This is a genomic window from Mesorhizobium sp. WSM4817 (assembly GCF_055811135.1).
Genome location: NZ_JBVVQQ010000008.1, coordinates 57672 through 114499, shown reverse-complemented (window position 1 = coordinate 114499; position 56828 = coordinate 57672). Strand labels below are relative to the sequence as shown.

Genomic DNA, 56828 nt, shown 5'->3' with positions numbered 1-56828 from the left:
CTCGGGGCCGGCTTAGAAAAACGCCTGCAATCCGGTCTGCGCCCGTCCGAGGATCAGCGCATGCACGTCATGCGTGCCCTCATAGGTGTTGACCGTTTCCAGGTTCTGCGCATGGCGCATGACGTGGTAGCCGATCTGGATGCCGTTGCCGCCATGCATGTCGCGGGCCTGGCGGGCGATGTCGAGCGCCTTGCCGCAATTGTTGCGCTTGACGATCGAGATCATCTCCGGCGCCATCTTGCCCTCATCCATCAGCCGCCCGACCCGCAAGCTGCCCTGCAGCCCCAGCGCGATCTCGGTTTGCATGTCGGCGAGCTTCTTCTGGAACAGCTGCGTGCCGGCCAGCGGCTTGCCGAACTGCTTGCGGTCAAGGCCATATTGGCGGGCCCGGTGCCAGCAATCTTCCGCCGCGCCCATCGCCCCCCAGGAAATGCCGTAGCGCGCCCGGTTGAGGCAGCCGAACGGCCCCTTCAGGCCCGACACGTCAGGCAGCAGCGCGTCCTCACCGACCTCGACGCCTTCCATCACCACTTCGCCGGTGATCGACGCGCGGAGACTGAGTTTGCCGTCGATCTTTGGCGCCGACAGCCCCTTCATGCCTTTTTCCAGCACGAAGCCGCGAATCTCATTGTCCTGCGCGCCCCCACTCTTGTCGGACAACTTTGCCCAGACGACAAACACGTCGGCGATCGGGGCGTTGGAGATCCACATTTTCGAGCCCGAGATCCTGTAGCCGTTCGCCGTCTTCTCAGCGCGCGTCTTCATGCCGCCAGGGTCGGAACCAGCATCCGGCTCGGTCAGCCCGAAGCAGCCGATCCATTCGCCTGACGCCAGCTTCGGCAGGTATTTTTTGCGTTGCGCCTCCGAGCCATAGGCATGGATCGGATACATCACCAGCGACGACTGCACACTCATCATCGAGCGATAGCCCGAATCGATGCGCTCGACTTCGCGCGCCACCAAGCCATAGGTGACGTAGTTGGCGCCGAGCCCGCCATATTCTTCCGGAATGGTGATGCCGAGCAGACCCGCCTCGCCCATCTCGCGAAAGATCCCGGCATCGGTCTTTTCCTCGAGATAGGCTTCCTCGATCCTCGGAGCGAGCTTGTCGGCGGCGAATGCCGCTGCGCCATCGCGCACCATCCGCTCGTCTTCCGACAGCTGGTCCTCGATCAGGAAAGGATCATCCCAGACGAATGCGTTCTTGTCGGCGGCCATGGCTCTCGCTCTCCAGATCACGGAAGTGCGCGGCTTATCGGCTTCCGGCTCGAAAAAATCAAACGAAATTGCTTTGGCAACCGATGAGCATTGGCGCTGCCCCTCATTGCCCTGCCGGCACCTTCTCCCCGTATAGTGACGGGGAGAAAGACGCCTTCGCATAGCATTTCGCCAATCTGCAGCGCTGCAGAAAGGCGCCGACGTTGCGGCCAGCCCCCTTCTCCCCGTCACTATACGGGGAGAAGGTGCCGGCAGGCGGATGAGGGGCAGCGCCGACAGCGCAGTATCAGCTACTTACGCTTCAACGCATCGGCCAACGCGGCGCCGAACGCGCCTTGTTGCACCGGCCGCTCCGGCTGGCGCTGCGGCGCCGGCGCTCGCGGCACCGGTCTGTTGCCATTGTCGCGGGGCTTCGGTGTACCGCCGTCACCATCCCTGCGCATCGACAGGCCGATGCGCTTGCGCTTGATGTCAATGTCGACGACGCGCACCTTGACCACGTCGCCGGCTTTTACCACCTCATGCGCATCCTTGACGAAACGGTCGGCCAGTTGCGAGACATGCACCAGGCCGTCCTGATGCACGCCGATATCGACGAAGGCGCCGAAAGCGGCGACATTGGTGACAGTGCCTTCCAGCAGCATGCCTGGCTTCAAATCCTTGATGTCGTCGACGCCGTCGGCGAAGGTGGCGGTCTTGAAGCCGGGGCGCGGATCGCGGCCGGGCTTTTCCAGTTCCGCCAGGATGTCTCGCACCGTCGGCAGGCCGAACCGCTCATCGACGAAGACATGCGGATCGAGCGCCTTGAGAGCGGCACTGTCGCCCATCAGCGAGCGGAGGTCACGTCCGCAGGCCGCAACGATCTTTTTCGCCACGCCATAGGCTTCCGGATGCACGGCCGAGGCATCGAGCGGTTCGGTGCCGTTGGCAATGCGCAGGAAGCCGGCGCATTGCTCGAAGGCGCGGGGTCCAAGGCGCGAGACCTTCAACAGGTCACGTCGGCTGGCGAAGGGACCCGCCGCGTCACGGTGCGCAATGATCGCCTCGGCCAGCGATGCGCCAAGACCCGAAACCCGCGCCAAAAGCGGCGCCGAGGCGGTGTTGAGGTCGACGCCGACGGCATTGACCGCGTCCTCGACCACCGCTTCCAGCGAGCGGCCGAGCCGGTACTGGTCGACGTCGTGCTGGTATTGGCCGACGCCGATCGACTTCGGCTCGATCTTGACCAGTTCGGCCAGCGGATCCTGCAGCCGCCGCGCGATCGACACCGCGCCGCGCAGCGACACGTCGAGGCCGGGGAATTCCGCCGCTGCTGTTGCCGAGGCGGAATAGACCGAGGCGCCCGCCTCGCTGACGATCACCTTGAGCGGCTTCGGCCCGGACTCGGCAGGCATGTCGGCCAGCATGTCTGCGACCAGCCTTTCCGTCTCGCGGCTGCCGGTGCCGTTGCCGATGGAAATCAACTCGACCTTGTGCAGGCGGATGAGTTCTGCCAGTTCGGCCTGCGTGCCGCGCACGTCATTCCTTGGCGGAAACGGATAGACCGTCGTCGTCGCCAGCAGCTTGCCGGTGCCGTCCACCACCGCCACCTTGACGCCGGTGCGGATGCCGGGGTCGAGCCCCATCGTGGCGCGCGAGCCGGCCGGGGCAGCGAGCAGCAAGTCCTTCAGATTGCGGGCGAAGACATGGATCGCCTCCTCCTCGGCCCGCTCGCGCAGATCCCGCATCAAATCGAGCGTCAGATGCAGCGACAGCTTTACGCGCCAGGTCCAGCCCGCCACCTCCATCAGCCAGCGGTCGCCCGGCAACTGGCGGCCGATGGCGTAGGCATCGGCGATCATCCGCTCGACCGGCTTCACCGGCGACGCGTCGTCGGCATCGACTTCGATATCAAGCGACAGCACCTCTTCGTTGCGGCCGCGCAGCATCGCCAGGGCGCGATGGCTCGGCACATTGGCCCAGCGCTCGACATGGTCGAAATAGTCGGAGAATTTCGCGCCGGCTTCCTGCTTGCCGTCGACGACGCGCGACCGCATGAAGGCGCGTTCCTTCATGTAGCTCCGCAGCCTGCCGACCAGATCGGCATTCTCGGCGAACTGCTCGGACAGGATGTCGCGCGCGCCCTCGAGCGCCGCCTTGGCGTCGGCCACCTCTTCAGTGATGTAGGCCAGCGCCAGTTCGCTGGGCGCCGCCGCGCGGTCGGCAAGGATGACCTCGGCCAGCGGTCCCAGCCCACGCTCGCGCGCGATCTCGGCCTTGGTCCGGCGCTTCGGCTTGTAGGGCAGATAGATGTCTTCGAGTTCCGCCTTGGTGACGGCCGCAGCGATCTTGGTTTCAAGCTCTTCGGTCAGCTTGCCCTGGTCGCGAATCGAACCGAGAATGGTGTCGCGGCGCGCATCGAGCTCGCGCAGATAGGCTAGGCGCTCGGCCAGCAGGCGCAGCTGCGTGTCGTCCAGACCGCCGGTGACCTCCTTGCGGTAGCGCGCCACGAACGGCACCGTCGCGCCTTCGTCCAGCAGTCCGATCGCCGCCGCGGCCTGTTCGGGCCGGGCCGTGATCTCGGCTGCGATGATTGCTGCGATGCGCTCGGATGCCATGTCGTTCCTGCTGCCCTGTCGAAAAGAGCGGCGACCATAGGCGCAGAGCGTCGCCCCGCCAACCTCGCTCTTTTCGACCGATCAAGAGTTCCACAGGAAAGCACGTTGGAAATTCGCATGGCAGAATGCGCCCACGCCTGGATTTGCCCGTGCCCTTCAGACGTGCGCGCTGCCCCTCATTGCCAGTCGGATACGATTGCCCTGCTAGACCATCCGGCTCAGCGCATCGAAGAAGGTGACCATATCGACATCGAGCGGCTCGTCGACCGGCTCAGGCTGCGACGACATCTTGGCGATAACCACCTCCGCCTTGGGATCGACGTAGAGCCACTGGCCGTGGATGCCGATACCGCAAAAAGCGCCGCTGGCCGCGCCGGTCTGGTACCATTTGTTGCGGTAGCGGCCTTGCGGGAAGAGGAACGCCATCGCGCCACGCTGCCAGGCGTCCGTGTCTCCGCCTGTGCTTACAGTGTCGCGCACCCAGGCTTCCGGCACGATGCGGCGGCCATGGGCGATGCCGCCCTGCCGCATCATCTCGCCGACCCGGGCCAGATCGCGCGGCGTCACCGAAATGCCGCCGGCCGTGCGCGCAGTGCCGGCCATATCGACTGTCACCGAGGCTTCGCTCATTGCACCAAGCGGCAGCCACAATTTCTCGTGCATCAACTCGGCGAAGCGCTGGCCGGACGCGCGCTCGAGCAGGATGCCGAGCAGGTCGGAATTGGGCGAGCGGTAGCGGAACGTCCGGCCATGCGGCTCGGCAAGGCGCTGCAGCGTCAGGATGAAGTCGGCCAGGCTTTCCATGCCGCCGCCCGGATTCCACAGCGTCGCGCGGCGATAGCGGGCAAAGGCGCTTTCCGGATCGAGATAGGCTTCTTCGAAGTCGAGGCTGACGCTCATGTCGAGCACATGCCGCACGCTGGCATCGCCATAGGCCGAGCCGGCAGCTTCCGGCAGATAGCGGGTCACCGGCGCCTGGGGATCGAAAACCCCCTCGCCCTCCAATATGCCGGCCAGAATGCCGGTCAGCGACTTGCTGATCGAGAAGATGATGTGGCGCGCGCCGAACTCCATATGCGGTGCGAACCAGTCGCCGACGAATTTGCCGGCTTTCGTGATCGTCAGCGCGTCGGTGTCGGAGCGCGCGAGAAAGGCCGCAACAGTCTCGGCGCCGCCGGTCAGCGCGATTTTTTCGTCAAGCAGCCCATCAAGATCCTGTGCCGGCGCCTCACTGCCGCTTGACGCTGCAGCGACACGTGCGCTCGGCACCAACTCGCCGACATTCTGGAACGACCACCGGCTGAACGGGCTTTCGCGCCAGTTGCCGAGCAGCACCTTGTTGCGGGCAAAGCCATGTCTGGTCCCGAACGCGGTCTTGCCGGTCATGGCGTGTTCCTCAACGCGGCGGCGATCGCGTGGACGGCTTTCATCGTCGCCACCGAAAAGGCGATGCTGGTGAAATCCGCGTAGCTCGAAAGCTTCACCACGACCATTCTCGTGTTCCAGTCGATATGGATCAGCTGCCCGAACACGCCCCGGCACATCAGCGCGCGCGAACGCGGGTCCTCGATCCAGAACTGGTTGCGGTAGCTGCCTTGCGGCAGGCTGGGATTGAAGTCCGGTCCATGCCTGCCGGTGCGCGTCGCCTCGATCCAGTCGGCCGGCACGACGCCGCCGCCATTGTCGAGGATCAGCTGGCCGAAACGGCCATAGTCGCGCAGCGTGGCGTTGAAGCCGCCATCGGCGATGGCGTAGCCGGCACTGTCGACGGTGAAGCAGGCGCTTTCATCCGCGCCGAGCTTTTGCCAGAGTTCTTCCGAAACCAGTTGCGCCAGCCGCTTGCCGGTCACCCGTTCCATGATGAAGGCGAGCACGTCGGTCTCTATCGAACGATATTCGAACGCAGCGCCATGCGGCCGGCTTGTCTTCTTGAGCCGCAGGATCAATTCGAACATATGCGATGGCCACTCGAAGGCCGGGTCGCTGTCCGGCGGCACCGGTTTCCAGCCGCTGGCGACATCGACCTGACCGATATCGGAATAGCGGTCGGTGTATTCCTCGGAAAAACGCACGCCGGACGTCATGTCGAGCACATGCTGCACGCTGGCGCCGGCCCAGCCGGTAGCTTCCAGCTCCGGCAGATAGGTCGTCACCGGCATGGCGGGATCGATCAGGCCGCGCCCGGCGAGTATGCCGAACACCGAGCCCGTGACCGACTTGGCCATCGACTGCGACAAATGCAGCGTGCGCTCGGTCATGCCGTTGCAATAGCGCTCATAGGCGATCTTGCCATCCTTGAGCACGAGGAACCCATCCGTATAGGTTTCGTCCAGCAGCCCGGCCAGCGTCGAAGGCTGCCCCGTGCTGCCGCCCACCGGCAGCGCGTCGAGATCGACGTCGGCGCGCTCGAGCCGGCGGCGATGGCCATTGCCGCGCCAGACTTCGACGGTCGGCAGGATTTCGCGGATGTGCTGGAACGCCCACCGGTTCCAGGGTCCCCTATCCCAGTCGAGCTTCGGCGGCACCATCTTGGGCGGCGACCCCTGCATGATCGGCGGCCGCGGATCGGAGTTGCGGTAAGAAGTCATGAGATGCGTCCCGGCAATATGAAAACGGACCCGGCGGCGCCTGCCGCCGGGTCCGTCAACGATGCGATCACTTCTGCAGTTCGGTCCAGATCCTGGTGTAGAGTGCCTGCACGTCGGGCGCGCAGGTCAGCATGAACGTGCCCTTGTCGGCGAACTCGGCGGGGATGTTGACCTCCGGCGCCGTTTTCATGTCCTCGGGCATGAAGGCTTCCGATCCCTTGATGCCGTTGGCGTAGCGCGCGAAAGTCGAGATCAGCGCGGCGTTCTTTGGATCCATGACGAAGTTCTGGAACAGCTTGGCGTTCTCGACGTTCTTGGCGTCCTTTAGCACCGCAAGATTGTCCATGAAGATTGGATAGCCCTCCTTCGGATAGCCATAGACGAAGTCCTTGTTCTGCAGGCGGGTGCGAAACGACGCGCCGTTCCAGTCGACGCTAGCGGCGAAGTCGCCCTTGGCGAACTTCTCGACCGTGCCGTAGTCCATGGAGATCCATTTCGGCTTGGCCGCCACCAGCACATCGCGCACCTTCTTCAGCACCTCCTTGTCGCCAGTGCACGGCTCGCCGCCGACATATCTGATGGCGAGATGCATGACGTCGGCCATTTCGGGAACGACGTTGATCTTGCCGACCAGTTCCGGCGGCGGATCCAAGAAGATGGCCGAGGTGTTGGGATCGCCCTTGTAGACTGCGGTGTTGACCGTGACGCCGGTCGTGCCCCACTGCCACGGCACGGTGTATTTGCGGCCCGGATCGAAGGGAACATCGACCCATTTCGGATCCATGTTCTTGAAGTTTTCCATCTTGTTCGGCTCTGTCTCCAGCAGCAGCCCTTCCTGGATCCAGATCGGCACGAAGCTCGCCGAGGGTACCACGACATCGAAGCCGCTGCCGCCCTGCCTGATCTTGGCCAGCGCCGTGTCGTTGGAATCGTAGTCGGTGACTGTCACCTTGACCTTGTATGTCTCCTCGAATTTCTTGACGAGTTCGGGGCTGGTGTAGTTGCCCCAATTGTAGATGTTGAGTTCGCCGTCGGCGCGGGCGAGACCCGCCGAGGCGAACAGCGCGGCGCTGAGTGCCGTCGCAGTCAGTTTCCACTTCATCGTATCTCTCCTGTCACTCGTGATCCTTTTTCCTGCTGATGAAAAAGAAGACGGTGACGATCAAGATAGAGATCAGCAGGAACACCGTCGAAATTGCGTTGATTTCCGGCGTGATAAAGCGCCGGAACTGGCCGAGCATGTAGGTCGGCAACGTGTCCTGGCCGCCGGACTTGACGAACTCGGTGATGACGACGTCGTCCAGCGAGATGACGAAGGCCAGCATCAACCCGGCAAGGATGCCTGGCCACAGCAGCGGAAAGGTGACGCGCCTAAATGCCTTCCAGGGTGTCGCGTAGAGGTCGGCCGCCGCGATCTCCAGCGACAGGTCCATGCTCTCAAGCCGCGCCCGGATCGGCAGATAGGCAAAGGGAATGCAAAAGGCGGTATGCGCCGCCATCAGGTAGCCCAGCCCCGAATAGCCGGTCCAGATCTTGATGCGCGAGAAGAAGATCAGCAGCGCCACCGCAGTGACGACCTCCGGCACCATCAGCGGCTGGTTGATGAAGGCGTATTTGAAGCCGAGGCCGGGATAGGGTTTGGTTCGGGTCGTGGCGAGTGCCGCCATCGTGGCAACGATGGTGGCAATGGTCGCGGCGACCAAAGCGATTTGCAGCGACCGGATGGCGGCATCGACGACCTGATCGTTGTTCCAAGCCTGGTAGAACCAGCGCAGCGACACGCCTTCCCAGACCGCGATCGAATTGCCTGAATTGAAGGCATAGACGACAAGCGTGACGATCGGCAGGTACAGCGCGAAGAAGCAGATCATTGCGATGGTGGTGAAGCCGGTCTGCCGGCGGATATCGAAGCGGCTAGCCATGCGCGCCTCCCCGGCGCCCGACGGAGCGGACATACAAAAGCAGCGCCACCATCACGATCGCCATCAGCGACAGCGACAGCGCCGAGCCGAGCGGCCAGTTGCGGCCTTGCCCGAACTGCAGCTCGATCAGATTGCCGAGCATCATGTTCTTCGACCCGCCGAGCACGCGCGGGGTGACATAGGCGCCCAGCGCCGGGATGAAGACCAGGATCGAGCCGGCGATGATGCCGGGCTTGACCAGCGGGATGATGACCCGCCTCAGCACCTGCAAGCGGTTGGCATAGAGGTCGTAACCAGCCTCGACCAGCCGGAAGTCGATCTTTTCCATGCTGGCATAGAGCGGCAGCACCATCAGCGGCAGATAGACATAGGTCATGCCGACCATCAGCGCGAAATCGGTGAACATCATCTGGATCGGCTGGTTGATGATGCCGAGCTTGATCAGCACCGTGTTGACGAGGCCCTCATTGCGGATCACCTCCTGGATGGCGAAGGTGCGGATCAAGAGATTGGTCCAGAACGGGATGGTGATCAGGAACAGCCAGATGTCGCGCTGGCGCGCCGGCCGGGTAGCGATGAAATAGGCGGTCGGGAAGCCAAACAGCAGCGTCAGGATCGTTGTCATGAACGACAGCTTGGCCGAGCGCCAGAAGATCGACAGATGCGCATCGGCGAAGGCCAGAGTGTCGTCGAAGATGTCGCGCTGCATCAGCACCGACAACCAGCCGTCGGTCGAGAATTTCCACACCACGCCGCCATACGGTCCCGGCGTCAGGAAGGAATAGACCACGACGATCAGCAGCGGGCCGGTCGCGGCGAGAAAGATGATGATCAGTGCCGGCGCCGACAGCAGCCAGCGATCGCGGATCTCTCGGCGCTCGGCCTCCTCAGCGACTTGTTCCGCGCTCGCCATCAATCCCTCAGCACTTGCGCGGCGTCGTTGCCGATCGAAATGCCGACCTTGTCGCCCCGCTCGAAACCGCAGCCGGCGCTGCGCGTGTTCTGCTGGCGCACGGTGAAGCTCTCGCTGCTGTCCAGGCGGACATGGATGTGCGTGTCGGTGCCGAAATAGACGATGTTTTCCACCGTGCCCGACAGGTCGCCCTTGCCGCTGGTCAGCTTGGCATGTTCGGGCCTGACCACCACGGTGGCATTGTCCTTCGGCAGGAAGCCCTCAGCCACGGTCGCGTCGATCGTCGCGCCGGATTTGAGCGTTGCGCGTGCCTTGCCGTTGCCCATGCCAGATATGGCCGCCGTCAGGAAATTGGTTTCGCCGATGAAGTCGGCGACGAAGCGCTCCGCCGGCTTGTCGTAGATGTCCCAGGGCGTGCCGACCTGCAGGATCTTGCCCGACGACATCACCGCGATGCGGTCCGACATGGTCAGCGCTTCTTCCTGGTCGTGGGTGACGAAGATGAAGGTGATGCCGGTCTCGTGCTGCAGCCGCTTCAGCTCGATCTGCATCCCCTTGCGCAGCTTGAAGTCGAGCGCCGACAGCGGCTCGTCGAGCAGCAGCACTTTTGGCTGCGGCGCGAGAGCGCGCGCCAGCGCCACGCGCTGTTGCTGGCCGCCGGAAATCTGGCTGGTGCGGCGGCTGCTCAGCGCCTCCATCTTGACCAGCTTCAGCATCTCGGCAACCCGCGCCTTGACTTCGGCCTTGGGCTTGCCAAGCATTTCGAGGCCGAAGCCGATATTCTCGGCCACCGTCATATGCGGGAACAGCGCATAGTTCTGGAACACCGTATTGACCGGCCGCTTGAACGGCGGCAGCGGCGCGATGTCCTGGCCATGCAGCAGGATCTCGCCGGCACTGGGGAAATCGAAGCCGGCGATCAGCCGCAGCAGCGTCGTCTTCCCGCAGCCGGAAGGACCAAGCAGCGTGAAGAATTCATTTTCGCGGATCGACACCGAAACCGTGTCGAGGGCGGCGACCTGTGACTCCCCGCTACCGAAGACCTTGCGGACGCCACGAACTTCAATTGCACTTTTACCCGGTTGTTCCGGCACGATTACCCCATTCTTGTGTCCGCTCTTCTGGCGGATCCAGTTCCCACTCGATTGTCAGCACACGGCGCATGGCTTGGCAAGCACACATCTGAATGTCGATCCAGAACGCAATTCCCGTGCCACCGTCAGGCCTGGTAGGTGATCTTGCCGCCGCAGATCGTCGTCACCGGCCGCACCATATGCAGCGCTTCCGGCGCGGTCGCCTCGATGTCGGCTGAGAGCACCACGAGATCGGCCATAAAGCCTGCCTTCAGGCGGCCCTTGCGGTGCTCCATGAACTCGGCATAGGCGCCTTCCACCGTGTAGCCCGCTAGTGATTCATGCAGCGAAAAGCTCTGGTCGGGATCGCCCTCTGCCCAAGGTTTGCGCAGCACCGCCGCCTGAATGCCCAGGATCGGATCGATCGGCGACACCGGCCAGTCGGAAGCGAAGACGACATGCGCGCCCGCCTGCTTCAGCGTCCGCCAGGCATAGCTCAGCGGCCATCTTTCGCGGCCGATGCGCGAAAGCGTCGGCTCCAGCGGGAAGTCCATGGCGCCGGGCGGGTGCGGCGGCTGCATCGAGGCGATGACGGCAAGCTCTGCGAAGCGCGGTATGTCGGCGGCAGTGACCACCTCGATATGCTCGACCCGGTGCCGGCTGTCGCGCCTGCCGTTCTTCCGCCGCGCCGCCTCATAACCATCGAGGACCGCGCGCACCGCGCCGTCGCCGATCGAATGCACGGCGACCTGCAGCCCGCGCCGGTCGGCCTCCACCGCCACCTCGGCGAGATGCTCCGGCGTAAACAGCGGCTCACCGCGCCAGCCCGGCCGGTCGGCATAGTCGTCGACCATGACCGCGGTCCAGCCTTCCAGCACGCCGTCGTAAAACATCTTGACCATGCCGGACGACAGCCATTCCGATTGGTAAGAGTTGGCCATGCTCGATGCCTTTTCCAGCCTGTCGAGCGTCATGAAGTTCTTGAAATGAAAAGGTATCTTGGTGCGGCAGAGCAGTCGCCCTTCCTGTTCCAGCCCGGCTAGCAGCTCGAGCTGGTAAAGATTGCCGTCCATGTTCTGGATCGAGGTGATGCCGTGGCGGGCGCACCATTCCAACCCGCGATGCATCAGGTCACGATCGGCCGCGACTTCGGCGGCGGAAGGGTACGGCTCGGGCTCTCCACCTGTCGCAATGCCGAGCCGCACTCGGTTCTGTCCCGAAAGCTCGAGGATTGGCCCGAACGCCTCCCCCTCGCGCAATTCGCCCGCCGCCAGGCCATCCGCTCCCATGACGATCTCGTTGCCGGGACCGAGTTGCTTGCCGTGCAGGGCGCCAGCCAGCTCCAGCGCCTTGGTGTTGGCCCACATCGTGTGATGATCGGAAGCCGACATGGCGAACGGCCGGTCGGCGATGATGCGGTCGAGATGATGGCGGGTGACCGGCTCTTCCTTGGAAAGGATGGTGTAGTCGACGCCGGCCCCAAGCAGCAATTTGGCGTTCGGCCGTGCCGCCGCATAGGCGCGGATCGCGTCGCTCAGTGCATCGAAGCCATGCACGCCCTGAAGGTGCAGATTGTCGAGTTCGGCCGCGCCGCCGAAAAGATGCATATGCGCTTCGATAAAGCCCGGCACCATCGACCCGCCTTGCGCATCGATAATCTTCGTGGCCGGCCCTTTCAGCGCCTCAATCGTCCGGCGATCCCCAACCGCGAGGATGTTGCCGTCCTTTATCGCCACCGCCTCGGCCGTCGGATTGCCTTCGTCCATGGTCAGCACACGGGCATTGATGACGATCAGGTCGGCATTTGAACTCATGATTACCCGCGGTTCGGTTGCGCTACCGACAGGCTAGACGAGTAGCTGCCGTGCCAGCAAGCCATGGCTGGTTGGCCCAGCGCCTTGTGAAAGGCAGTGCAAGACGGCTAGGGTCGCCGCATCTCACCACGGAACAATTTCATGAAGACTGTTTTTTCGCCCCTCCATGCCTGCCATTCCGGCAATGTCGAATTGATCGCCGGCGCCATCGTGCCGGCCTTCGAGAAGCCCTCGCGCGCCGAGTTCATCAAGGCGAGGGTGGAGAGCGAAAAGCTCGGCCCGGTGCTGCCGCCCCACACGCACGACCTCGCTGCCGCCAAGCAGGTGCATAGCAGCGACTACATCGATTTCCTGCCGACCGTATGGCCGCTCTGGGAAGCGTCGGGCCGGACGGGCTCGGCCATCCCCTTCACCTGGCCGACGCGCGGCTTGCGCGGCGATGTGCGCCCGCAAACCATCGATGCGCTGCTTGGCTTTTACTCCTTCGACGGCGGCGCCAGCTTCGTCAAAGGCACCTGGGAGGCGATCAAGTCGTCCTACGATGTGGCGCTGACCGCAGCCGCTCTGGTCAAGGGCGGCGAGATATCAGCCTTCGCGCTCTGCCGCCCGCCCGGCCATCATGCCGGTGCTGCGTTCATGGGCGGCTATTGCTACATCAACAACGCCGCGGTTGCCGCGCAATGGTTCCGCGACCAGGGCGCCAGGCGCGTCTCGATCCTCGATGTCGATTACCATCACGGCAACGGCACGCAGGAGATCTTCTACAGCCGCGACGACGTGCAGGTGCTGAACCTGCATGGCGACCCGATGACCGAATATCCGTTCTTCCTGGGCCACGCCGACGAGCGCGGCGCCGGCGCCGGCGAAGGCTTCAATGTCAACTACCCCATGCCGTTCGGCACCACATGGGATGCCTGGAATGCTTCGCTGGAGGACGCCTGCGCAAAACTTGCAGCTTACGCTCCCGAGGTCGTAGTCGTCTCGCTCGGCGTCGACACGTTCGAGAAGGACCCGATCAGCAAGTTCAAGCTGAAAAGCGCCGACTATCCCAGGATTGGCCGTCGCATCGCCAAGCTCGGCCTGCCGACGCTGTTCGTCATGGAAGGCGGCTACGCCGTCGAGGAAATCGGCATCAATGCGGTGGGCGTGCTGACCGGATTCGAAGATCGGTAATGCATGTCGCCCAAAGGGCTGCCCCGGGCGTTCGACCCGAGAGCGCAGCGGTGATGGCAGCTACGCCACTTGGCCGCCGATCGTCTGGAGCGCGCCACTTCCCCGGGCCCTCCCAATTCGACAAGCCTGGTTGACGGGAAACAGCGGATCGATCGTCATTGTCTGCTCTCCGGCGCGTAATGGAGGATGACAACACCTGACTTGAGCGTCCTCGTCTCGAGATGCTTCAGGCGTATCAGATTCGGGCCGCCCTTGAAGAGCGGCGTGCCTCTCCCGAGAATGACGGGGTTGATCCCGAGGTGATACTCGTCGATCAGGCCGTGCTCCATCAGGGTCGCCGTGAAGTCGGCGCTGCCGAACACGAAGATGTCTCCGCCGTCCCTGCTCTTCAGCTTGGAGACTTCTTCCGCGACATTGCCGTTGAAGAGCTTCGTGTTGTTCCAGTCGGCGCTTTTCAGCGTGCGCGAGAAGACCAACTTCTCGATCTTGTTCATGAAATCCGCGATCCAGCCTTGCTCGGACGGCCAATAGGCTGCCATGAGCTCGTAGGTCACCCGGCCGAAGATCAGCGTGTCGGCCTTTTCCTGGGTCTCACGAATGTAGTTCTCGAGTTCTTCTTCGAAGACGAACCAGCTGATGTCCCTGTCCGGACCTTCGAAGAAGCCGTCGACACTCACCATGTCCCATATGATCAGCTTTCTCATAGAAACCTCCTCTTCGTGTATCCCTTTGTGAATTCTCGGCCTATCCCGTGAAGCGGAAGCGCATGTTGGTGATCTGCCCCGCTTCCGAGAGCTCGGTCTTCTCCAGCCTGATCGGCACCATGCCGTTCTGACTGAAGCGGCGGATGCCGTCGCCGATGAGGACAGGCGCGACATGGAGAACTCGTCCGCAACCCCTGATTCGGGCCGACGGGAAGTCGCAGCATTTCAGCGGGATGCGACGAAGCGTTCCAGTTTGCCCAATGTTTGCAGTCCCAGTTCCACGGCACCGAAGCCCTTCGCCTCCTGGAACTCGGCAGCCGTGCTGAATACCATGCCCAGCGTTACCTTCGTTGCCCCGTCCTGATCCTCGAACGAGGCCCAGGCGTCGGCATGCTTCGGCCCGTTCTCGCCCCAATGCAGCGTATAGCTGATCCTCTCTTCGGGCCGGACCTCGTTATAGAGATGGTGGTTCGGGAAAACCGTGCCGTCAGACGCGATCATGTCGAATACCCACTCGCCGCCCGCTCGCAAGTCGATCCTCTTCGTTCGACAGGAGAAGCCTTCCGGCCCCCACCATTGCGGCAGCGTTTCAGGGTTCATCCACGCGCCCCAGACGATGGACCGCGGCGCCTGAATCACCCGCTGCAGCACCATGGTTCGTTCGGCCGCGCCCGCGAGGTTGTCCAGGCCGGCACCGAAGCCCGCCCGGTAGCCTGCTTCCATGTCCTGCGCCAGCGAGGAAAGTTGCACCGTCACGACTAGCCGGCTGCGCTCGTGCGTGCCTGAGAGATCTGCCGTCACCAGCGCTGCTGATTGCGTCACGCCTTCGCACGAGATCACCTCGTAGTTCACACTGCACAGCGCTGGCTGCAACACCAGCCAGCCGCACTCGCAGCGGATGTCCGGCTGGCCCTCTGCCTTGCAGAGCGAGATCTCGCGTCCACCCACCCTGGTGTCGGCCTCCAAAAACTCCACGGTGACCGAGGGCGACGGCGCAGCCCAGATCGCCCGCGCGGCCGGCGCCGTCCAAGCCTCCCACAGCACGGCCAATGGCGCGGCCACGTCCCGTTCGAAGGTCAGCGTCGCAAAACGGCCCTTCCTATCATCGGGCACCGCACGGGTCGCACTGTTTGTAGCGAGGTTCTGTGTCATTCTGCGCGCTCCTTCTTCATCACATTCATCACAAATGCGTCCAACCGGTCGAGCCGAGCTTCCCAGATGGCCCGCTGTTCATCGAGCCATGTTCGCGCTGGATCCAGAGCCTCGGGTACGATGGCGCAGGTGCGTATCCGCCCGTCCTTGGACGTGGTGATCAACCCTGCCTCCTCCAGCACGGAAAGGTGCCGCATCACCGTGGGCAGCCGCAGCCCCGTGGGCCCAGCCAGATCCGTTACCCGCGCAGGTGTTTCGGCGAGCCGGGTCAGGATCGACCGGCGGGTCGGATCAGCGAGCGCGTGGAAGAGCAGCGAGAGATCAAGATCATGCTTAGCCATATTGCTAACTATCGCCCAATTTGCCGGTGGCGCAAGCAAAAACTTCGTCAAGTCGCTAAGTATTTTTTGCGCAACGCGCCGAGTTCTTGGAGCAGGCGGATTCTGTTGCCAAGTCCGCAGAGAAGTTGCTCGTAGCGATGCTCGCACGGGCTGATGCTTGCAATCGAAGACAAAATCCTGAAGCCGCCAGTCCGCTTCCCACCAATCTCAGCCGTTCGCGTTTATCGGTTCACGGCAGCAGGAAGCGGGCGCGGCGGACAGAAAGTCGGACACCTCACCGAAGCGCTTCACGCGGCCTGCAAGAATGGCCGCCGACCTGTTCCCGCCACCGCTATCTCTTTGTTGGACCATGATCTTCTTTGAAAAGGCGTTCGCCCTTTGCGAGGTCATGCTCTACTTCTAGGACGGCATGAGGGCACCGATTCTGGAAGAACGCAGCATTTGAAGTCGGGGAAGCATCGATGATCGACGACGAGCCGGACAGCGAACGCGTCTCGGCGCTGGCGCCGTTCCGACACGGCATTTTCCGCGCCGTATGGTCCGCCAGTCTGGTTTCGAATTTCGGTGGCTTGATCCAGGGCGTCGGCGCCGCCTGGATGATGACCACGATCGCCACCTCGTCCTATCAGGTTGCGCTGGTCCAGGCCTCGACTACCTTGCCGATCATGCTGTTTGCGCTCGTTGCCGGCGCCATCGCCGACAGCTTCAACCGGCGCAAGGTCATGCTGATTGCCCAGATCTTCATGCTGATCGTCTCGGTTCTGCTGACCGTGTTCACCTATCTTGGCTTGATAACGCCGTGGACGCTGCTGGCCTTCGCCTTCCTGATCAACTGCGGCACGGCGCTTTACAACCCGTCATGGCAGGCTTCTGTCGGCGACATGGTGCCGCGCGCCAAGCTGCCGGCGGCCGTCGCGCTCAACTCCTTGGGCTTCAACCTGACGCGCAGCGTCGGCCCGGCGATCGGCGGCATCATCGTTGCCGCCGCAGGTGCTGCAGCGGCCTTTGCCGCCAACGCATTGAGCTATGTCGGGCTGATCATCGTGCTGGCCCGCTGGAAGCCGGAATTGCCGGCCTCGACACTGCCGCGCGAGACGCTGGGCGCGGCGATGGGTGCTGGCCTGCGCTACGTCGCGATGTCGCCCAATATCGGCAAGGTGCTGGTAAGGGGTGCGGCTTTCGGCTTCAGCGCCGGTGCGGTCCTGGCACTGCTGCCGCTGGTGGCGCGCAATGTCGTCAAGGGCGATGCCTTGACCTACGGCATCATGCTCGGTGCTTTCGGCATCGGCGCCGTCGGCGGCGCGCTGATCAGCGTCAGGCTGCGGCAGATCCTGTCGAGCGAGACGATGGTGCGCATGGCATTCGCCGGCTTTGCGCTCTGCGCCTTCAATGCCGCCGTCAGCGATCAGGCCTGGCAAACGTCGCTCGGGCTGCTCATCGGCGGCGCCTGCTGGGTGGTCGCGCTGGCGCATTTCAACGTCACGGTGCAGATGTCGACGCCGCGCTGGGTGGTCGGCCGGGTGCTCTCGGTCTATCAGACGGCGACCTTCGGCGGCATCGCCCTCGGCAGCTGGATCTGGGGTGTTGTCGCTGATGCGCAAGGCGCCGAATTCGCTCTGACCGCGGCCGCCGTCGCGATGCTGGCGGGCGGCGCGATCGGCCTCTTGCTGCCTTTGCCGCAGCAGGCGGTGCTCAACCTCGATCCGCTGAACCGTTTCAAGGAGCCGCATCTTGCACTCGACCTGAAACTGCGCAGCGGGCCGATCGCCATCATGATCGAGTACATCATCCGCGAGGAGGACGTGCCGGAATTCCTGGCCACCATGGCCGAACGCGGCCGCATCCGCCGCCGTGACGGCGCCCGCAACTGGACGCTGGCGCGCGATCTCGAAAATCCCGCAATATGGATCGAGCACTATCACACGCCGACATGGCTCGAATACATCCGTCACAACAAGCGGGCCACCCATGCCGACGCCGTTGTCGGCGAGCGCCTGCGGGCGCTGCACAGCGGCGACGAGCCGCCGCGCGTCCGCCGCATGATCGAGCGTCCGACAACCGCCGGCACCGCGATCGTCATGCCGAAAGGACCAATCGAGCATTAGGTTGGCGGAAGCCCTGTCGGAGGAAGCACGCGCAAGCTCATTCGCTTGTGCCGCGTTGCGCCGAGAAGCTATTTGACCTTGATGATGACCTTGCCCTTGGCCCGGCCCTGTTCAATGTATGCCAATGCCTCGTTGGTCTGCTCAAGCGGAAAGACGCGATCTATAACCGGGCGGACGACGCCCGTTTCGATGAGCGACGTGATTTTTGTCAACTGCCCGCCATTGGCCGCCATGAACAGGAACGAATATCGGACATCTGCGCGTTTTGCCCGTCTCCTGATGCCTGCGCTCAGAACGCGCATGACCAGGTTCAGCACCCAGCTCAGCCCCTTCTCCCTGGCAAACCCAGGATCGGGCGGACCGGAGATCGAAACGGCTACGCCACCTGGCTTCAACACACGCAGGGACTTTTCGAGGGTCTTGTTGTCCTGGCTGTTCAGGACGACATCGTAGCCCGAAAGCACTTTCTCGAAGTCATCCTTCTTGTAGTCGACAATGACATCGGCGCCCAGCTTCCTGACCATATCCGTGTTCGACGCGCTTGTTGTCGTGGCGACCGTTGCGCCGAGGTGCTTTGCCAATTGGATGGCGAATGTCCCCACTCCGCCGGAGCCGGCCTGAATAAAGACCTTCTGTCCTTTCTTCAGCTTCGCCCTTTCAACCAGCGCCTGCCAGGCGGTCAGCCCCACCAGGGGAATGGACGCAGCCTCTTCCATGCTGAGGTTTTTTGGCTTCAGGGCCACGTCCGCATCATTAATGGCGATGTACTCGGCGAACGCTCCGATCCGACCGTCGCGCGCTCGCGCATAGACCTCGTCGCCCGGTTTGAACTGTCGGACTTTCGCGCCGACGCGAATGACCGTTCCGGCCACGTCATGGCCTGCAACGAAAGGCCGGCCGTAGGGCAGGATCAGCTTGAACTCTCCGTCCCTGATCTTGGAGTCCAGCAGATTGACGCTGGCGGCATGGATCTGCACCAGCACGTCATTCTCCCCTGCTTCCGGCTCTGGAACCTCTCCAAGCCGTAGGGGAGCTTTCTTTGCATATCGATCGACGATGAAGGCCTTCATTGCAGCTTTCCTAAATTGAGGAGACCTGGAGCCAGGTCGCCATCTCCGATGCGTTGCTATTGCATTATGGTCACTTAATGATAATATGACCGTAATGCAATAGCTGATCGAAGGAGAAAGACATGCGCTACGAGAAAGGCCGGAGGGAAGCATCGCGGCAGCGGATCATGGATGTGGCGACCGAACGGTTTCGCTCCGACGGCATCGCTGCATCAGGTCTCGCCGGCATCATGGGTGAGGCGGGACTGACCAATGGAGCTTTCTATCCCCATTTTCCGTCCAAGGCGGCGCTTGTGCGTGAGAGTGTGGCAGCCGCGCTGGAGGCCCAGACGGCCCAGATACAGGAGCTATTGGCCGCCGGCGGCACGTCATTGGCCATCGACACGTATCTGTCGGCGGAACACCGAGACAATCCAGGCAAAGGTTGCGCTTCAGCCGCGCTGCTGCCCGAAATTGCGCGTGAGCCGATCGAGACGCGCCAAGTTTACGCCGAGCACCTGCTCAAGCTCGTACGCCAGGTGGCGGCCGAGCTGACGCCCGACGCCCGCGATCCCGAGGCTGTCGCGTTCGGCGTCTTCGCGACCCTGATCGGCACACTTGAGCTGTCCCGCGCGGTGAACGGAACCGAACTGTCCGATCGCATTCTTGAGGCTGGCGCGGTGGCGGCGAAGGCGCTGCTCCAGCCCAGCGGCAGCGGCAGCGACAGCGACAAGCCAGAAGGAAGAAAACCATCATGAACGTGCATCATCTGTCGCGACCTGCCGCGATCGTCAAACACAGGGACGTGCCGACGAAAACGGTCGACGTCGGCGGTACGAAATTCGCCTACCGGGAACTCGGGCCCACAACCGGGGTACCGGTGATTTTTCTTACCCATCTGAGTGCGGTTCTCGACAATTGGGATCCCCGGGTCGTCGATGGTATTGCCGCAAAACGACGCGTTGTCACCTTCGATAACCGTGGTGTTGGCGCATCAGGCGGCTCCACTCCCAGCACGGTGGAGGCGATGGCCCGCGACGCGATCGCCTTCATCCGGGCCCTCGGTTTCGAGAAGGTTGACCTGCTCGGCCTATCTCTTGGCGGCTTCATCGCCCAGGCGATTGTTCAGCTGGAGCCCAATCTGGTTCGCAAGATTATCCTCGCGGGAACCGGCCCAGCCGGGGTACCGGCATCGACAGGGTGACGTTCGTCACCTTCTTCGACATGATCCGCGCCGCGCTGACCATCAAGGACCCAAAGAACTACCTCTTCTTCACCCAAAGCCCCAACGGCAAGAAGGCGGCGCGCGAGTTTCTGCAGCGCTTGAACGAACGGACCAATGACCGCGACAAGCCCATCGCCCTCGGCGCTTTCAGCCAGCAGCTCAAGGCAGTGCGTGCCTTTGGCCTCGAGCGCCCTGCCGACCTATCGCGTGTCCGGCACCCGGTCCTCGTGGTGAATGGCGATCACGACAGAATGGTGCCCACCAGCAATTCCGTCGACCTGGCACGGCGCTTGCCCAATGCCGAGCTGGTCCTGTACGAGGACGGCGGGCATACGGCCATTTTCCAGTATCACGGCGCCTTCGTGGAGAAGGCCCTGGACTTCCTCGATGCCTAATCAGGCGGTGCCGGTGTGGCCAGTTGGTGAGCAAATGACGCTTCGATCCATGCGCTAACCTGACGGGCAACACCGTACACTAGATCGGGGAAGGCCTGAGGAAGGAAGCGCACGCAAGCTAATTCGCCGAATCTGCGTTGCTTCGACAACGGACCTTCAGTCTGTTCCCGTAAAGCCAAGTGACACCCGTGCGTCAGGATGCGGCGCGCAGGCTCGTACGGACGCGCCGCCTGCTTGTGGCGCGGGACTTCTCCGCCACGACACCGGTGATCTCGACCACGCCGTTCTCATGCGGTTTGGCGTTTGTGACCTTGTGGAGACGCTCATAGGGCAACAGTTCCTTGACCCGGGCGTCGAGCACAGCGACTTCGGCTCGCAGGTCCTCGCATTCCTGCCTCTGGACATCGAGCTGTATCTGTTCGGATGCCTGCTGCAGGGAAAGCTGCGAAAAATTCGCGCTCACGGTCGAGAGGTGCATCTTGTCGTTTTCGTTCTCCTTTCTGAGAACCGACAACCTTTCCTCCGCAATTTGCTTTTCGGCGACAGCGTCGCTCCATTGAGCCTTGAGATTGGCGATCTCGCTCGCGGCTTGATTGTTCTCGTTCGAGGCGACTTCAAATCGTGATTGGAGGTTGCGAATTTCGGAACGCAGGCCGCCGATCTCAGCGAAACTACGCGCACGTTCGGCTTCCCTGTCACCTTCCATGATACGGGCCGCTTCCGTCATTTCCGACAGCTTCGCTTGCGCGATATCGAGCGATTTCTGCAGCCGCGTCTCCTCTTGTTCGCTCTTGCCGAGCGCAGACAGCAGTTCCGAAAGTCGCGCCGCGTCACTGGCATGAATCGTCGAGAGCTCGTCCAGCCGGTGCCGCGCCTCAGCTTCCCGCTTCAGCGCCTTGTCGAAGTCGATCGACAGGCTGACATGCTTTTCCCGCAATATCTCGTTCTCGCGCGCGCATCGGTTGGCCTCGGCCGTTCTGGCCGAAAGCGTTTTGACGAGGTCGCCGAACTCCGCTTCGCGTTCTGCGCTCGCATTGCCTGCCACGACGAGTTCCAGCTTTGCTGCAGCCAGCGCACTGCGAAGTGCCTCCTTGTCCTCGGCCAGGCTTATCTCGCGCTGCTGCAGGGCCTCGACGACGCTTTCACGCTCGCGCTGCTTTCTGGTCGCATCGTGGAACTGCTCCGATAGCACTCTTTGCTGCGTGGTCAGGCTGACATTTGCCAGTTCCAGTTCGTTGGCGCGAAGAATGTCCCCGTGAAGCAGCTTCAGGAATTCGCCTGTCAGGTGATGCGAGGTCGCGATCTCCGACAGTTTCGTGTTGATCTCCTCCAGATACTCGCGCGCATCGTCAAACAGCCCCTCAACGGCATCTAGCGCAGCCAGGCGGGTTTGTGTGTGGGAGGTCAGCCGCCGTGCGATCTCGGGAGCGTCGGCATCGTCCTCGGGCTGAGAGTTGTCATTCCTTGCCGCGAGGTTCTCATCCGGAACGTTGTCCAACGGCGATTGGTCGTCTAGGTTGAGACACTCATCGAACGCATCCGCCAAATCGGCTTCGAGTTCCTTGAATGCCCTGTCCACCGTCTCGGCACGCTTGATCAGACTTCTGATTTTCATGACTGAACATCCCCTACTGTAACGCCATCTGGGGTCTTGATCCTCGCCTCCCGGATACGGGTTCATCCCCTTCCCCCTGATCGCGCGGTGGCGCATGAGGCGAGCCCACGCTAGGGACAGGCCTGGCCACTGTCCTCGTCTGTTTGAATGATGCAGACCTTGTAACTGCCAGTGTGGACAGCGCAGCTTCACTGCGGCGATAAAACCCATCATCATATCGGGAACCGCGTTGACGTAAACGTCAACCCGAAGCTATATGCGCCGGCGACCTTGATCGCGAAATGCGCAAGACGGCGACTTCGGGCCGGATCAAAGTGCCCCAGACCGAAGTGCAATGGGGTGCGACAAACGCAACGAGACGAGGAGAACGGCCATGGGCGTTCAGGAAATTGCCGACAAGATCAGCGCGCGCGTGGCGAGTGCCGGGTTCGATCGTTCCGTCAAATTCGATACCGGAGGCGACGGCGTCATCGTCATCGACGGCGCTGCTGTATCGACCACCGACGCGCCGGCCGACTGCACGATAAAGCTTTCGCTCGACGATCTGGAATCGCTGATATCAGGCGATCTCAACCCGACCATGGCGTTCATGTCCGGCAAGATAAAGGTCGAAGGCGACATGAGCGTCGCCATGGCGCTGAGCCAGTTGATCGGCTGACCCATTCCAATCCTGGATGGAAACAAGCCGCCGCCCGATGGCAGCGGCTTGTTTCCGATCCGTCAGGCAGCGAGCGACAGCCGCTGTGCCTTCAGCTTGCGCCCGGCCGCCTCCAGCGTGCCCTGCGCGCCGGCGAGCACGCCTTCCACCAGCTCCAGCGCCAGCAGGCGGTGCCGCTCATAAGGTCCCGGCATGGCCAGCGAGCCGGTTTTATCGGCCGAGAACCCGAAGCGCTGGTAATAGGGCGCATCGCCGACCAGCAGGATCGCCGCATGGCCGAGGCGCGCGGCTTCAGCGATTGCATGGCGCATCAGCGCCGAGCCGATGCCGGCATTCTTGATTGTGGGATCGACGGCGAGCGGGCCAAGCAGAAGGGCGGACCTACCGCCCTCGCCCAGCACGACATCCCAGAGCCGCACGGTGCCGGTGACAGCGCCCGACGCATCGCGTGCGACAAAGGCAAGGCCTTCCGAAGGCCGGCGGCCGCGCCGCAGCTTTTCCGACGATTTTCTCCGGCGCTTCGACCCCATGGCGCGATCGAGCAAGGCCTCGCGCGCCGGGACGTCGGCAGCGGTTTCGGCGGTGATGACGAAAGCGCCAGCAATCTCCCCCCTAGAGGGCGAGATGTCGCCGAAGCCGACAGAGGAGGGCGCCGCGCGTGAAGCGCCGGCGCCACGCAGTCCAAGAGAGGTCGCGACAGCTGAGGCGACCCCCTCTGGCCGCTTTGCGGCCATCTCCCCCTCAAGGGGGGAGATTTGCCGGCTCACAGCGCCATCAACGATGAAATCCACAATTTCCATTTCCGCGATCCTTCACGAGCGGATTGTTCCACAGGCGAACCGAAGCGGGCGATCTCGTCGCCCGCGCCGGATGATCTGACCGGCTCTTGCGAGCCGTCAGATCACGTAGGATCGGAGAGGCTCGAAGCCGTTGAAGGCGACCGAGGCGTAGGTCGTCGTGTAGGCGCCGGTGCCCTCGATCAGCACCTCGTCGCCGATGGTCAGCGACAGGGGCAGCGGATACGGCGTTTTCTCGTACATCACGTCGGCCGAATCGCAGGTCGGGCCGGCGAGCACGCACGGCGCGGTCTCGGTGCCGTCATACGCGGTGACGATCAGGTAGCGGATCGCCTCGTCCATCGTCTCGGCGAGCCCGCCGAACTTGCCGATGTCGAGGAAGACCCAACGCACATTGTCGTTGTCGGCCTTCTTCGAGATCAGCACGACTTCCGACTTGATGACGCCGGCATTGCCGACCATGCCGCGGCCCGGTTCGATGATGGTCTCGGGAATCGCGTTGCCGAAATGCTTGCGCAGCGCCGAGAAGATCGCCTGGCCATAGGCCTGTGCCGCCGGCACGTCCCTGAGGTAACGGGTCGGGAAACCGCCGCCCATATTGACCATCTTGAGCACAATGCCTTCGTCAGCGAGCGTAGCGAACACCTTTTTGGCGTCGCCGAGCGCGCGGTCCCAGGCGGTCAGGTTGGTCTGCTGCGAGCCGACATGGAACGACACGCCATAGGCGTCCAGCCCGAGCGCCCTCGCATGGCGCAGCACGTCGACCGCCATCGCCGGCACGCAGCCGAACTTGCGCGACAGCGGCCATTCGGCGCCTTCGCCGTCGGTCAGCACGCGGCAGAACACACGGGCGCCGGGTGCAACGCGGGCGATCTTCTCGACCTCCTCGACGCAGTCCACCGCGAACAACCGGATGCCGAGTTGATAGGCGCGCTGGATGTCGCGCTCCTTCTTGATGGTGTTGCCGAAGGAGATGCGGTCCGCCGGCGCGCCGGCGTCCATCGCCATCTCGACTTCGGCAACGGAAGCGGTGTCGAAGGACGAGCCCATCGCAGCAAGCAGGCGCAGGATTTCCGGCGCCGGATTTGCTTTCACCGCATAGTAGATTTTCGAATCGGGAAGCGCCTTCTCGAAGGCGCGGAAATTGTCGCGCACGACATCGAGATCGACGACGAGGCAAGGGCCGTTCGGACGTCGGGTGGCGAGGAAGTCAAGGATGCGCTGGGTAGCCATCGGGGTCTCTCCATAGCGCCTTTCGGCGCGCACAAAGGCTGCGGGACACGGGTCATTGACCTCGCGAACACGCGGTGGACAAAGGCGGGACGTCAATCCATGGAACCAGCCGGTGGAGACCCCGGAACCATGAAGCGCCGTCTCGCGGCGGTGAACCTTGGCCTTGCCCGGCCTCGGTTCGCTTTGTCTGCCTTGGCTTGGATTGGGAGAACCCGTTCCGCACTGCCGGCAATGAAGGTGTGCCTCTTCAGTAACCCCGGTCTTTGGACGACCGGCAGAACACCAGAAAGGCCCGCACCGTCGTTGCTTCAAGGTGTCCTCGGTCTGGCGGTTGGCCGCTAAACCGACTGGAGGGGTTAGCTCCAGTTACCTTACCGAGATCCCTCACCATTTTGAGGATCGGCGGACACCCACAGGCACGTGCGACTTTGGGCAAGCGCGATATAAGGTCGATGGATTTCACAATCAATAAAAATCGTACGCCAGGTTGTAAAAATCCTGGCGTCGAACAATGTTGCAACAACTGTATCCGGATATCGAACGCATGGCAGGCACTCGCGGCCCTCTGAACGCTTTTCTCGACCTCGATGGTATACCTATATCCAATGCGCAGTCCGGCCCGCTTGCCGGCCTGCGGCTGGCCGTCAAGGATATTTACGACGTCGCCGGCTACCGCACCGGCTGCGGCAATCCGCAAAAATACCAGCAGGCTTCACCCGCCTCGGCGACGGCGCCGGCCGTCCAGGCGCTGCTTGATTCGGGCGCGTGCTTCGTCGGCAAGACGCAGACCGACGAACTGGCCTTCTCGCTGATGGGGCTGAACGCGCATTTCCCGTCGCCGGTCAATCCGGCAGCACCTGATCGCGTCACCGGCGGCTCGTCTTCCGGTTCCGCCGCCGCGGTCGCCGGCGGGCTGGCCGACATCGCCGCCGGATCCGATACCGGCGGCTCGATTCGCGCTCCGGCAAGCTTTTGTGGGCTGATCGGCCTGAGGACCACGCATGGCCGCATCTCGCTCGAAGGCGCCATGCCGCTGGCCCCTTCACTTGATACGTTCGGCTGGTTCGCCAGGAACATGGTCACCTACGAAAAGGTCGGCGCGGTGCTGCTCGGCGACGATCTGCACAACCAAGAATTGCAGCGCCCCCTCGCGCTGGATGCGCTGGACGGGCTCGTGCTCGGCCCGCAGGAAGCCGACGAGTATCGCGCCATGGTCCGCGCTGTCGCATCGGTGTTGGGCGCACCGCGCACCGTTGCCCCGCTGTCGCATTCCACCGACGATCTCTATTGGTGCTTCCGCAAACTGCAGGGGTACGAGGCCTGGCAAAATCATGGTGCCTGGATCGCCGGCAGCGATCGGATGCTCGGCCCCGGCGTCAAGGAGCGCTTCGAGCATGGCGCAACCATCGACGCGGCAACCGCACAATTTGAAACGGAACGTCGCGTTTCGTTTCGTCGCGAACTTGCCGACCTGCTTGGCGAAGACGGCGTTCTTGTGCTGCCGACCGCTCCAGGTGCCGCCCCGCTCAAGGCCGCCTCATTCGCCGATTTGCAGACCTATCGCGAACGCGCGCTGAGACTGTTGTGTCTTTCCGGCCTGTCCGGCCTCCCGCAGATCGCCCTGCCGCTGGGCCTGGTTGACGGCGCCCCGTTCGGCCTCTCGCTGCTCGGACCGAAAAACAGCGACCGGCAGCTGATGGCGCTTGCCGCGCGCATCCTTTCAGCCCACCAGAGGAGCGCATGACATGGATACGCTGACCCGCATGCGCGCCTTCATCGACGTTGTCGAGGCCGAAGGATTTTCGGCAGCGGCGCGCAAGATCGGCCGCTCCAAGGCGCTGCTGTCGAAATATGTGCGCGAGTTGGAGGACGAGCTCGGCGCGCTGCTGCTCAACCGCACCACCCGGCAGTTCTCGCTGACCGAGGCCGGCCACACCTATTACCGCCGCGCCTCGGAAATCGTCCGCGAGGTCGACAGCCTGGCCGATGCGGTGCGCGAATCCTCTGGCGACGTGCGCGGCAGGATCAAGCTGTCGGCGCCGCGCACCTTTGCCGACGCGCCGATCGGCCTATCGCTGATCGACTTCGCCAAGCAGCATCCCGACATCGTGCTCGACATTCATCTCGATGACCGCTTCGTCGATCTGGTCGAGGAAGGCTTCGATCTCGCCGTGCGCATTTCGCGGCTGGAAAGCTCCTCGCTGATCGCCAGGCGCCTGGCGCCGTTCTCGGTGCGGCTGTGCGCATCTCCCGAGCTGATCGCCAGGCACGGCATGCCGACGCGGCCGCAGGACCTTGGCCGCATGCCCTGCATCATCGACACCAATGGCCGCTGGCTGACCAACTGGCCGTTCAAGGGCGACAGCGGCGACACGGTGACTGTTTCGGTCTCCGGTCCGATCGAGGTCAACAGTCCGATGGCGGCAAGAGCCGCCGCCGTGGCGGGATTGGGATTTTCAGTCCTGCCGGATTTCATCGCAGCGCCCGACATCGAAAGTGGCCGGCTGGTGACCGCGCTGGATGACCGCATCCTGCCGGGTGGCGGCATTTTCGCCGTCTATCCGCACCGGCGCTATTTGCCTGCGAAAGTTCGCGTCTTTGTCGATTTCCTGGTGCAGTGGTTCAAGACGATTGACAATGCATGAGCTTTTGGCCGCCCGGGGTCCCATTTTCGCCCGCTTTCTGGTAACTCTCGACAGTCACCGAAGTCGATGGAATCACCACCCAGAATGAACCTGAAGCGGCAAGCAATCATGATGGCTTCGGCCATGGCGGCGACTTTTGCCACGGTCGGGCCAGCCGACGTGCATCCCCACGTCTTCGCCGAGGCTCGCCTCGAAGTGATCCTCAGCCCGGATCACCAAAGCGTGAAGGCCTTGCGTCATGTCTGGCGCTTCGACGATTTGTTTTCGAGCACGGTGATGATGGAGTTCGACAAGAATTCCGACCTGAAGCTTGACGACAAGGAGCTGAAGGAAGTCGCCGACACCGTTCACGCTTCGCTGGCGGAGTTCAATTACTTCCAGCTCGTCACCGTCGACGGCAAGGATGAGGCGATGAGCCCGCCGCCGCAGCTGATGGCGAATTTCGACAACGACCAGCTCATTATCCTGTTCGAATCCGAACCCAAGGCGCCAACCAGGCTGGCCGGCAAGATCGATATCGGCGTCTATGACCCAACCTTCTACACGGCGATCGATTTCACCGAGGATGCCAATATGCAGGTCGCCGACTTGCCGTCGACATGCACGAGCAAGGTCGTTCGTCCGAACCCCGACGAGGCGATCGCCGCGAACCAGAAGAACCTGACGGACGCCTTCTTCAATGATCCGACAGGCACCGATATGAGCAAGATATTTGCGACCAAGCTTGAACTGAACTGTCAGCCAAAAGGATAATCCGGTGACGAAACCGTCCCTGCGTTTGGCTTTCGGCCTTTTGGCCGCCGCCCTTGTCATGACGCACGTCCTCGGCTCAGCCCACGCCCAGAGCTCGCTCGGCATCGGCACCAATGACGGGATGGCTCCCACCACCGGCCCGTTCGCCCAAATCCTGATGTGGATCAATCTGCGTCAGCAGGAATTCTACCGCGCGCTTGCCGGTGCGATGAAGGCGATGCGTGAGGACGGCAGCAAGCTGTGGCTGCTTATCGGCCTGTCCTTCGCCTACGGTATTTTCCATGCCGCCGGCCCCGGTCACGGTAAGGCGGTGATCTCGTCCTACATGGTCGCGAACGAAGTCGCGCTCAGGCGCGGCATCATGCTGTCCTTCGTCTCGGCCCTGTTGCAGGCGGTGACGGCGATCCTGGTGATGATGCTCGCCTACTTCGTCCTGCGCGGCACCACCATATCGATGACCGACGCGGCATGGTTCCTCGAAGTCACGAGTTTTGTCTTTGTCACCCTGTTCGGCGCCTGGCTTTTGTGGCGCAAGGCCGGCCCTGCCATCCTTCGTCTGTTCGGTGCGAACCCTGCCTATAGCCTTTCGGCGGCCCATGCCGGCCATTCGCAAACAGGCCATCCTGCACATGCGCATTCGGTGCATGCGCTTCACGCACATGGCCATGACGGCCACGATAACCATGATCATGGCGCACACGACCGTCGCCATGACCATGGCGGGCACCATCACCATGCGGCGGGCGATGTCTGCGAGACGTGCGGACATTCACACGCGCCCGACCCGGCGCTGCTTTCCGGCGACCGCTTCGACTGGCGCACTGCCTGGTCTGCGGTGGCCGTGGTCGGTATCCGGCCGTGCTCGGGCGCGCTGATCGTGCTGAGCTTTGCCATGCTCAACGGGCTGTGGTTCGGCGGCATCCTGTCGGTGCTGGCGATGGCACTCGGCACCGCGATCACCGTCTCGATCCTGGCGACGCTGGCGGTGACGGCCAAGAACTGGGCGGTGTATTTCGCTGGCGACGGCCGCATGGGCAACCGCATCCATTCAATCGTCGAGATCGGCGGCGCCGCCTTCGTCTTTTTGTTCGGGTTGCTGTTGTTGTCGGCGAGCCTGACTGGCGGATGAAGCAGTCCCTTCACCCTTACCGGGCGTCGGCGCTGCCCCTCACCCTTACCCTCTCCCCGTAAAAAACGGGGAGAGGGGGATTGCCAAGGTTGAGGCAGCCCCCTCGCCCCGTTTACGGGGAGAAGATGCCGGCAGGCAGATGAGGGGCGGCGCCGAGGTCGATGTGCGTTGCCGCTGGCCTGAATATCGACACCCTAACCCGCGATCTTCCCGTCCAACTCGTCCTCGATATGCGCGCGGATGATGTCGTCGAAGCTGGTTTCGGCGGCAAAGCCAAGCTCCCTCGACCGCCGCGCCTCGAACCGTGTCGGCCAGCCCTTGACGATCGCCCAGATCGTATCGTCGGGCTCCTCGCGGATTAGGTTCACCGCCTTGGCGCCGGCCATCCGTTCCAGGGCCTCGATCTGCTCGCCGACCGTGACGGCGACGCCGGGCATCGTCAGATTGCGGCGCGGCCCGACGGCGTCGCCGCCGATCGCTGCTGCGTGGATCAGAAAATTCACCGCCGAGCGCGGGCTGGCGTGGGTGTGTACGACAGAGCGCGGCACCGGCAATATTGCTTCCTGGCCGTTCAACGGCTCGCGGATGATGCCGGAGAAAAAGCCTGAAGCCGCCTTGTTGGGCTTGCCCGGCCTGACGCAGATGGTCGGCAGCCTGATGCCGATGCCATCGAAGAAGCCGCGCCGCGTATAATCGGCGAGCAATGCTTCGCCCATCAGCTTCTGCGTGCCGTAGGAGGTCAACGGCGTCGGGTGGAATTCGTCTGATATAATGTCCGGAAACGGTGCGCCGAACACGGCGATCGACGACGTGAAGACGACGCGCGGCGCAAACCCCGCCAGTCTTATGGCATCGAACAGCGCCCTTGTGCCGTCGAGATTGACGCGATAGCCGAGATCGAAATTGGCCTCCGCCTCGCCCGACACGACGCCGGCGAGATGAAAGATCACGTCTGGGCGCGACGCGACCAGCCGTTCCATCGCGCTCGCCGCGGCGAGATCGCCTGTATGGATGGCGACGTCGACGCCATCCAGTGTCGGCGCCTGCGGCGGCACGATGTCGTGAAGGTCGAGCGCGGCGAGCTTCCGGCCGCTGAGCGTTCCATCCTTCGCCAGCCGGGCGATGAGCTTGCGGCCGACCATGCCTGCCGCGCCGGTAATCAAAACACGCATATCAATGATCCTTTTTGCGCTGGCTGCGGCCACGCAACCAAAACACGACGAAAATGGCCACCATGAAGACAGCGGCAATAATAGCGGCAAGAATGGTCGACACGCGGCCGACCGCCAGCATCACGGTTGGCAAATAGTAGGCGGCGATGCCGAACAGCAGCAGCACCCACAGTGCGCCGATCGCCGCATTGCGCGTGTCACGATCCATCACGCGGCCCGGACACGGCGGGGATTCGTCAACTTCGTTACCATGCCATGGAACTCCTGGGATCAGTGATGGTGGCGATGATGCGGAGCCGCATCATGCGCATGGTCGTGCTCGCCATCATGCTTATCATCGGCGCAATGGCCGAATTCCGGTTCTACGGTGGCGTGGGCAATGCCATGCGCGGCAAGCCGCTTCTTGATGGCGCTGACCGCTTTGTGGGCATCGACGCCATCGTTGAGGCAAGCATGCAAGGTCGCCATGTTGCTTGACCCGTCAAGCGACCAGACATGCATGTGATGCACCTCGCGCACGCCGTTCACCGTCCCTTCTATGTCCCTGGCGATCAGGTCGCGATCGAGGCTCGCCGGCACGCCTTCGAGCAGGACATGGGCCGCTTCACGCATCAGCGACCAGGCGGTGGACAGGATCAGCAGCGAGACAAGGACGGACAGGATCGGATCGATTGGCGTCCAGCCGGTTGCCAGGATGATCAGCGCAGCGATGATCGCCGCCGCGGAGCCAAGCAGATCGCCGAGCACGTGCAGGATGGCACCGCGCATGTTCAGGCTGTCGCGGTCGCCGCCATGCAGCACGAAGAAGCAGCCGATATTGACCAGCAGGCCGGCGATCGCAACGACCAGCATCGGCCCGCCGAGCACGGGCGCAGGCGTCAGCAGGCGTTCCCAGGCCTCATAGATGATCCACAGCGCAATGGCGAAGATGGCGATACCATTGGTATAGGCGACCAGCGTCTTGACCCGGCCGAAACCGTAGGTGAGGCGAACCGTGGCCGGCCGGCCGGCCAGATGAAAAGCATACCAGGCAAGCCCGAGCGCGATACAGTCGGCGAGCATGTGGCCGGCATCCGCCAGCAGCGCCAGCGATCCGGTCAAGAGACCGCCAAGCGCTTCTACGATCATGAAGCCCGCGGTCAGGCAGGCGGCGATCAGCACGCGTTTCTTGTCGGTCGAGCCGTGCACATGACCGGCGCCGTGGCTGCCGTCATGCCCTTGCGAACCATGGTCGTGGGTATGCGCCACCTGCGAACTCCTGTCAGAACTGATCCATCCCGGCAGAATCCGGACGGAGGCTCTGTGTTCTTGTTTGACCATGATCTTTGCCCGAAAACCGGCTTCCACTTTTCGGGATCATGGTCCTTCTGGTTTGATCACGATCTTGCCCGAAAACTCGCCTTCACTTTTCGGGATCGTGGTCCTGGGTCATGGTCAGGCGCCGAACTCGGCGCGGAAATCCTCGAGCCGTCGCTTCTGCCGGCCGTCGCCGTCGAAATTGCCCGGATCGAGCCATGCCTCATAGGCTCTACGCAGTGCCGGCCACTCCTTGTCGATGACCGAGTACCACGCGGTATCGCGGTTTTCGCCCTTGACCACAAGATGCTGCCGGAAAATGCCCTCGAACTTGAAGCCGAAACGCTCCGCCGCGCGCTTCGACGGCTCGTTGCGGTTGTTGCATTTCCATTCGTAGCGGCGATAGCCAAGCTCGAAGATGTATTTCATGAACAGGAATTGCGCTTCCGTCGCCGCCGGCTTGCGCGAGATCAGCGGACCCCAATAGATGTTGCCGATCTCGATAACGCCATAGGCAGGGTCGATGCGCATCAGCGTCTGGCGTCCGGCGACCTTGCCGCTGGCCTTGTCGATGACGGTGAAGAACAGCGGGTCCTCGCTGGCTTCGGCCTTGTCCAGCCACGGCTGGAAGGCGGCGCGGGTCTGCGGCGGATAATCGGGCAGCCAAGCGAAGCGGCCGTCGACATCAGGCACCGACGACGCCTCGAAAAGGCCGTCGCCATGCTTTTCGGAGCTCAGCGGCTCAAGCCTGACAGTGCGCCCCTCCAGCACCTTGCGCTCCGGCCGCGGGCGCGGTTGCCAATTCTTGAGATTTTCCGACACCCAAAGCTCCAATCCGTTTGACTTTTGCGAAAGGACGCTCACAAAAACGCTCGCTCGGTGAAAGAACCACAGGGACGGGAAAAATGCTCCACACGATTTCGGCCTTTGATCGTCTCGGCGAGGAAAACGCCTTTGCGGTGCTGGCTCGTGCCACCGCGCTCGCCCATCAGGGCCGCGATATCGTCAATCTCGGCATCGGCCAGCCCGACTTCAAGACGCCGCAGCACATCGTCGAAGCCGCAATCAAGGCGCTGCGTGACGGCCACCACGGCTATACGCCGGCCAACGGCCTGCTGGCGACACGCGAAGCGGTGGTGCGCCGCACGCTGACCACAACCGGTGTCGAGGTGTCGCCCGAGGCGGTGATGATCCTGCCCGGCGGCAAGCCGACCATGTTCGCCGCGATCCTGATGTTCGGCGAACCGGGCGCCGAGATCCTCTATCCCGATCCCGGCTTTCCCATCTATCGCTCGATGATCGAATTCACCGGTGCTGCTCCGGTTCCGGTGCCGATACGCGAGGAGAACGGCTTTGCCTTCTCGGCGCAGGAGACGCTGGCGCTGATCACGCCGAAGACCAGGCTGCTCATCCTCAACTCGCCGGCCAACCCGACCGGCGGGGTCACCCCGCGCGCCGAGATCGAGAAGCTGGTCAAGGGGCTGGAAGCGCACCCGGACGTCGCCATCCTCTCCGACGAGATCTACGACGTGATGACCTATGACGGCGAGACGCACTTCTCGCTGCTCAATTTCCCCGAAATCCGCGACCGACTGATCGTGCTCAACGGCTGGTCGAAGACCTGGGCGATGACCGGCTGGCGCATGGGCTGGTCGATCTGGCCGAACGGCGACAAGGGCGCCCACCTCTACGACAAGGTGCGCAAGCTGGCGGTCAATTGCTGGTCCTGCGTCAATGCGCCGAGCCAGTATGCCGGCATCGCGGCCATCGACGGTCCGCAGGACGACGTTGACAAGATGATGCGCGCCTTCGACCGCCGCAGGAACGTCGTGGTCGAAGGCTTGAACGCCTTACCAGGCGTTTCCTGCATCACGCCGAAAGGCGCTTTCTATGCCTTCCCTAATGTCTCAAAAACTGGTTGGAAGGCCAAGAAACTCGCCTCGGCTTTGCTTGAGGATGCCGGCGTGGCGCTGATCGGCGGACCTGATTTCGGCGTTCTCGGTGAAGGCTATATCAGGCTGTCCTACGCCAATTCCGAAGAGAACATCCTGCGCGCGCTGGAACGGATCAAGGCGTTTCTGGGCAAGTGAGGGCGGGTACGCGACCGACGAAAGGAGATGTCAGATGTTCTATGCCATCCTTGCCTATCACGTGGAAGAAGTGATCACGGCGCTGACGCCGGAGGAGGACGCGGCGCTGATGACCGACCTGCTCAATATCCACGAACGGCTTTACCGGGATGGCAGCCTCGGCCCGGCGGCGCGGCTCGGGGCGACACAAGACGCGTGCACCTTGCGCGGGCTAGGCGCCGGAATGGTCATTGACGGACCCTTCGCCGAGACCAAGGAGCAATTGTTGGGACTATACGTCGTCGACTGCGCCACGCGCGACGCCGCGATCGCGATTGCGCGCGACTTTCGCCGTGTCAATCCGACCGCCGTCTACGAAATCCGCCCTATTTCGCTATATCTTCCAGGCGTGCCGCTTTCGGTGACGCAGTCCTAAAGCGCATCGCGTTTGAAGGATGCGACGCGCTTTAGTTCTTGTTTTATGCATGTCGTTATCGCAAAATCGCTGCGCACTTTTGCGCGACATGCATTAGCCAAGATTGAACGCCGTCCGGCCGGGTCCCCCGGCGTTCGCCGGCCTTTCATCGTGCCAGTGGCACGATGAATTCGCTTACGCCAACCGGCCGCTCACCCTCGCCCGACATACGGCATCTTGGTCGCCATCACGGTCATGAACAGCACATTGGCGTCGAGCGGCAGGCTGGCCATATGGACGACGGCATTGGCGACCTGCTGGACATCCATCACCGCTTCGGCGGCGATGGAGCCATTGGCTTGCGGTACTCCGACCGTCATCGCCTGCGCCATGTCGGTCAAGGCGTTGCCGATGTCGATCTGGCCGCAGGCGATGTCATAAGGCCGGCCGTCCAGCGCCAGCGTCTTGGTCAGCCCGGTAATGGCGTGCTTGGTCGCGGTATAGGGCACTGAGCCCGGACGCGGCGCGTAGGCAGACACCGAGCCGTTGTTGATGATGCGGCCGCCCATCGGCTGCTGCCTGCGCATGGCGCCGAAGGCGGCGCGGGCGCACAGGAACGAGCCGGTGAGATTGACCCCGACAATTTCGTTCCACACCTCGACGGGGATCTCGTCGATCAATGTCGACTTGTAGCCCGTGCCGGCATTGTTGAAGAGCAGGTCGACACGACCGAAAGCCGCCGCCACCGTCTCGAACAGATCGTCGACCTGGTCGGCCTTGCTGATGTCGCAGGCGACCGCCAGCGCCTTGGCTTGTGTCGATCCGGCATCAGCGATTGCCTTGTTCAGCACCGGCTTGCGGCGTCCGCAGAACACCGTATTCCAGCCGGCCCTGAGCAGCGCCGTGGCGACGGCTTTGCCGATGCCCGTGCCGGCGCCAGTGACGATGGCCGTTTTGTAGTCTGTCATAACTGTCCTCCTATAGCGCCGCATGCCCGCAAGGACGCTATAGCACCATGATTTTGAGCAATTTTGAATTTGCGCATGATCGCTTGCAAAAATCGATTCCGATTTCGGCTCATGCGCTAACCGGCTGCGACAAAAAGGGCGGCCATTGGCGGCCGCCCTGATCTGAACCGGCTGGGAGGAGGAAAGCCGATCCGACTGCTTAAAATCATGCGCTTCCTGGGTAAACGAGACATTAACGCGAAAGGACGCCGGATTGCCGCTCTCCGCGGCCCTGAAGTCTACCAGCGCGAATTGGCGGTTGCCTTGCCCGATCCCGGCACCTCTGGCGCCGGCACTTTTGCCGCCGACACCGTCGCCTCGACATGGTCGAGCAGTGCATCGGGCAAGCTGAGGCGGCCGGCGAGCAGATCGAGATAGCCGCGTTCGGCACGTGTATTCGGATCGATGGCGAGGCGCGAGGCGGTGTAGAGCTCGAGCTTCTGGGCGTCGGTTTGGGCGCCGGCGACCAACGTATCCAGGTCGAGCGGCCTTTCCAGTTCCGACAACAGGAATTTCTCCGCGTCGGAGTCGATGCCCGCGAGACTGAGCTTGCCGGCGATCTTTTGCCGTTCGTCGTCATCGATATGGCCGTCGGCCTTCGCCGCCGAAATCATCGCGCGCACCAGCGTCAGCGTGAATTCGTCCTCGCCTTGCGGCGCTTGCGAGGGATGAAAGCTGGTGTCGGCGGGCGGCGGCAGCAATTCCGGTTCACCGGCAACTTGCGTTTCAGCCGGCGCCTTGCCGTTCTTGTAGTTCTGGTAGGCCTTGAAGGCGAGGCCGCCGACCACGGCCAGGCCGCCGAGCTTCACCGCCGTGCCGGCGACCTGACGGCCGGCGCCGGTTCCGAGCAGCACCGCGGCCAGCGCGCCAGCGGCCAGCGGATTGTCCTTGGCCATTTGCACCGCCTGACCCCCTTTGTCGCGCACGGTCGATCCGGTTCCGGGAATCTGCGAGCCGAGCAGATCGTTGAGGAGCTTCTTGGGATCGAACATCAATGCCTCCAGAATTGGCCGGCCGAAAGCGCCGGGCAGGTTTTCGGACGTTGAACAGGTAGGCCCCGCATATGGACATTACAATGACGGATGGGCGCTTTGCCGGTGATGGCACAAACGAGATGATGTCAGGATCTGCCTTGTCCAACGCGTTAGGCCGAAAATCGGAATCGATTTCGGAAGGCACGATTTATGGATTCAAAATGTTAGAGCGTACTTTGTGCGTCCAAGCGGACGCACGTCGCTTTAACGTCCGATATGCGGAGCCCTGCCTTGCGCTTGCGCCAGCTCGACCTGGCGTTGACGCTCGGCGTAGCGGGCGCGATCCTCGTCGGAACGGGCATCGTAGCAATGCGGGCATGAGATACCGGCGGCGTATGTCGACGACAGCAGGTCCTGCCCGGTCAGCGGATGCCGGCAGGCGCGGCAAAGTTCGGCCTCACCCTCGATCAAGCCGTGCGACACCGAGACGCGTTCGTCGAAGACGAAGCACTCGCCCTGCCAGAGGCTTTGCTCGGCAGGCACCTCTTCGAGATATTTCAGAATACCGCCCTTGAGATGGAACACATCCTCGAAGCCGAGCGACTTCACATAGGCCGTTGCCTTCTCGCAGCGTATGCCGCCGGTGCAGAACATGGCCACCTTGCGGCCGACGAGTTCGGCCCGATGCTGCTCGACCCAGACCGGGAATTCGCGAAAGCTTGTTGTCGCGGGGTCGACCGCTCCCTTGAACGTGCCGATCGATACTTCGTAGGCGTTGCGCGTGTCGATCACGATCGTGTCCACATCGGAGATCAGCGCGTTCCAGTCGGCCGGTGCGACATAGGTGCCGGCGCTTGCCGCCGGATCGAGATCCCCAATACCCATGGTGACGATCTCGCGCTTCAGCCGCACCTTCATGCGGTGAAACGGCATCTGCGCGGCGCTGCTGTACTTGACCTCGAGACCGGCGAGACCTTCGATGGATTCGAGATGATCGATGAGCGCGGCAATGTCAGCTTCGCTGCCGGCGACCGTGCCGTTGATGCCCTCATGCGCCAGCAGCAGCGTGCCCTTGATACCGCGTCCGCAGCAAAAGGCGGCGAGCGGCGCGCGCAACGCCTCAAAGTCGTCGAGCCGGGCAAACCTGTAGAGCGCGGCAACGCGCACGGGTTGATTGGGCAGTGTCATCGCCGAAGCCACTAAACGCTCATGAAAGCCGATTCAAGGCCGGCGCGCGGAGCAGCCTCTCCTTGGTGGCCTTGACGGCCGGTCTGACGGACTTGCCGGCAGCGCGTGACATCGCGACACGCTTCGCTTCGTGGACAGAAAACCGGCCTTCTGCTAACCGATTGAACGGATCAATACCGGAGAGAGACAAATGCCCAGCAAGACCGAAAAGCTCCTGTCGCTCCTCAACGGCCAACCGGTTATCCCGGTGCTGAAGATCGCCAATCTCGCTGATGCCGTGCCGCTGGCGCGCGCGCTGGCGCGCGGCGGCCTGCCGGCGATCGAGATCACGCTGCGGACCGCTGATGCGCTGGAGGCGATCCGGCTCGTGGCAAGCGAGGTCGAGGACGCCATCGTCGGCGCCGGCACCATTCTGGACGCCCGCCAGTTCGACGAGGCGGCGGCAGCCGGATCGAAGTTCATCGTCAGCCCCGGCATCACCCGCGAGCTTCTGGCGGCGGCGAAGGACAGCGACGTTCCGTTGCTGCCCGGCGCCATCACGCCCGGTGAGATCATGGCCGCCCGCGAGGCAGGCCTGCGCTTCCTGAAATTCTTCCCGGCAGAACAGTCGGGCGGCATCGCCTCGCTCAAGGCATTCGCCTCGCCGCTCGCTGATGTCCAATTCTGCCCGACCGGCGGCATCACCGACAAGAACGCCAGCGACTATCTGAGCCTGCCCAACGTCATCTGCGTCGGCGGCTCCTGGGTGGCGCCGGACGATTTGGTCAAGGCCGGCAAATGGGACGAAATCGAAGCCCTGGCGCGCGCCGCGAGCAAGCTCGGGCGATAGAGACAGCTCTCACCCCAAGCAGACCGATGCATGCCGCGCAAAAGCATGCCCTCGGGCCTGACCCGAGGGCGTGCAGCGGTTTTGCGATAACGACATGCATAAAAAAAGCCGCGCGGGTTACCGGCGCGACTTTTTTTATTGGTTGGTCGATCCGCTACTCGGTCCTGAAGCGGGCGACCGACAAGAACTTGACGGCATTGCCGGTGAACCGGTTGGCGTCGGCCAACTGATCGTCCGCCTGGAAGCCCACGGTATAGACTTCGGTTGGCGGCGTGTGCACGATATTGTAGGCGAAGCGCTGCGCCGTCGTCGCGCTGGAGACGGTGGCGACTTTCTCGCCGCTGTTCAACGCCCAGCGCGCCGCCGTCGGCTCGGCGGCGACTACCACGGACTTGGGACCAGGCTTCAGGTCACGGGCGGTTGCCCTGGCTGCCTTGCGGGTGGTCTTCACACCCGTGCCGATCGCCGCGGCCGGATCGGAGCCAGCCGGGCGGGCAAAGACAGCCTCGCGCGGCGATGCGGCATTGCCCTTCGCCAACTCACCGAGGACCGCGCTTGGCTGGGAGAGCGAAGCGACCTGATATTCGTCGGTTGCGCTGACCCGTTCGAGGACGGCTTTGACCGCGTCAGACTGGACTGCGGCAGACTGGACCTGGTCAGGCTGGGCCAATTCGGGCTGGGCCAGATCGGGCCGAGCCGACGGCAGCACCGAGAACACATCGGTAGCGGTCTTGCCGTGCCCGGCGGTATCCGCCAGCGCCAGAAGCACAGCCTTGTCCTGCGGCGCAAGGTCGGCCGCTGCAAGGTCGGCCGGCAACGAGTGATTGGGGCGCCAGGTCGGCAACGGAATGTTGTTGGCGGCAACCTGCGCCGCATCGGCGACAACGGACGGTTCGGCCATGCCGAAGGGAGCGTTCGCCGGCGCTTGCGCGGTCGTCACCGCCTGTTCGGTGGTGGCGGTGGCATCGGCCACGCCGAACGGAACGTTTTCGGGCGGCTGAGCGACATCGGCCTTCGGCCGCGGGGCGAAATCGGGCAGCGGCACGCTGCGCGCCGGCAGCGCCGCGATGATCGTTTCCGGCGTGTCCTCCTCCGGTTCCGGAGCAGGCGCATCGGCGATTTGCGGAATCTCGGCGCGCTTCGCATCCTCAGGCGACACGATGGCAATGCCCGGAAGCTTGCTGTTCCTGGCGGCCGGTGCCGGCTTGGCATTCGCCAGCTTCACGCTCGCCGCCTTCACATTGGTTGACTTCGGCGTTGGCGCGGCCACCACATCGGCGCTGTCATCGGCCTCGTCTTCACCGCCGCCGAAGAAAGCCGCCAGCAGACCGCCGGATCTTTTGGCACCGCCACCTGCGCTGGCCATTTCGATGGCGGGAGCGCCGGCGCCCTTGCGCGCCTTGTACGAGGCGAGCGCCTGTGAATAGCCGGGCAACGGCTTGCCGTCGCTAGGCACATGCAGCGTCTTGCCGTTGGGGAACACGCGCGCCAGTTCCTGGCGGCTGATGCCAGGCCAGTGCCGCACATTACCGACATCCATGTGGACAAAGGGCGAGCCGGACCTCGGATAATAACCCACGCCGCCACCCTGCATCCGCAGACCGATGTCGCGCAGTTTCTTCAGCGGCACGCCGGGAATGTAGAAGTCCATGGCCTTGCCGAGCGTATGCTGGCTTTTCTTGGCAACGCCCCTGCTGCGGCTGCGCAGCATCGAGTTCGTCGACGACGAGCGATAACCGCACACGACCTGGATATAGTCGCGGGCGCCGCTCTGCCGGTAAGCCTCCCAGACCAGGTCGAGCAGGCGCGGATCCATCTTGGTCGGCTCGTTGCGGCGCCAGTCGCGCAGGATGACGTTGATCTTTTTCAGACCCGCCTGATCGTAGCGGCCGCCGCGCTTGAAGACGATCTCCGCCTTCTCTTTGGTGTGCAGGTTGTAGAGTTTCAGCGAACGTGTCTGGGCGCTGGCGCCGGTCGCAGCCGCTGTAAGGAAGCCAAAGGCGAGAATCACCGCTGCCAGCCATCTCGGCCAGGCGCTCATGTGATAGTGCCGCCCGTTTGTGTGTCGTTCGACTTTGTTCAAATCAAAAGGCCTTGCAGGCTGCCGTTTGTCCCCGGATTTGACCAACGGATGCGGTGGTGTTCACATCCGAATATCGATCCTAATGGTTAATCATCGCTTATTGAAGCCGAAATGCGGTAACACCGTGGCGATATCCCGTCAAAAATATTGCACGGGGTTTCTTGGTAAACTGCTGGTTTAGATCATGTTTTGGGCTTTGCCTGAACACGATCTGTTACCAGACGCCTCAATGCGTGAATACTGCCGGCAAGCGCGTCGCCCGACCGCGTCACGCCCGATTCGCGACTGTCGATTGTCCTGATGCCAGGTTGGCAAGCTGGTCCGGGCTTGCCTGTCAGGAAGCAAGCCGGTCGATACGGCCCGTTTCCGGATCGATGCCATATTCCTTGAGCTTCCTGTAGAGCGTCGAGCGGCCGATGCCGAGGCGGCGGGCAACTTCGCTCATCTGGCCGCTATAATAGTCGATGGCGAGCTTGATCATTTCGAGTTCGACATCGGCCAGCGCCCGCACATTGCCGCGTTCGTCCAGCGCCCGCAGCGTGCCGAAGCGAGGCTGCGGCCTGGCCGGCGGATCGAGCTCGGCTACAGCGATGCCGTTATCCTCGCCAAGCGGCTCGGTGACCAAAGGCAACGCGGGCAACGCGCCATGCGCATCGAGGTTGACGGTGCCCTCGACCTGCGCCCGGATCTGCGGAAACTCCTCTTCCGTCAGCAGATCGCCTTCACAAAGCACCGAGGCCCGGAAGACGGCGTTTTCCAGCTGGCGGATATTTCCCGGCCAGTCGTAGGCCTGCAGCATGGCGAGCGCCGCGGCCGAAATGCCGTGCAGGCGATGACGTGGACCAGTGGGCGCGACCTTCTCCAGAAAATGCTCGACCAAATACGGAATGTCGTCGCGACGGTCGCGCAGCGGCGGCACGAAGATCGGATAGACGTTCAGGCGGTAGAACAGATCCTCGCGGAACTTGCCGTCCTTGACCTGCTGCAGAAGATTGCGGTGTGTCGCCGAGATCAGCCTGATGTCGACCCTGACGGTCGAACGCCCGCCGACCGGATCGACCTCACCGTCCTGCACGGCGCGCAGCAGCTTGACCTGCACGTCGAGCGGCAGGTCGCCGATCTCGTCGAGGAAGAGCGTGCCCGAATGCGCCTCGACGAACTTGCCGGTGTGTTTTTCGGTGGCGCCGGTGAACGAGCCCTTCTCGTGGCCGAACAGGATCGATTCGACCAGATTGTCGGGGATGGCGCCACAATTGACGGTGACGAACGGTTTTGAGCGGCGATCGCCGCTGCCCTGGATGGCGCGCGCCACCAACTCCTTGCCGACACCGGATTCGCCCTCGATAAGGATCGGGATGTTGGACGCGGCCGCCTTCTGGCCGAGACGGATCACCCGGTCCATCGCCGGGCTGTGCGTGATCATGTCCTTGAAGGTCAGATGGCCGCCGCGCCGCCGCGACGTGCGCTTCACTTCCCCCTCGACCGCCTCGACTTTGAGCGCGTTGCCGATCGATGCCTGCAGCCTGTCGGGAGATGCCGGCTTGACGACGAAATCGAAAGCACCATGACGCATGGCCGAAACGACGGTTTCGATGCCACCCTGGGCGGTTTGCACGATGACCGGAACCTGGATGCCGCGCTCACGCATCGCCTTCAGCACGCCGATGCCGTCGAGGCCCGGCATGACGAGGTCGAGGATGACCACCGACACGTCGCGCGCCTTGGGCCCGTCGAGCGCGTCGAGACCGGCCTCGCCGCCATCCGTGATGATCGCGCTGTGGCCGAATTTCGTCACCGCCGCCTCGAGCAGCCTGCGCTGCACGGGATCGTCATCGACTATGAGTATGGAACCTGTCATGACTGGTTCAACGATGCTCGCCCAATATGCCCACCCCACTGTGTCTTCCCATTGGGGAATCCAACCCTATGGATCATCCTGGCACAGGGTTCTAAATAAGCTTTCAAAAAACCCGGTGAACGAATTCCTTAGGATTTGACCGGCTTTCTCATCCTCTTTGAATCTTTGGCCCTTTGAATCTTTGGGTCTGAACGCTTAGAGACTGTTTCGAAATTCGCTCTGGCGAGTCATATGGTGGTGGTTTCGAGAACCGGCGCGCAGCGGACATTAGAGCGCTGCGCGTCCAAAGGACGCGCGGCGCTGTAGGTAAGCGCAGAAACACGCCATCAGATGACCGCCAGAGTAGAGTTTCCAAACGGTCTCTCAGGTCTTGCAATCTGGAAAGTGTCGGCAATGAGCATGGTTTTTGGTCGGCAGCTTGCGGCGGTGGCGTCCGGTCAGGGCGCGGCGGAGCTCGGTGATCTGCCGGAATGGGATCTCGCCGATCTCTATTCGGGCATGGGCGCCCCCGAGCTGAAACGCGACATTTCAAAGGCGATCGCCGATGCCATCAGCTTCGAGAGCCGCTGGAAAGGCACGCTCGCCGCCGAGGCGGAGCGGGCCGACAGCGGCAGGCTGGGCGAGGCGCTTGCCGCCTATGAGGCGCTGGAGGAACTGATTGGCCGGATCGTCTCCTATGCCGGACTGATCTACGCCGGCAACACCGCGGATCCGCAGCGCGCCAAGCTCTATGGCGACATTCAGGAGAAGATGACCGACGCCAGCGCGCATCTTCTGTTTTTCGCGCTCGAACTGAATCTTGTCGACGATGCCGCGATCGAAACCGCGCTTGCTGCCGATCCCGCCTTCGCTCACTACCGGCCGTGGGTGCTTGATCTGCGCATGGACAAACCCTACCAGCTCGAAGACCGGGTCGAGCAGCTTCTCCACGAGAAGTCGATTACCGGACGCGGCGCCTGGAACCGCTTGTTCGACGAGACGATGACCGACCTGCGCTTCGACATCGATGGCGAAGAGCTGACCCTGGAGCCGGCGCTGAACCGCCTCCAGCACGCCGATGGCGAGGTGCGCCGCCGGGCTTCTGAAGCGCTGGCCGCAACCTTCCGCAAGAATCTGCGCACGTTCACGCTGATCACCAACACGCTGGCCAAGGACAAGGAGATCTCCGACCGCTGGCGCGGCTTCGCCGACATCGCCGATTCGCGTCATCTCGCCAATCGCGTCGAGCGCAGCGTGGTGGATGCGCTGGCCTCAGCCGTTCGTGACGCTTACCCGCGCCTGTCACACCGCTACTACGCGATGAAGGCGCGCTGGCTCGGCATGGAAGTGATGAACCACTGGGACCGCAACGCGCCGTTGCCGGAGACCCCGCAAGCGATCATCGGCTGGGACGAGGCCAAGAACACGGTGCTTTCCGCCTATCAGCGCTTTTCACCTGACATGGCGGAGATTGCCCGGGTTTTCTTCGACCGCAACTGGATCGACGCGCCGGTAAGGCCTGGCAAGTCGCCGGGCGCCTTCGCGCATCCGACCGTGCCGTCGGCGCATCCCTATGTCCTGCTCAACTACATGGGCAAGCCGCGCGACGTGATGACGCTGGCGCATGAGCTTGGCCACGGCGTGCATCAGGTGCTCGCCGCAAGCCAGGGCGCGCTGATGGCCTCGACGCCGCTGACACTGGCCGAGACGGCGTCCGTCTTCGGCGAGATGCTGACGTTCCGCTCGCTGCTGGACCAGACCACCGACAAGCGCGAGCGCAAGGCCATGCTTGCCCAGAAGGTCGAGGACATGATCAACACGGTCGTGCGCCAGATCGCTTTCTACGAGTTCGAGCGCAAGGTGCATGCCGAGCGCAAAAACGGCGAGTTGACATCGGACAGGCTCGGCCAGTTCTGGCTGGAGGTGCAGGCGGAAAGCCTCGGGCCGGCGATCAAGCTGCGCGAGGGTTACGAGGTCTTCTGGAGCTATATTCCACACTTCATCCATTCGCCTTTCTACGTCTACGCCTATGCGTTCGGCGACTGCCTGGTGAATTCGCTCTATGCGGTCTATCAGAATGCAGAGCGTGGCTTTCAGGACAAATATTTTGCCATGCTGCGCGCCGGCGGCACCAAGCATCATTCCGAGCTCCTGGCTCCCTTCGGTCTTGATGCCACCGATCCTGCCTTCTGGCAGATCGGCCTTGGCGTGATCGGCGGGCTGATCGACGAGCTCGAAGCTTTGGACAATTGACGCACAGCGCTGAACATCCAGGTTCGACAGAACAGTTTAGCCGCAGTGCATATTGAGGCCATTCTATTCTTGCGCTAAATACCTGTTCTCAAATAACTCTCCGTGGAATTTTTCCGTTAGCTTTCCGGAAGCTGTATGATAGCGTCCCGCCTCAAGCTCAGTCGGGCGCGGCCAAATCTTCGGCCGGTCACGGCGCTTCGACGATTGCGACAGCGCCGTTGGCCATGGCAGGAAAGCCGGTCGCCGACAGCGCGATTTAAGCCGGCTGTTCCACGAGCAGCGGAGCCACCATTGAATGGTCCTTGTGCCAAGGTCCCAGGCCACGGCAGATGGATCGGATGGAGAGAGACAATGGGCACTTTTTTCTACATGCTCCTGGCGTTCCTGGTAGGTGTGTTGGCTGGCTGGTTCATCTGGGGACGCCCGCGTGGCGATCTCGACAGCCTGCGCGGTGACATGGACCGCACCCGCAGCGAGCGCGACAGGCTGCGCGCCGACGCCGACCGCCTGACCCGTGAGTTGGAAGTATGCCGCGGCGCCCGCGCCGACCTGGAGCGCCAGTTGGGCGAGGCGCAAGGCACCAAGGCCGGTGCGACAAAGGCAGCAATCCCGGCACCGCCGGCATTGATGGCGACATCCGCGCCGGCCAACACGACGCCCGCCAAGGCCACGCCGGCCAAGACCGGGCCGGCTAGGTCCGGGCCAGCAAAGACCACGTCCAAGAAACCGGCGGCCGGGAAGGCGGCAGCCGCGCCGAAGGCCAGTGCATCGAAAGCGAGTCCGTCGCAGGCAAGTGCGCCAAAACCTCCCGCATCGAAAACCAGTGCTGCACCAAAGAGCGCTGCGCCAGCGGCAAGGAAAGCCGCGACAACAAAGGCGGCGGTGGGCAAAGCCAGCAATCTGCGCCGCCTGATCGGCATCGGTCCGGCCAACGAGCGATTGCTCCACGGGCTCGGAGTGACGACCTATGCGCAAATCGCCGCCTGGACGGCCCCCGACGTCAAGCGGATCGAGGAGACGTTGAACTTCGACGGCCGCATCGAGCGTGAGCGCTGGATCGAGCAGGCGAAACTGCTTGCCGCCGGCGATGAGGAGGAATTCGCGCGCCGCTTCCCGACCTCGGGGACCGGGAGCAACACCTGAATTGCCTGCCGGCATCGAGCACACAAGGGACCGGCGACGCCCGCGAGGTGCCGCCGGTTTGCTTTGCACTAGCTGCGTTTGCGTCTTGAGACGCCGGTCTCTCGATTGCGCGCGATCGAGCCGCCATATAGAGCGATAGCTGGCGTCATCGATCGCAGCATCCGAGTCCCATGCCCCTGCCCTCTGCAATTTTTCGAAATGACGAGCGCGCTCATCAGCTCGTCTTCGACCAGCCGGCCGACATCATCGTGGCGCATGAGGCAGAGGATTTCCTGCCGGCGCTGGACATTGCGCAGGCCGCGCATGACGCCGGCAAATGGCTGGCCGGCTACTTCTCCTACGAGGCCGGCTACCTGCTCGAGCCGAAGCTCGTTCCGCTGCTGCCGGGCGGACGCCGCGCCCCGCTTGTCTGCCTGGGGATCTTCGACGCGCCTGTCGAACAGCCGGTCGTGCCCGGCAACGCGCCGTCGACCAACGGCCCGATCTTCAACGCCAGGGCCGCCTGGACTTCGGAAGACTACGCAAAACGCTTTGCGCGGCTCCACAATCACATTCGCAAGGGTGATTGCTATCAGGGCAATCTGACCTTTCCGGTTCATGCGCAATGGTCGGGCGATCCGCTGGCCGCCTTCGACGCGCTGACGGAGCGCCAGCCGGTGAAATACGGCGCGCTGATCGCGCTCGGCGATCCGGTCGTCTTGTCGCGTTCGCCGGAACTGTTCTTCGAGATCGACGCCGCAGGCATGATCGAGACGCATCCGATGAAGGGCACCGCCCCGCGCGGCGCGACCAAGGCGGAGGACAAGCGGCTGAAGACGTTCTTGCTCAATGACGAGAAGAACCAGGCTGAGAACCGGATGATCGTCGATCTCCTGCGCAACGACATTTCGCTGATCAGCGAAGTCGGCACGCTGGAGGTGCCGGAGCTTTTCCGCATCGAGAGCTACCCGACCGTCCACCAGATGGTGAGCCGCGTGCGGGCCAAGCTGTTGCCCGACCTCAGCATCCGCCGGATATTCGCTGCGCTGTTTCCATGCGGATCGATCACCGGCGCCCCGAAAATCCGCGCCATGGAAATCCTGCACGATCTGGAAGCCACGCCGCGCGACGTCTATTGCGGCGCGATCGGCTGGATCGCGCCCGGCGGCACGATGCGCTTTTCGGTGGCGATCCGCACCATATCGCTCTTTTCCGGCGGCGAGGCCGTCTACAATGTCGGCGGCGGCGTCGTCTTCGATTCGACGGCCGAGGAGGAGTATCAGGAGTGCCTGCTGAAAGCGCGCTACGCGACGGGAACACCGCCGATTTCGAGCTGATCGAAACCATGCGCTGGCAGCCGGGCCAGGGCTTCCTCCGTTTCGACCGCCATTTGGCACGCCTTTATGGCTCGGCGGCCGAACTGGGTTTTGCCTGCGATGCGCAGAAGGTCGGCGAGATGCTCAGGAACGCCGTCGACCGGCCTGACATAGCCTTGCGCACACGCCTGGTCCTGTCGCGCAGCGGCAAGGTGACGGTCTCGGCGCTGCCTTATGAGCCGCACGCAGCCGACAAGGTCTGGAGGCTGCAACTGGCGCGGGTGCGGCTTGATTCAAGCGACACGCTGCTGCGCCACAAGACGAGCCGCCGGGACACCTATCAGCGGGCGCGCGCCGAATATCTGATCAGCCGGGCCGACGAGGTTCTCTTGGCCAACGAGCGCGGCGAACTCTGTGAGGGCACGATCACCAATCTGTTTGCCGATTTCGGCGACGGCGCGCTGGCAACACCGCGGCTCGATTGCGGCTTGCTGCCTGGCGTGTTGCGCGGCGAATTGCTGGACGAAGGCCGCGCCCGCGAAGCAATCTACAGCCTGGATGATCTGAAGTCGGCCAAAGCGCTGTTCGTCGGCAATTCACTGCGCGGACTGATCCCGGCACGGCTTGGCTGAAATGCAATCGGTGCCGGACGATGCGCCCATTGCTGTGTCTCGAGCATGGTTCCATTGCGAGTTGGAGAAGATGCCTCCGGCCCGAGAAGGAATGGGCCGGAGGCGCGGCAGCCGCTTGGGAGGAGCGACTATTCGCCTTCGTGGGTCTGACCGGAGCCGCCGACGGAAACGATGTTGAAGGGCTTGCCTTCGACGGCAATGTCGCCGGTTTTCTCGAATGACGTCGCGTCAACGACATGCACCACGCCTTGCAGGGGATCGGTGACCACGACCTTGTCGCCGGCGACCGCGACACGCGGCCTCGGATCGCTCCAGTGACCGTCCATCGAATAGGGGTCGGTCAGCTTGAGCGAGTTTGCGATCTCCCCCTTCACCACGTCGAGTTGGTGAAGCTGGCCGTCCTCGGTGAAGACGTAGGCGAATTTTGCACGAACGGGGTCGATCGCGAATGCACGCGGCGCGTCGGAAGGTTGATCAGCCGGAATGCGGCGCTCTCGATCGTCGGATCGATCAGCACCACCTTGTCGGCGCCGTAGTTGCCAAGGAAATATTGCAGGCCTCGGCCGCCGATCAGCGTCGTCGTTTTGCCATCCGGCAGGCTGTCGGCATAGGGCAGATGACGGATCGCCGGGCTGCCGTCGCCATGGCTGACGACAAGCAGGCCGGTCGCGCAGGCGAAAGCCAGGATATTGCCGGAAGACGCCTCGCCGTGGAGGTCTGGGCAGGCGTGGCTGCCGCCGATCGGCGCGCCGGCTTTGTCTGCGACCCTGATGCCGACCGGGAGTTCGTCCGGCTTCTCCCGGTTCGGCTCCGAAAGCAGGACATGGGAGCCATAGGCGACTGCGACGCCATGCTGCGGCGCGTCGGTCTTCACTGCCCTGAAATCCGGCTTGCCTTCCAGGACCGACTTCTCGGAGATGATGCGCACGACACCCTCGCCGTCGAAAAAAACGGCGAAGTCTCCGTCATGCTCGACGAAATGCGACGGCTTCTTGCCCGTGATCTCGACGCCGGCAAGTTTTGGCGCTTCGACGTCGATGTCGCCGTGCTCGCCGTGGTCCTCGAAGGAAATGCCGCTCGCGATCCCGGCAACGACGCCGGCCGAGCCCTGCACGGCAAACACGGTCCTGCCGCTTTCGCTGCGATGGAGCGACGCCGGCCCTTTGATCTCAAGCGTGTCGAGCTTTTCGCCATCGATCGCATCGACTACGGTCACCTTCGGGTCCGCGTGATCCGAGATGAAGAGGCGCCATGCGGTCACCTCCTCGGCATGGGCAGCACTTGTTGATAGGGACACAAGCAGCGCGATGGCCGTGGCTGACGCCCAATTTGTCCTCACGGTATTCTCCTTGAATGTTATTACATAACTCTTGGTGATCGACGAAGAGGCGGATTGCTCCGCCTTTCCATCGCAGGGCGGTCAGCTTCCGAGGATCGCGCCTTTGATCGTCGTGATGTTGTGCCGCATCATCTCGAGATAGGTCGCAGCCGGACCGTTCTTATCCGACAGGGCGTCGGAGTAGAGTTCACCGCCGACTTTCAGGCCCGTCTCGCTGGCGATCTGCTCGATCAGGCGCGGATTGGTGACGTTCTCCACGAAGATTGCCGAAGCCTTGTCTTGCCTGATCTGTTTGATCAGGGCCGCGACGTCGGAGGCTGATGCCTCGGATTCGGTGGAGACGCCCTCCGGCGCCATGAATTTTATGCCGTATTCGTGTTCGAAATAGCCATAGGCGTCGTGGGAAGTGATGATCGTGCGCTTGTCCTCGGGGATCTCAGCTACGGCAGCCTTGATCTTCGCTTCCAGTGCCTCGAGCTGCTGGCCGTACGATTCGGCATTGGCCCGATAAGTATCACAGCCGGCTGCATCGGCGGCACAGAAGGCGTCGGCGATGTTCTTCACATAGAGTTCGGCATTGTGCACGGACTGCCATGCATGGGGATCGGACTCGCCGTGATGATGGTGCCCTTCCTCATGGCCCTCTTCCGCCGCGGCGTGTTTTTCCCCGCCCTCGGCGGCTTTATCCTGATCGTGGTGACCTGCTTCCTCGGTCTTGCGCAACACCTCGCCGCCTTTGGTCAATTCCACGATCGGCGCCTTCGTCGCGCTCGCCTCGACGAGACGCTGGAGGAAGCCCTCGAACTGGAGGCCGTTGACCAGCACCACGTCGGCCGAACCGACGGTTGCCGCGTCGGCCGGCTTTGGTTCGTAGACATGGGCGTCACCATTCGGGCCGACCAGCGTGACGATGTCGACACGATCGCCGCCGACATTCTTCGCGAAATCGGCGATGATCGAGAAACTGGCGACAACCCTGAGGTTCTCGGCAGCGGCCGCCGACGCACCGATTGGCATCGATGTTATTGCGCCTATCACGGCGGCGAGTTTTAGCGTCCTGGACATTCGATCGACTCCTTTGTTCAAGCGGTTCTGAGGGAGATGCGCCGGACGCGTTGCGAGCAGCCGCGCGTCCCGGCAGAGATAGAAGGCAACGTGGATCGTGCCCGCCGACAAATGATCGCCGGGCCGTACGATCCCATCGAGGCGCGCTGTTGCGGCCCAGCGGCAGGTCTTGAAGCGTCAGGTCTTGAAAGATCACACAAGCAGCCATTCGATCCATCACGGCGGGAGCCATCGAGTCAGCCCCGCTCTTGACGACCCGTTATGTTATGTTATCACGCTCGTCAATTCAAAATGTTATACTATAACTGACGCTCGCCATTGTGCTCAAAACTGCCTGGAATACGAGGGAACAGCGGATGCCTGGACGCAACCAGCAGCTGGTACTCGACGCGCTGACGCGCTCCGGGAGGCCGATGGGGGCCTATGAACTGCTTGGACTTCTTCGCCAGGAAGGGCTCCGCTCACCGCTACAGATCTATCGCGCCCTGGATCGGCTCGTCGAGCAGGGCCTGGTTCACCGGATCGAGAGCCTGAGCGCGTTTGCGCTCTGCGTCCACAGCGAATGCGGCACCCATGGGCGCGCCGCCTTTGCAATCTGCGCGAATTGCGGGCGCGCAAGTGAGGTTCATGACCCGGCATTGGAGCGGGTGCTGCGCCCGGATTGCCCGACGGCAGGGCTTCCAAACCAACTCGGCCACGGTGGAGCTTTCGGGTCTGTGCGAGGCTTGCGCGCATTGAACAGACGCCAGTCTTCCGTCTACGGGCGATCCAATCGGCTCGCGCCTGACCCAGCTGAAATCCGCAATCCAACATCCGGAGACGACTATGCCGCTTGAAGCCCAGAAAATGCCCGTCACGGTTCTTACCGGCTACCTCGGCGCCGGCAAGACGACGCTGCTCAACCGCATCCTGTCCGAACAGCACGGCAAGCGGTACGCCGTGATCGTCAACGAGTTCGGCGAGATTGGCATCGACAACGACCTCATCGTCGATATCGACGAAGAAGTCTTCGAGATGAACAACGGCTGCATCTGCTGCACGGTGCGCGGCGACCTGATCCGGATCATTGAGAGCTTGATGCGGCGCAGAGACCGTTTCGACGCCATCCTGATCGAGACGACCGGCCTTGCCGATCCCGCCCCCGTCGCCCAGACCTTCTTCGTCGACGACGATGTCAGGCAGAAGACGACACTCGATGCGATCATCACCGTCGCCGATGCCAAGCATCTCCTCGGCGAGTTGGATCATGCCCACGAGGCGCAGGAGCAACTCGCCTTCGCCGATATCGTCATACTGAACAAGACCGACCTGGTGGCGCAGGCCGAACTCAAGGCAGTGGAGGCGCGCATTCGCAGGATCAACCCGACGGCTGCGATCAAGCATTCCATACGTTGCAACGTTCCACTCGACGAGGTTCTGGATCGCGGCGCGTTCGATCTGAACCGTGTCCTCGAAGTCGAGCCGGACTTTCTCGACGCGGGCCACGACCATGTGCATGACGATCACGTCACCAGCTTCTCTCTCGTCACGGAAGCTTCGATCGATCCGCGCAAGTTCTTGCCGTGGATCCAGATGATCACACAGAAATTCGGCATCGACATGCTGCGCATGAAAGGCATCCTGGCGTTCAAGGGCGATGAACACCGCTTTGTCGTTCAGGCCGTCCACATGCTGCTCGAAGGCGACCACCAGCGCCCCTGGAAAGCGGGGGAGAAGCGCGTCAGCCGCCTGGTATTTATCGGCCGCAACCTGCCCAAAGGCCTGATTGAAGACGGCTTCCTCAAATGCCGTGCCGAAACGGACTCCCTGGTGGCGCTGGATGCATAGGGGCAAGGCCGACGGCAGCGCGCCTTTATCGCATTTGTCTGGCCGAGCGCCTTCGTCTTCGGGACGGGATTGTATATGAACCGTCTCGCGAACCCACTCGCCCCCCGCGGGTTTGCCGTTCCGGAGAAGACCAGCCAGATCAAGGCCTCGTTTCGCAAGGCTTGCGGGCTCGATGACGATATCGTCGTGTTCGTCACGGAGCTGGTATGCCGCAAAGATGGCTGTCCCGACATCGAAACGGTGATCGGCATAATGCGTCCCGGCGAGAAAATCGAAACGATCCGGGTCAACAAGGCAATCGCCGATGTGACCTCGCACTGCCGCGAGGGTGAATGGATCGGGACATGCGCAGAGTGTTCGGCCTCTCCACCGAAGCTGTTGCGCTTACCGAGTGTCACCGGAATGTGACCGAGATCGGGAACCGTCGACGAGAGCTAGTGCTCGCTGCATCTTTCGCCGCGCCATTGCTGGCGCTTCGCCCAACTCAACTACAAGGGCCAACTCGATCCTAGGGAATGACGGCCGGCCGTCAGCGACTGGTCGTCCTCCTTAACCACATGACGAATGCGGCGTAGCTCGCGGCTTTTCGCTGGTTTATGACAATGATCTGTGGTTGTAGCGCGTGGCGGTCGGGCAAAAAAATGCTCCGCTTTGCGTCTGTTTGCCCCGGCTTTTCAGCCTATCTGAGGGAGTAATCGATAAAATGGCGAATGAAAACTGGCCCGTTTACGGTGAGATCACCGGCCCTGTCGTGGTGATCGGCTTCGGTTCGATCGGACGGGGAACGCTGCCGCTGATCGAGCGCCATTTCAAGTTCGACAAGTCGCGCATGACGGTCATCGACCCACGCGATACCGACCGCAAGCTGCTCGACGAGCGCGACATCACCTTCATGCAGGATGCGGTGACCAGCAAGAACTACAAGAAGCTTTTGACGCCGCTGCTGACCAAAGGCGGTGGCCAGGGCTTTTGCGTCAACCTGTCGGTCGACACCGGCTCGGTGGATTTGATGCGGCTCTGTCGCAAGCTGGGTGTGCTTTACATCGACACCGTCGTCGAGCCATGGCTCGGCTTCTATTTCGACACCAAGGCCGACACTGGCAGCCGCACCAATTATGCGCTGCGCGAATCCATGATCGAAGAAAAGCGCGCGCACCCCGGCGGGGCGACCGCAATCTCCACCTGCGGCGCCAACCCCGGCATGGTCTCGTGGTTCGTCAAGCAGGCGCTGGTCAACCTCGCCACCGATCTTGGCCTCGAGTTCTCCGAGCCCGCGCAGCACGATCGCGAAGCTTGGGCCAGGCTGATGAAGAAGGCCGGCGTCAAGGGTATCCACATCGCCGAGCGCGACACACAGCGCACCAAGAAGCCGAAGCCGATGAACGTGTTCTGGAATACCTGGTCGGTCGAAGGATTCATCTCGGAAGGGCTTCAACCGGCCGAGCTCGGCTGGGGCACGCATGAGACGTGGATGCCGAAGAACGGCAAGAAGCACAAGTATGGCTCGAAGGCCGCAATCTATCTGGAGCAGCCGGGCGCTAACACGCGTGTGCGCAGCTGGTGCCCGACGCCTGGCCCGCAATATGGCTTCCTGGTGACCCACAACGAGTCGATCTCGATCGCCGACTTCTTCACCCTACGCGGCAAGAAGGGCAAGGTTCAATATCGCCCGACCTGCCACTACGCCTACCATCCCTGCAACGACGCCGTGCTGTCGCTGCACGAAATGTTCGGTGCCGCCGGCAAAGCACAACCGGTGCATCACGTGCTCGATGAAAACGAACTGGTCGACGGTGTCGACGAGCTCGGCGTGCTGCTCTACGGCCACGACAAGAACGCCTATTGGTACGGCTCGCAGCTGTCGCTGGCGGAAGCGCGCAAGCTGGCGCCTTATCAAAACGCCACGGGCATGCAGGTCACGTCGGCAGTGCTGGCGGGCATGGTCTGGGCGCTGGAAAATCCCGAGGCCGGCATCGTTGAGGCGGACGAGATGGACTACAGGCGCTGCCTGGAAGTGCAGTCGCCCTATCTCGGGCCGATCAAGGGCTATTACACCGACTGGACGCCGCTCGACAACCGCCCTGGGCTGTTCCCGGAAGACGTCGACAAAAACGACCCATGGCAATTCCGCAACATCCTCGTTCGATAGTTCAGCATCCTCGTTCGAAAGCAATGTCTCACTGCCTTGCAATCGTCTGGAAATCGGGCGATTGAAGGAAGGCGGCCTGGAGCGACGTGCGTCCATTTGGACGCACAAAGTACGCTCTGGCGGTTCGAGTGTACGCATCGTGCTTGCCGAAAAATCGGATCGATTTTCGGGCCAATGTGAGAGGAGAGGATCTTGATGATGACGATTGCGCGCAAATTGCTTTCGGCCGGCATTGTCGCGGCCGCTGCCGCCTTGGCGGCGTGCACCACCGCCGGCCCGGGCGGGCCGCCATTGGCCTCGCGCAGCCCGGTCGAAGGCTCATGGATCGACGCGCAGGGCACGGGCCTGTCGACCTTCGCCGGCGGCAGCTTCAAGACCGTCGCCACCGACACCGGCCAGAAGCTTGCCGACGGCAGCTACGCCATGACCGGCGGCACCTCGGTCCAAATCCAGGGCACTTCGCTGATCCGCCAGACGCCGATCAGCTTCAACTGCTTGTTGATCTCCACCTCGCAGCTTAATTGCACCAGCGTGAGCGGGCAGAACTTTGTGCTGACGCGACGCACCTGAGCCCATACTGAACTGCTTTTGCAAAGGACGGCGGCTTGAGGCCGCCGTTCTTTTTGTGCCGGCAAAGCTGTCCCCGATTCCGCTTGCATCACCCAAAACGCGATGTGAACATGGGCGAAAGCTGGCTGTTATGTTCCAGTCGAGCAAGGGCGTTAAACAGGTCATCCGGGAGACGAAGATGAAGAAGATCGCCGCCATTGCCGCCCTGTCGGCGTCTGCGCTTGGCCTGTCGACCGGCGTGTCCTTTGCCGACTACATGCTGAACATCCTGCACATCAACGACTGGCACAGCCGCATCGAAAGCAACAACAAATATGAATCGACCTGCTCGGCCGAAGAGGAGACCAAGGGCGAGTGCATCGGCGGCGCGGCGCGGCTGATCACCGCGATCATCCAGGAGCGCAAGAAGCTGGAAGGCCACAACGTGCTGCTGCTCAGTGCCGGCGACAATTTCCAGGGTTCGCTCTTCTACACGACCTACAAGGGCAAGACCGAAGGCGAATTCCTCAATCAGATGAAATTCGACGCCATGGGGGTCGGCAATCACGAGTTCGACGACGGCGAGGCGGCGCTGGCGCCGTTCCTGGACATGATCAAGTTTCCGGTGCTCGGCGCCAACGTGAAGGCCAACGCGCAATCCAAGCTCGGTGACCGCGTGAAACCGTCTGTTGTGATCGAGGTCGGCGGCCAGAAGATCGGCGTCGTCGGCGCGGTCACCAACGACACGCCGGAACTCACTTCGCCAGGCCCTAACGTCACGATCGAGGACGACGTCAAGTCGATCACATCAGAGGTCGAGAAGCTGAAGGGAGAAGGCGTCAACAAGATCATCGCGGTCACCCATATCGGCTACAAGCGCGAGCGTGACGTCATCGCCAAGATCCCGGGTGTCGACGTGGTGGTCGGCGGCCACAGCCATTCGCTGCTGTCCAACACCGACCCCAAGGCTGAAGGCCCCTACCCGACGATGGTCGACAATCCGGACGGCTACAAGGTGCCGGTCGTCCAGGCGGCGTCCTTTTCGAAATATCTCGGCGAGTTCAAGGTCGTGTTCGACGACAACGGGGTCGTCAAGCAGGCCAGCGGAGACCCGATCTACCTCGACAAGTCGATCACGCCGGATTCCGCCGTGCTTGCCCGCATCAAGGAGCTTGGCGCGCCGATCGAGGCGTTGAAGAACAAGGAGGTCGCCGAGACCACGAAGGCGATCGACGGCAGCCGTGAGAACTGCCGCACCCGCGAGTGCGAGATGGGCAATCTTGTCTCCGATGCCGTCCTCGACCGCGTCAAGGACCAGGGTGTCGAGATCGTCGTCACGAATGGCGGCGGCCTGCGCGCTTCGATCGACCAGGGCACCGTCACTATGGGCGAGGTTCTGAACGTGCTACCGTTCCAGAACACAGTGGCGACCTTCCAGATTTCCGGCAGGGATCTGGTTGCCGGGCTCGAGAACGGTCTCAGCCAGATCGAGGACGGCGCCGGACGCTTCCCGCAGGTTGCCGGCCTGAAGTATTCATTCGACAAATCGGCCGCCGCGAATGCCGGGCGCGTCAAGTCGGTCGAAGTCATGCAAGGCGGCGCGTGGACCACGATCGATCCGGATAAGGATTACCTGGTCGCCACCAACAACTTTGTGCGCCAGGGCGGCGACGGCTATAAGGTCTTCGCCGACAAGGCCAAGAACGCCTACGATTACGGTCCGGGCCTCGAACAGGTGGTCGCCGATTATCTCGGCGCGCATCGGCCCTATACGCCGAAGCTCGAGGGCCGCATCACCGAAATCACGGCCGCCGCCGCGGCGGAACCGGTCCAGCAACCGGCGCAGGAACCGGCCCAGGAATCGGCGAAGCCGGCCGAGGCTCCCGCTCCGGCCGAGCCCGCAAAACCAGCAGAAACGGCTCCAGCCGCAACTGCGGAGCCGGCGATGCCGGAACCGCCGGCCGGTTCGGACGATATAGCCACGACACCGCCAGCCGTGCCGACGGAACCCGCCCCGGCAGCGCCGGCACCTGCCGAGGCTGCGCCTGCCGAGCCGGCACCGGCGCCTGCGGCGGAACCGGCAAAGCCGGCCGAGGCAACGCCGGCCGAAAGCAGCCATGTGATCGTTGCCGGCGACACCTATTGGGATTTGGCGGAAAAGGCCTATGGCGATGGCGCCAGGTGGAAAACGATCTCCGATGCCAACCAGGACTACGAGCCGCGCCGCCTTCCGGTCGGCGCAACCTTGACCATCCCGGCCGCAATCTGAATTCTTCGGTCATCGTTGGAAAACCCGTCCGGCTAACTGGGCGGGTTTTTCTGCTTTCGCTGATAAGGTGCGGCCAGACGCTGCATTGAAAACCGGCGCGGCATCGCTAGTTTCGCGCAGTGTCCGGAGACCCGTTATGACGCTTTCTAACCCTGCCGATCGAAAAGCCGCGAAGGTCGTCGGCCCACTGCCGGCAGGACAGCCGCCGGTCGGGGCGGGCAGGATCGGCGTCATGCTGGTTAATCTCGGCACGCCCGACGGCACCGAATTCAAGCCGATGTGGCGCTATCTCAGGGAATTCCTGTCCGATCCGCGCGTCATCGAGCTCAACAAGGCGA

The 56828-nt window shown here is 62.8% G+C and carries 51 protein-coding genes (1 of these 51 only partly in view); 23 read left to right on the top strand and 28 right to left on the bottom strand.

Features of this window, described 5'->3' with window-relative positions; translation table 11 throughout:
• Positions 1 to 12 precede the first annotated feature (12 nt).
• From AC0L2K_RS13895 to AC0L2K_RS13855, 9 genes are all read right to left on the bottom strand, one after another.
• On the bottom strand, positions 13 to 1218 hold the full coding sequence (locus AC0L2K_RS13895) for an acyl-CoA dehydrogenase (protein ID WP_128247106.1): 1206 nt from the start codon (positions 1216 to 1218) through the stop codon (positions 13 to 15).
• 290 nt (positions 1219 to 1508) lie between these two features.
• Entirely contained in the window at positions 1509 to 3815 is a 2307-nt protein-coding gene (locus tag AC0L2K_RS13890) for a Tex family protein (protein WP_473531600.1), read from the bottom strand.
• 204 nt (positions 3816 to 4019) lie between these two features.
• Positions 4020 to 5201, bottom strand: a complete 1182-nt coding sequence (locus AC0L2K_RS13885; protein ID WP_473531599.1) for a serine hydrolase domain-containing protein — start codon at positions 5199 to 5201, stop codon at positions 4020 to 4022.
• Positions 5198 to 6403: a serine hydrolase domain-containing protein gene (locus tag AC0L2K_RS13880; RefSeq protein ID WP_473531598.1), complete on the bottom strand. Its 1206-nt coding sequence runs from the start codon at positions 6401 to 6403 to the stop codon at positions 5198 to 5200. Before AC0L2K_RS13880 ends, AC0L2K_RS13885 begins: the two co-directional genes overlap by 4 nt.
• A gap of 67 nt (positions 6404 to 6470) precedes the next feature.
• Positions 6471 to 7505 (bottom strand): ABC transporter substrate-binding protein, encoded by a 1035-nt coding sequence (locus tag AC0L2K_RS13875; RefSeq protein ID WP_287173374.1) that lies wholly within the window; start codon positions 7503 to 7505, stop codon positions 6471 to 6473.
• 13 nt (positions 7506 to 7518) lie between these two features.
• A complete protein-coding gene (locus tag AC0L2K_RS13870; protein ID WP_128168904.1) occupies positions 7519 to 8325 on the bottom strand; it encodes an ABC transporter permease in 807 nt (268 codons plus the stop codon).
• Positions 8318 to 9238 carry an ABC transporter permease gene (locus AC0L2K_RS13865; protein WP_128168903.1) on the bottom strand — a complete coding sequence of 307 codons (921 nt, stop codon included), beginning with the start codon at positions 9236 to 9238 and terminating at the stop codon, positions 8318 to 8320. Before AC0L2K_RS13865 ends, AC0L2K_RS13870 begins: the two co-directional genes overlap by 8 nt.
• On the bottom strand, positions 9238 to 10332 hold the full coding sequence (locus tag AC0L2K_RS13860; RefSeq protein ID WP_473531597.1) for an ABC transporter ATP-binding protein: 1095 nt from the start codon (positions 10330 to 10332) through the stop codon (positions 9238 to 9240). Before AC0L2K_RS13860 ends, AC0L2K_RS13865 begins: the two co-directional genes overlap by 1 nt.
• 125 nt (positions 10333 to 10457) lie before the next feature.
• On the bottom strand, positions 10458 to 12125 hold the full coding sequence (locus AC0L2K_RS13855) for an amidohydrolase (protein WP_128168901.1): 1668 nt from the start codon (positions 12123 to 12125) through the stop codon (positions 10458 to 10460).
• 141 nt (positions 12126 to 12266) lie between these two features.
• Between AC0L2K_RS13855 and AC0L2K_RS13850 the strand changes: the two genes are divergently transcribed.
• Positions 12267 to 13298, top strand: coding sequence for a histone deacetylase family protein (locus tag AC0L2K_RS13850; RefSeq protein ID WP_287259379.1), 1032 nt, complete (start codon positions 12267 to 12269; stop codon positions 13296 to 13298).
• Positions 13299 to 13453: 155 nt separating this feature from the next.
• Here the strand turns inward: AC0L2K_RS13850 and AC0L2K_RS13845 are convergent, their stop codons facing one another.
• The 3 genes from AC0L2K_RS13845 to AC0L2K_RS13835 all read right to left on the bottom strand — a co-directional run bounded on the left by AC0L2K_RS13845 (position 13454) and on the right by AC0L2K_RS13835 (position 15495).
• Positions 13454 to 14002 (bottom strand): dihydrofolate reductase family protein, encoded by a 549-nt coding sequence (locus AC0L2K_RS13845; RefSeq protein WP_023798024.1) that lies wholly within the window; start codon positions 14000 to 14002, stop codon positions 13454 to 13456.
• Positions 14003 to 14227: 225 nt separating this feature from the next.
• On the bottom strand, positions 14228 to 15154 hold the full coding sequence (locus AC0L2K_RS13840) for an SRPBCC family protein (protein WP_023798025.1): 927 nt from the start codon (positions 15152 to 15154) through the stop codon (positions 14228 to 14230).
• Positions 15151 to 15495 (bottom strand): ArsR/SmtB family transcription factor, encoded by a 345-nt coding sequence (locus tag AC0L2K_RS13835; RefSeq protein WP_023798026.1) that lies wholly within the window; start codon positions 15493 to 15495, stop codon positions 15151 to 15153. Before AC0L2K_RS13835 ends, AC0L2K_RS13840 begins: the two co-directional genes overlap by 4 nt.
• Before the next feature lie 461 nt (positions 15496 to 15956).
• Here AC0L2K_RS13835 and AC0L2K_RS13830 point away from each other — a divergent pair, with 461 nt between their 5' ends.
• Positions 15957 to 17600: an MFS transporter gene (locus AC0L2K_RS13830; protein ID WP_287064630.1), complete on the top strand. Its 1644-nt coding sequence runs from the start codon at positions 15957 to 15959 to the stop codon at positions 17598 to 17600.
• Between the two features lie 68 nt (positions 17601 to 17668).
• Here the strand turns inward: AC0L2K_RS13830 and AC0L2K_RS13825 are convergent, their stop codons facing one another.
• On the bottom strand, positions 17669 to 18670 hold the full coding sequence (locus tag AC0L2K_RS13825; RefSeq protein ID WP_128173744.1) for an NADP-dependent oxidoreductase: 1002 nt from the start codon (positions 18668 to 18670) through the stop codon (positions 17669 to 17671).
• 122 nt (positions 18671 to 18792) lie between these two features.
• On the opposite strand from AC0L2K_RS13825, the gene AC0L2K_RS13820 reads away from it, so the two are divergent.
• Genes AC0L2K_RS13820 through AC0L2K_RS13810 form a run of 3 tightly spaced genes read left to right on the top strand, consistent with a single transcriptional unit; the run spans position 18793 to position 20269 of the window.
• A complete protein-coding gene (locus AC0L2K_RS13820) occupies positions 18793 to 19407 on the top strand; it encodes a TetR/AcrR family transcriptional regulator (protein ID WP_473531596.1) in 615 nt (204 codons plus the stop codon).
• Entirely contained in the window at positions 19404 to 19853 is a 450-nt protein-coding gene (locus tag AC0L2K_RS13815; protein WP_473531595.1) for an alpha/beta fold hydrolase, read from the top strand. Before AC0L2K_RS13820 ends, AC0L2K_RS13815 begins: the two co-directional genes overlap by 4 nt.
• On the top strand, positions 19850 to 20269 hold the full coding sequence (locus tag AC0L2K_RS13810) for an alpha/beta fold hydrolase (RefSeq protein ID WP_473531594.1): 420 nt from the start codon (positions 19850 to 19852) through the stop codon (positions 20267 to 20269). Before AC0L2K_RS13815 ends, AC0L2K_RS13810 begins: the two co-directional genes overlap by 4 nt.
• Positions 20270 to 20462: 193 nt before the next feature.
• Here the strand turns inward: AC0L2K_RS13810 and AC0L2K_RS13805 are convergent, their stop codons facing one another.
• Positions 20463 to 21884: a coiled-coil domain-containing protein gene (locus AC0L2K_RS13805; protein WP_128173746.1), complete on the bottom strand. Its 1422-nt coding sequence runs from the start codon at positions 21882 to 21884 to the stop codon at positions 20463 to 20465.
• A gap of 373 nt (positions 21885 to 22257) precedes the next feature.
• Between AC0L2K_RS13805 and AC0L2K_RS13800 the strand changes: the two genes are divergently transcribed.
• On the top strand, positions 22258 to 22542 hold the full coding sequence (locus AC0L2K_RS13800; RefSeq protein ID WP_023798033.1) for an SCP2 sterol-binding domain-containing protein: 285 nt from the start codon (positions 22258 to 22260) through the stop codon (positions 22540 to 22542).
• A 62-nt stretch (positions 22543 to 22604) separates the two neighbouring features.
• Here AC0L2K_RS13800 and AC0L2K_RS13795 read toward each other — a convergent pair whose 3' ends face one another.
• Together AC0L2K_RS13795 and odc2 are read right to left on the bottom strand one after the other, a co-directional pair.
• Positions 22605 to 23276, bottom strand: coding sequence for a GNAT family N-acetyltransferase (locus AC0L2K_RS13795; RefSeq protein WP_473531632.1), 672 nt, complete (start codon positions 23274 to 23276; stop codon positions 22605 to 22607).
• A gap of 162 nt (positions 23277 to 23438) precedes the next feature.
• Positions 23439 to 24572, bottom strand: coding sequence for an ornithine/lysine decarboxylase (gene odc2, locus AC0L2K_RS13790; RefSeq protein WP_473531593.1), 1134 nt, complete (start codon positions 24570 to 24572; stop codon positions 23439 to 23441).
• Between the two features lie 544 nt (positions 24573 to 25116).
• On the opposite strand from odc2, the gene AC0L2K_RS13785 reads away from it, so the two are divergent.
• From AC0L2K_RS13785 to AC0L2K_RS13770, 4 genes are all read left to right on the top strand, one after another.
• On the top strand, positions 25117 to 26316 hold the full coding sequence (locus AC0L2K_RS13785) for an amidase (protein ID WP_473531592.1): 1200 nt from the start codon (positions 25117 to 25119) through the stop codon (positions 26314 to 26316).
• 1 nt (position 26317) lies between these two features.
• A complete protein-coding gene (locus tag AC0L2K_RS13780; RefSeq protein ID WP_128168892.1) occupies positions 26318 to 27217 on the top strand; it encodes a LysR family transcriptional regulator in 900 nt (299 codons plus the stop codon).
• Positions 27218 to 27301: 84 nt separating this feature from the next.
• Positions 27302 to 27970 carry a DUF1007 family protein gene (locus AC0L2K_RS13775; RefSeq protein ID WP_023798037.1) on the top strand — a complete coding sequence of 223 codons (669 nt, stop codon included), beginning with the start codon at positions 27302 to 27304 and terminating at the stop codon, positions 27968 to 27970.
• A gap of 4 nt (positions 27971 to 27974) precedes the next feature.
• Entirely contained in the window at positions 27975 to 29099 is a 1125-nt protein-coding gene (locus tag AC0L2K_RS13770) for a nickel/cobalt transporter (protein ID WP_473531591.1), read from the top strand.
• 194 nt (positions 29100 to 29293) lie between these two features.
• Here the strand turns inward: AC0L2K_RS13770 and denD are convergent, their stop codons facing one another.
• The 4 genes from denD to AC0L2K_RS13750 all read right to left on the bottom strand — a co-directional run bounded on the left by denD (position 29294) and on the right by AC0L2K_RS13750 (position 32389).
• On the bottom strand, positions 29294 to 30271 hold the full coding sequence (gene denD, locus AC0L2K_RS13765) for a D-erythronate dehydrogenase (RefSeq protein WP_473531590.1): 978 nt from the start codon (positions 30269 to 30271) through the stop codon (positions 29294 to 29296).
• 1 nt (position 30272) lies between these two features.
• Complete coding sequence (locus AC0L2K_RS13760) at positions 30273 to 30479, bottom strand: hypothetical protein (RefSeq protein ID WP_027153224.1); 207 nt, start codon at positions 30477 to 30479, stop codon at positions 30273 to 30275.
• 62 nt (positions 30480 to 30541) lie between these two features.
• Positions 30542 to 31519 (bottom strand): cation diffusion facilitator family transporter, encoded by a 978-nt coding sequence (locus tag AC0L2K_RS13755; protein WP_473531589.1) that lies wholly within the window; start codon positions 31517 to 31519, stop codon positions 30542 to 30544.
• A 186-nt stretch (positions 31520 to 31705) separates the two neighbouring features.
• A complete protein-coding gene (locus AC0L2K_RS13750; RefSeq protein ID WP_473531588.1) occupies positions 31706 to 32389 on the bottom strand; it encodes a GNAT family N-acetyltransferase in 684 nt (227 codons plus the stop codon).
• Between the two features lie 83 nt (positions 32390 to 32472).
• Here AC0L2K_RS13750 and AC0L2K_RS13745 point away from each other — a divergent pair, with 83 nt between their 5' ends.
• Both AC0L2K_RS13745 and AC0L2K_RS13740 read left to right on the top strand, forming a co-directional pair.
• The gene (locus AC0L2K_RS13745) at positions 32473 to 33657 is read left to right on the top strand and encodes a pyridoxal phosphate-dependent aminotransferase (RefSeq protein WP_473524621.1); all 1185 of its coding nucleotides are present in this window, start codon (positions 32473 to 32475) and stop codon (positions 33655 to 33657) included.
• Positions 33658 to 33691: 34 nt separating this feature from the next.
• Positions 33692 to 34072: a YciI family protein gene (locus AC0L2K_RS13740; RefSeq protein ID WP_473531587.1), complete on the top strand. Its 381-nt coding sequence runs from the start codon at positions 33692 to 33694 to the stop codon at positions 34070 to 34072.
• A gap of 191 nt (positions 34073 to 34263) precedes the next feature.
• Here the strand turns inward: AC0L2K_RS13740 and AC0L2K_RS13735 are convergent, their stop codons facing one another.
• From AC0L2K_RS13735 to trhO, 3 genes are all read right to left on the bottom strand, one after another.
• Positions 34264 to 35019 (bottom strand): SDR family oxidoreductase, encoded by a 756-nt coding sequence (locus AC0L2K_RS13735; RefSeq protein WP_128173752.1) that lies wholly within the window; start codon positions 35017 to 35019, stop codon positions 34264 to 34266.
• A 278-nt stretch (positions 35020 to 35297) separates the two neighbouring features.
• A complete protein-coding gene (locus tag AC0L2K_RS13730; protein ID WP_473531586.1) occupies positions 35298 to 36050 on the bottom strand; it encodes a tellurite resistance TerB family protein in 753 nt (250 codons plus the stop codon).
• Between the two features lie 246 nt (positions 36051 to 36296).
• The gene (gene trhO / locus AC0L2K_RS13725; protein ID WP_473531585.1) at positions 36297 to 37220 is read right to left on the bottom strand and encodes an oxygen-dependent tRNA uridine(34) hydroxylase TrhO; all 924 of its coding nucleotides are present in this window, start codon (positions 37218 to 37220) and stop codon (positions 36297 to 36299) included.
• A gap of 190 nt (positions 37221 to 37410) precedes the next feature.
• Here trhO and AC0L2K_RS13720 point away from each other — a divergent pair, with 190 nt between their 5' ends.
• A complete protein-coding gene (locus AC0L2K_RS13720) occupies positions 37411 to 38049 on the top strand; it encodes a 2-dehydro-3-deoxy-phosphogluconate aldolase (RefSeq protein WP_287173400.1) in 639 nt (212 codons plus the stop codon).
• A gap of 154 nt (positions 38050 to 38203) precedes the next feature.
• Here the strand turns inward: AC0L2K_RS13720 and mepK are convergent, their stop codons facing one another.
• Complete coding sequence (gene mepK, locus AC0L2K_RS13715) at positions 38204 to 40090, bottom strand: peptidoglycan L,D-endopeptidase MepK (RefSeq protein WP_473531584.1); 1887 nt, start codon at positions 40088 to 40090, stop codon at positions 38204 to 38206.
• A gap of 376 nt (positions 40091 to 40466) precedes the next feature.
• Complete coding sequence (locus AC0L2K_RS13710; protein WP_473531583.1) at positions 40467 to 41990, bottom strand: sigma-54-dependent transcriptional regulator; 1524 nt, start codon at positions 41988 to 41990, stop codon at positions 40467 to 40469.
• A 393-nt stretch (positions 41991 to 42383) separates the two neighbouring features.
• On the opposite strand from AC0L2K_RS13710, the gene AC0L2K_RS13705 reads away from it, so the two are divergent.
• From AC0L2K_RS13705 to AC0L2K_RS13690, 4 genes are all read left to right on the top strand, one after another.
• Positions 42384 to 44222: a M3 family oligoendopeptidase gene (locus tag AC0L2K_RS13705; protein WP_473531582.1), complete on the top strand. Its 1839-nt coding sequence runs from the start codon at positions 42384 to 42386 to the stop codon at positions 44220 to 44222.
• Positions 44223 to 44573: 351 nt separating this feature from the next.
• Positions 44574 to 45365: a proton-conducting membrane transporter gene (locus AC0L2K_RS13700; protein WP_473531581.1), complete on the top strand. Its 792-nt coding sequence runs from the start codon at positions 44574 to 44576 to the stop codon at positions 45363 to 45365.
• A gap of 170 nt (positions 45366 to 45535) precedes the next feature.
• The gene (locus AC0L2K_RS13695; protein ID WP_473531580.1) at positions 45536 to 46681 is read left to right on the top strand and encodes an aminodeoxychorismate synthase component I; all 1146 of its coding nucleotides are present in this window, start codon (positions 45536 to 45538) and stop codon (positions 46679 to 46681) included.
• Complete coding sequence (locus tag AC0L2K_RS13690; RefSeq protein ID WP_473531579.1) at positions 46630 to 47292, top strand: aminotransferase class IV family protein; 663 nt, start codon at positions 46630 to 46632, stop codon at positions 47290 to 47292. The genes AC0L2K_RS13695 and AC0L2K_RS13690 overlap by 52 nt, the downstream gene beginning before the upstream one ends.
• Before the next feature lie 128 nt (positions 47293 to 47420).
• Here the strand turns inward: AC0L2K_RS13690 and AC0L2K_RS13685 are convergent, their stop codons facing one another.
• The 3 genes from AC0L2K_RS13685 to aztC all read right to left on the bottom strand — a co-directional run bounded on the left by AC0L2K_RS13685 (position 47421) and on the right by aztC (position 49696).
• Positions 47421 to 47669: a hypothetical protein gene (locus AC0L2K_RS13685; RefSeq protein ID WP_473531578.1), complete on the bottom strand. Its 249-nt coding sequence runs from the start codon at positions 47667 to 47669 to the stop codon at positions 47421 to 47423.
• Positions 47663 to 48631: a hypothetical protein gene (locus AC0L2K_RS13680; RefSeq protein WP_473531577.1), complete on the bottom strand. Its 969-nt coding sequence runs from the start codon at positions 48629 to 48631 to the stop codon at positions 47663 to 47665. Before AC0L2K_RS13680 ends, AC0L2K_RS13685 begins: the two co-directional genes overlap by 7 nt.
• 81 nt (positions 48632 to 48712) lie before the next feature.
• Positions 48713 to 49696 carry a zinc ABC transporter substrate-binding protein AztC gene (gene aztC, locus AC0L2K_RS13675; RefSeq protein ID WP_473531576.1) on the bottom strand — a complete coding sequence of 328 codons (984 nt, stop codon included), beginning with the start codon at positions 49694 to 49696 and terminating at the stop codon, positions 48713 to 48715.
• 825 nt (positions 49697 to 50521) lie between these two features.
• On the opposite strand from aztC, the gene AC0L2K_RS13670 reads away from it, so the two are divergent.
• The 6 genes from AC0L2K_RS13670 to hemH form a co-directional block, all read left to right on the top strand.
• Entirely contained in the window at positions 50522 to 51523 is a 1002-nt protein-coding gene (locus AC0L2K_RS13670; protein ID WP_473531575.1) for a CobW family GTP-binding protein, read from the top strand.
• 75 nt (positions 51524 to 51598) lie between these two features.
• A complete protein-coding gene (locus AC0L2K_RS13665; RefSeq protein ID WP_287139398.1) occupies positions 51599 to 51931 on the top strand; it encodes a nitrate reductase in 333 nt (110 codons plus the stop codon).
• A gap of 295 nt (positions 51932 to 52226) precedes the next feature.
• The gene (locus AC0L2K_RS13660) at positions 52227 to 53672 is read left to right on the top strand and encodes a homospermidine synthase (RefSeq protein ID WP_473531574.1); all 1446 of its coding nucleotides are present in this window, start codon (positions 52227 to 52229) and stop codon (positions 53670 to 53672) included.
• Positions 53673 to 53870: 198 nt separating this feature from the next.
• On the top strand, positions 53871 to 54242 hold the full coding sequence (omp10, locus tag AC0L2K_RS13655; protein WP_287211456.1) for an outer membrane lipoprotein Omp10: 372 nt from the start codon (positions 53871 to 53873) through the stop codon (positions 54240 to 54242).
• A 178-nt stretch (positions 54243 to 54420) separates the two neighbouring features.
• On the top strand, positions 54421 to 56490 hold the full coding sequence (locus AC0L2K_RS13650) for a 5'-nucleotidase C-terminal domain-containing protein (protein WP_473531573.1): 2070 nt from the start codon (positions 54421 to 54423) through the stop codon (positions 56488 to 56490).
• 136 nt (positions 56491 to 56626) lie between these two features.
• Positions 56627 to 56828, top strand: partial view of a ferrochelatase gene (gene hemH / locus AC0L2K_RS13645; protein WP_473531572.1) — the 5' end (the start) only. The gene runs 863 nt beyond the window's last position; 202 of the gene's 1065 nt are visible here — the first part of the coding sequence; the start codon lies at positions 56627 to 56629; its stop codon lies beyond the right edge, outside the window.

What these genes read in the sequence shown, in the direction of transcription:
- AC0L2K_RS13700 (WP_473531581.1), top strand. Translation starts at nt 44,574, where the DNA reads ATGGGCACTTTTTTCTACATGCTCCTGGCGTTCCTGGTAGGTGTGTTG.
- AC0L2K_RS13800 (WP_023798033.1), top strand. Translation starts at nt 22,258, where the DNA reads ATGGGCGTTCAGGAAATTGCCGACAAGATCAGCGCGCGCGTGGCGAGT.
- AC0L2K_RS13710 (WP_473531583.1), bottom strand. Translation starts at nt 41,990, where the DNA reads ATGACAGGTTCCATACTCATAGTCGATGACGATCCCGTGCAGCGCAGG.
- AC0L2K_RS13880 (WP_473531598.1), bottom strand. Translation starts at nt 6,403, where the DNA reads ATGACTTCTTACCGCAACTCCGATCCGCGGCCGCCGATCATGCAGGGG.
- AC0L2K_RS13665 (WP_287139398.1), top strand. Translation starts at nt 51,599, where the DNA reads ATGAACCGTCTCGCGAACCCACTCGCCCCCCGCGGGTTTGCCGTTCCG.
- trhO (WP_473531585.1), bottom strand. Translation starts at nt 37,220, where the DNA reads ATGACACTGCCCAATCAACCCGTGCGCGTTGCCGCGCTCTACAGGTTT.
- AC0L2K_RS13840 (WP_023798025.1), bottom strand. Translation starts at nt 15,154, where the DNA reads ATGACACAGAACCTCGCTACAAACAGTGCGACCCGTGCGGTGCCCGAT.
- odc2 (WP_473531593.1), bottom strand. Translation starts at nt 24,572, where the DNA reads ATGGCTACCCAGCGCATCCTTGACTTCCTCGCCACCCGACGTCCGAAC.
- AC0L2K_RS13890 (WP_473531600.1), bottom strand. Translation starts at nt 3,815, where the DNA reads ATGGCATCCGAGCGCATCGCAGCAATCATCGCAGCCGAGATCACGGCC.
- AC0L2K_RS13735 (WP_128173752.1), bottom strand. Translation starts at nt 35,019, where the DNA reads ATGACAGACTACAAAACGGCCATCGTCACTGGCGCCGGCACGGGCATC.
- AC0L2K_RS13780 (WP_128168892.1), top strand. Translation starts at nt 26,318, where the DNA reads ATGGATACGCTGACCCGCATGCGCGCCTTCATCGACGTTGTCGAGGCC.
- AC0L2K_RS13650 (WP_473531573.1), top strand. Translation starts at nt 54,421, where the DNA reads ATGAAGAAGATCGCCGCCATTGCCGCCCTGTCGGCGTCTGCGCTTGGC.
- AC0L2K_RS13820 (WP_473531596.1), top strand. Translation starts at nt 18,793, where the DNA reads ATGCGCTACGAGAAAGGCCGGAGGGAAGCATCGCGGCAGCGGATCATG.
- AC0L2K_RS13855 (WP_128168901.1), bottom strand. Translation starts at nt 12,125, where the DNA reads ATGAGTTCAAATGCCGACCTGATCGTCATCAATGCCCGTGTGCTGACC.
- AC0L2K_RS13775 (WP_023798037.1), top strand. Translation starts at nt 27,302, where the DNA reads ATGAACCTGAAGCGGCAAGCAATCATGATGGCTTCGGCCATGGCGGCG.
- AC0L2K_RS13785 (WP_473531592.1), top strand. Translation starts at nt 25,117, where the DNA reads ATGGCAGGCACTCGCGGCCCTCTGAACGCTTTTCTCGACCTCGATGGT.
- denD (WP_473531590.1), bottom strand. Translation starts at nt 30,271, where the DNA reads ATGCGTGTTTTGATTACCGGCGCGGCAGGCATGGTCGGCCGCAAGCTC.
- AC0L2K_RS13705 (WP_473531582.1), top strand. Translation starts at nt 42,384, where the DNA reads ATGAGCATGGTTTTTGGTCGGCAGCTTGCGGCGGTGGCGTCCGGTCAG.
- AC0L2K_RS13835 (WP_023798026.1), bottom strand. Translation starts at nt 15,495, where the DNA reads ATGGCTAAGCATGATCTTGATCTCTCGCTGCTCTTCCACGCGCTCGCT.
- AC0L2K_RS13660 (WP_473531574.1), top strand. Translation starts at nt 52,227, where the DNA reads ATGGCGAATGAAAACTGGCCCGTTTACGGTGAGATCACCGGCCCTGTC.
- AC0L2K_RS13870 (WP_128168904.1), bottom strand. Translation starts at nt 8,325, where the DNA reads ATGGCTAGCCGCTTCGATATCCGCCGGCAGACCGGCTTCACCACCATC.
- AC0L2K_RS13865 (WP_128168903.1), bottom strand. Translation starts at nt 9,238, where the DNA reads ATGGCGAGCGCGGAACAAGTCGCTGAGGAGGCCGAGCGCCGAGAGATC.
- AC0L2K_RS13730 (WP_473531586.1), bottom strand. Translation starts at nt 36,050, where the DNA reads ATGTTCGATCCCAAGAAGCTCCTCAACGATCTGCTCGGCTCGCAGATT.
- AC0L2K_RS13885 (WP_473531599.1), bottom strand. Translation starts at nt 5,201, where the DNA reads ATGACCGGCAAGACCGCGTTCGGGACCAGACATGGCTTTGCCCGCAAC.
- AC0L2K_RS13875 (WP_287173374.1), bottom strand. Translation starts at nt 7,505, where the DNA reads ATGAAGTGGAAACTGACTGCGACGGCACTCAGCGCCGCGCTGTTCGCC.
- AC0L2K_RS13825 (WP_128173744.1), bottom strand. Translation starts at nt 18,670, where the DNA reads ATGAAGGCCTTCATCGTCGATCGATATGCAAAGAAAGCTCCCCTACGG.
- AC0L2K_RS13845 (WP_023798024.1), bottom strand. Translation starts at nt 14,002, where the DNA reads ATGAGAAAGCTGATCATATGGGACATGGTGAGTGTCGACGGCTTCTTC.
- AC0L2K_RS13795 (WP_473531632.1), bottom strand. Translation starts at nt 23,276, where the DNA reads ATGGCCGCAAAGCGGCCAGAGGGGGTCGCCTCAGCTGTCGCGACCTCT.
- AC0L2K_RS13720 (WP_287173400.1), top strand. Translation starts at nt 37,411, where the DNA reads ATGCCCAGCAAGACCGAAAAGCTCCTGTCGCTCCTCAACGGCCAACCG.
- mepK (WP_473531584.1), bottom strand. Translation starts at nt 40,090, where the DNA reads ATGAGCGCCTGGCCGAGATGGCTGGCAGCGGTGATTCTCGCCTTTGGC.
- AC0L2K_RS13830 (WP_287064630.1), top strand. Translation starts at nt 15,957, where the DNA reads ATGATCGACGACGAGCCGGACAGCGAACGCGTCTCGGCGCTGGCGCCG.
- aztC (WP_473531576.1), bottom strand. Translation starts at nt 49,696, where the DNA reads ATGTCCAGGACGCTAAAACTCGCCGCCGTGATAGGCGCAATAACATCG.
- AC0L2K_RS13745 (WP_473524621.1), top strand. Translation starts at nt 32,473, where the DNA reads ATGCTCCACACGATTTCGGCCTTTGATCGTCTCGGCGAGGAAAACGCC.
- AC0L2K_RS13805 (WP_128173746.1), bottom strand. Translation starts at nt 21,884, where the DNA reads ATGAAAATCAGAAGTCTGATCAAGCGTGCCGAGACGGTGGACAGGGCA.
- AC0L2K_RS13695 (WP_473531580.1), top strand. Translation starts at nt 45,536, where the DNA reads ATGCCCCTGCCCTCTGCAATTTTTCGAAATGACGAGCGCGCTCATCAG.
- AC0L2K_RS13740 (WP_473531587.1), top strand. Translation starts at nt 33,692, where the DNA reads ATGTTCTATGCCATCCTTGCCTATCACGTGGAAGAAGTGATCACGGCG.
- AC0L2K_RS13760 (WP_027153224.1), bottom strand. Translation starts at nt 30,479, where the DNA reads ATGGATCGTGACACGCGCAATGCGGCGATCGGCGCACTGTGGGTGCTG.
- omp10 (WP_287211456.1), top strand. Translation starts at nt 53,871, where the DNA reads ATGACGATTGCGCGCAAATTGCTTTCGGCCGGCATTGTCGCGGCCGCT.
- AC0L2K_RS13670 (WP_473531575.1), top strand. Translation starts at nt 50,522, where the DNA reads ATGCCGCTTGAAGCCCAGAAAATGCCCGTCACGGTTCTTACCGGCTAC.
- AC0L2K_RS13850 (WP_287259379.1), top strand. Translation starts at nt 12,267, where the DNA reads ATGAAGACTGTTTTTTCGCCCCTCCATGCCTGCCATTCCGGCAATGTC.
- AC0L2K_RS13895 (WP_128247106.1), bottom strand. Translation starts at nt 1,218, where the DNA reads ATGGCCGCCGACAAGAACGCATTCGTCTGGGATGATCCTTTCCTGATC.
- AC0L2K_RS13815 (WP_473531595.1), top strand. Translation starts at nt 19,404, where the DNA reads ATGAACGTGCATCATCTGTCGCGACCTGCCGCGATCGTCAAACACAGG.